This is a genomic window from Micromonospora echinospora, from assembly GCF_014203425.1.
GTDB lineage: Bacteria > Actinomycetota > Actinomycetes > Mycobacteriales > Micromonosporaceae > Micromonospora > Micromonospora echinospora_A.
Genome location: NZ_JACHJC010000001.1, coordinates 6,054,772 through 6,112,154 on the forward strand (window position 1 = coordinate 6,054,772; position 57,383 = coordinate 6,112,154).

General features: G+C 73.0%; 47 protein-coding genes, 2 tRNA genes and 1 pseudogene (1 of these 50 running past the window's edge). 15 read left to right on the top strand and 35 right to left on the bottom strand.

What is annotated here, in order from left to right; translation table 11 throughout:
- The first annotated feature begins 351 nt into the window (after positions 1-351).
- The 3 genes from FHU28_RS27150 to FHU28_RS27160 all read left to right on the top strand — a co-directional run bounded on the left by FHU28_RS27150 (position 352) and on the right by FHU28_RS27160 (position 2,645).
- Complete coding sequence (locus FHU28_RS27150; protein ID WP_184687349.1) at positions 352-630, top strand: hypothetical protein; 279 nt, start codon at positions 352-354, stop codon at positions 628-630.
- A 288-nt stretch (positions 631-918) separates the two neighbouring features.
- A complete protein-coding gene (locus FHU28_RS27155; protein ID WP_184689957.1) occupies positions 919-1,812 on the top strand; it encodes an NAD(P)H-binding protein in 894 nt (297 codons plus the stop codon).
- On the top strand, positions 1,809-2,645 hold the full coding sequence (locus tag FHU28_RS27160) for an NAD(P)H-binding protein (RefSeq protein WP_116507852.1): 837 nt from the start codon (positions 1,809-1,811) through the stop codon (positions 2,643-2,645). Before FHU28_RS27155 ends, FHU28_RS27160 begins: the two co-directional genes overlap by 4 nt.
- Before the next feature lie 49 nt (positions 2,646-2,694).
- Here FHU28_RS27160 and FHU28_RS27165 read toward each other — a convergent pair.
- The 4 genes from FHU28_RS27165 to FHU28_RS27180 all read right to left on the bottom strand — a co-directional run bounded on the left by FHU28_RS27165 (position 2,695) and on the right by FHU28_RS27180 (position 6,506).
- A tRNA-Ile gene (locus FHU28_RS27165) sits at positions 2,695-2,771 on the bottom strand.
- Between the two features lie 124 nt (positions 2,772-2,895).
- Positions 2,896-4,131, bottom strand: coding sequence for an FAD-dependent oxidoreductase (locus tag FHU28_RS27170; RefSeq protein ID WP_184687351.1), 1,236 nt, complete (start codon positions 4,129-4,131; stop codon positions 2,896-2,898).
- On the bottom strand, positions 4,124-6,259 hold the full coding sequence (locus FHU28_RS27175; RefSeq protein WP_184687354.1) for an MMPL family transporter: 2,136 nt from the start codon (positions 6,257-6,259) through the stop codon (positions 4,124-4,126). Before FHU28_RS27175 ends, FHU28_RS27170 begins: the two co-directional genes overlap by 8 nt.
- A gap of 174 nt (positions 6,260-6,433) precedes the next feature.
- A tRNA-Asn gene (locus FHU28_RS27180) sits at positions 6,434-6,506 on the bottom strand.
- A gap of 269 nt (positions 6,507-6,775) precedes the next feature.
- Here FHU28_RS27180 and FHU28_RS27185 point away from each other — a divergent pair.
- Positions 6,776-7,159, top strand: coding sequence for a hypothetical protein (locus FHU28_RS27185; protein WP_184687356.1), 384 nt, complete (start codon positions 6,776-6,778; stop codon positions 7,157-7,159).
- A gap of 96 nt (positions 7,160-7,255) precedes the next feature.
- Positions 7,256-8,440 carry an ROK family transcriptional regulator gene (locus FHU28_RS27190; RefSeq protein WP_184687358.1) on the top strand — a complete coding sequence of 395 codons (1,185 nt, stop codon included), beginning with the start codon at positions 7,256-7,258 and terminating at the stop codon, positions 8,438-8,440.
- Positions 8,441-8,618: 178 nt separating this feature from the next.
- On the opposite strand, the gene FHU28_RS27195 is transcribed toward FHU28_RS27190, so the two are convergent.
- The 17 genes from FHU28_RS27195 to FHU28_RS27275 all read right to left on the bottom strand — a co-directional run bounded on the left by FHU28_RS27195 (position 8,619) and on the right by FHU28_RS27275 (position 30,744).
- Positions 8,619-9,626 (bottom strand): sugar phosphate isomerase/epimerase family protein, encoded by a 1,008-nt coding sequence (locus FHU28_RS27195; RefSeq protein ID WP_184687360.1) that lies wholly within the window; start codon positions 9,624-9,626, stop codon positions 8,619-8,621.
- Positions 9,627-9,800: 174 nt separating this feature from the next.
- Positions 9,801-11,909 carry a ThuA domain-containing protein gene (locus FHU28_RS27200; protein WP_116511603.1) on the bottom strand — a complete coding sequence of 703 codons (2,109 nt, stop codon included), beginning with the start codon at positions 11,907-11,909 and terminating at the stop codon, positions 9,801-9,803.
- Between the two features lie 17 nt (positions 11,910-11,926).
- Positions 11,927-14,761: a PQQ-dependent sugar dehydrogenase gene (locus FHU28_RS27205; RefSeq protein ID WP_184687362.1), complete on the bottom strand. Its 2,835-nt coding sequence runs from the start codon at positions 14,759-14,761 to the stop codon at positions 11,927-11,929.
- A gap of 220 nt (positions 14,762-14,981) precedes the next feature.
- Positions 14,982-16,049 (bottom strand): polyprenyl synthetase family protein, encoded by a 1,068-nt coding sequence (locus tag FHU28_RS27210; RefSeq protein ID WP_184687364.1) that lies wholly within the window; start codon positions 16,047-16,049, stop codon positions 14,982-14,984.
- Positions 16,046-17,440, bottom strand: coding sequence for an alkaline phosphatase family protein (locus FHU28_RS27215; RefSeq protein ID WP_184687366.1), 1,395 nt, complete (start codon positions 17,438-17,440; stop codon positions 16,046-16,048). The genes FHU28_RS27210 and FHU28_RS27215 overlap by 4 nt, the downstream gene beginning before the upstream one ends.
- On the bottom strand, positions 17,437-18,684 hold the full coding sequence (gene eboE / locus FHU28_RS27220) for a metabolite traffic protein EboE (RefSeq protein ID WP_260413131.1): 1,248 nt from the start codon (positions 18,682-18,684) through the stop codon (positions 17,437-17,439). The genes FHU28_RS27215 and eboE overlap by 4 nt, the downstream gene beginning before the upstream one ends.
- Positions 18,684-19,535, bottom strand: coding sequence for a TatD family hydrolase (locus tag FHU28_RS27225; RefSeq protein WP_184687368.1), 852 nt, complete (start codon positions 19,533-19,535; stop codon positions 18,684-18,686). The genes eboE and FHU28_RS27225 overlap by 1 nt, the downstream gene beginning before the upstream one ends.
- A gap of 1 nt (position 19,536) precedes the next feature.
- The gene (locus FHU28_RS27230; protein ID WP_184687370.1) at positions 19,537-20,142 is read right to left on the bottom strand and encodes an EboA domain-containing protein; all 606 of its coding nucleotides are present in this window, start codon (positions 20,140-20,142) and stop codon (positions 19,537-19,539) included.
- Between the two features lie 34 nt (positions 20,143-20,176).
- Entirely contained in the window at positions 20,177-21,055 is an 879-nt protein-coding gene (locus FHU28_RS27235; protein WP_184687372.1) for a sugar phosphate isomerase/epimerase family protein, read from the bottom strand.
- A complete protein-coding gene (locus FHU28_RS27240; protein WP_184687374.1) occupies positions 21,052-21,960 on the bottom strand; it encodes an SCO3242 family prenyltransferase in 909 nt (302 codons plus the stop codon). The genes FHU28_RS27235 and FHU28_RS27240 overlap by 4 nt, the downstream gene beginning before the upstream one ends.
- Positions 21,957-23,105, bottom strand: coding sequence for an inositol-3-phosphate synthase (locus FHU28_RS27245; protein ID WP_184687376.1), 1,149 nt, complete (start codon positions 23,103-23,105; stop codon positions 21,957-21,959). Before FHU28_RS27245 ends, FHU28_RS27240 begins: the two co-directional genes overlap by 4 nt.
- Before the next feature lie 209 nt (positions 23,106-23,314).
- Entirely contained in the window at positions 23,315-24,487 is a 1,173-nt protein-coding gene (locus FHU28_RS27250) for a Gfo/Idh/MocA family protein (protein ID WP_374223521.1), read from the bottom strand.
- 53 nt (positions 24,488-24,540) lie between these two features.
- The gene (locus tag FHU28_RS27255; RefSeq protein WP_184687379.1) at positions 24,541-25,593 is read right to left on the bottom strand and encodes a substrate-binding domain-containing protein; all 1,053 of its coding nucleotides are present in this window, start codon (positions 25,591-25,593) and stop codon (positions 24,541-24,543) included.
- 93 nt (positions 25,594-25,686) lie between these two features.
- Positions 25,687-26,775 carry an ABC transporter permease gene (locus FHU28_RS27260; protein ID WP_184687381.1) on the bottom strand — a complete coding sequence of 363 codons (1,089 nt, stop codon included), beginning with the start codon at positions 26,773-26,775 and terminating at the stop codon, positions 25,687-25,689.
- Positions 26,772-28,340 (bottom strand): sugar ABC transporter ATP-binding protein, encoded by a 1,569-nt coding sequence (locus FHU28_RS27265; RefSeq protein WP_184687384.1) that lies wholly within the window; start codon positions 28,338-28,340, stop codon positions 26,772-26,774. The genes FHU28_RS27260 and FHU28_RS27265 overlap by 4 nt, the downstream gene beginning before the upstream one ends.
- Positions 28,337-29,515 (bottom strand): ROK family protein, encoded by a 1,179-nt coding sequence (locus tag FHU28_RS27270; RefSeq protein ID WP_073831216.1) that lies wholly within the window; start codon positions 29,513-29,515, stop codon positions 28,337-28,339. The genes FHU28_RS27265 and FHU28_RS27270 overlap by 4 nt, the downstream gene beginning before the upstream one ends.
- A gap of 212 nt (positions 29,516-29,727) precedes the next feature.
- Positions 29,728-30,744: a YihY/virulence factor BrkB family protein gene (locus FHU28_RS27275; RefSeq protein ID WP_184687386.1), complete on the bottom strand. Its 1,017-nt coding sequence runs from the start codon at positions 30,742-30,744 to the stop codon at positions 29,728-29,730.
- An 895-nt stretch (positions 30,745-31,639) separates the two neighbouring features.
- On the opposite strand from FHU28_RS27275, the gene FHU28_RS27280 reads away from it, so the two are divergent.
- From FHU28_RS27280 to FHU28_RS27300, 5 genes are all read left to right on the top strand, one after another.
- Complete coding sequence (locus FHU28_RS27280; RefSeq protein WP_184687389.1) at positions 31,640-33,931, top strand: TRAP transporter permease; 2,292 nt, start codon at positions 31,640-31,642, stop codon at positions 33,929-33,931.
- Entirely contained in the window at positions 33,907-34,926 is a 1,020-nt protein-coding gene (locus tag FHU28_RS27285) for a TAXI family TRAP transporter solute-binding subunit (protein ID WP_184687392.1), read from the top strand. The genes FHU28_RS27280 and FHU28_RS27285 overlap by 25 nt, the downstream gene beginning before the upstream one ends.
- Positions 34,927-34,991: 65 nt before the next feature.
- Positions 34,992-37,355, top strand: a complete 2,364-nt coding sequence (locus tag FHU28_RS27290) for a sensor histidine kinase (protein ID WP_184687395.1) — start codon at positions 34,992-34,994, stop codon at positions 37,353-37,355.
- Positions 37,352-37,744, top strand: coding sequence for a roadblock/LC7 domain-containing protein (locus FHU28_RS27295; RefSeq protein WP_073831211.1), 393 nt, complete (start codon positions 37,352-37,354; stop codon positions 37,742-37,744). Before FHU28_RS27290 ends, FHU28_RS27295 begins: the two co-directional genes overlap by 4 nt.
- Positions 37,741-38,712, top strand: coding sequence for a TAXI family TRAP transporter solute-binding subunit (locus tag FHU28_RS27300; protein WP_184687398.1), 972 nt, complete (start codon positions 37,741-37,743; stop codon positions 38,710-38,712). The genes FHU28_RS27295 and FHU28_RS27300 overlap by 4 nt, the downstream gene beginning before the upstream one ends.
- A gap of 15 nt (positions 38,713-38,727) precedes the next feature.
- Here the strand turns inward: FHU28_RS27300 and FHU28_RS27305 are convergent, their stop codons facing one another.
- Complete coding sequence (locus FHU28_RS27305; protein ID WP_184687401.1) at positions 38,728-39,267, bottom strand: GNAT family N-acetyltransferase; 540 nt, start codon at positions 39,265-39,267, stop codon at positions 38,728-38,730.
- A 78-nt stretch (positions 39,268-39,345) separates the two neighbouring features.
- Between FHU28_RS27305 and FHU28_RS32885 the strand changes: the two are divergent.
- The 3 genes and pseudogenes from FHU28_RS32885 to FHU28_RS27320 all read left to right on the top strand — a co-directional run.
- A pseudogene (locus FHU28_RS32885) lies at positions 39,346-39,870 on the top strand (ABC transporter ATP-binding protein); the annotation flags it as partial.
- A gap of 433 nt (positions 39,871-40,303) precedes the next feature.
- Positions 40,304-41,095 carry an ABC transporter permease gene (locus tag FHU28_RS27315; protein ID WP_184687403.1) on the top strand — a complete coding sequence of 264 codons (792 nt, stop codon included), beginning with the start codon at positions 40,304-40,306 and terminating at the stop codon, positions 41,093-41,095.
- Positions 41,092-41,649: a TetR/AcrR family transcriptional regulator gene (locus FHU28_RS27320; protein ID WP_184689959.1), complete on the top strand. Its 558-nt coding sequence runs from the start codon at positions 41,092-41,094 to the stop codon at positions 41,647-41,649. The genes FHU28_RS27315 and FHU28_RS27320 overlap by 4 nt, the downstream gene beginning before the upstream one ends.
- Before the next feature lie 31 nt (positions 41,650-41,680).
- Here FHU28_RS27320 and FHU28_RS27325 read toward each other — a convergent pair whose 3' ends face one another.
- From FHU28_RS27325 to ppdK, 10 genes are all read right to left on the bottom strand, one after another.
- Complete coding sequence (locus FHU28_RS27325) at positions 41,681-42,223, bottom strand: hypothetical protein (RefSeq protein ID WP_184687406.1); 543 nt, start codon at positions 42,221-42,223, stop codon at positions 41,681-41,683.
- Positions 42,223-44,118 (bottom strand): DNA primase, encoded by a 1,896-nt coding sequence (dnaG, locus tag FHU28_RS27330; protein WP_184687409.1) that lies wholly within the window; start codon positions 44,116-44,118, stop codon positions 42,223-42,225. Before dnaG ends, FHU28_RS27325 begins: the two co-directional genes overlap by 1 nt.
- 72 nt (positions 44,119-44,190) lie before the next feature.
- Positions 44,191-44,436, bottom strand: a complete 246-nt coding sequence (locus FHU28_RS27335; RefSeq protein ID WP_013287928.1) for a helix-turn-helix transcriptional regulator — start codon at positions 44,434-44,436, stop codon at positions 44,191-44,193.
- 10 nt (positions 44,437-44,446) lie between these two features.
- Positions 44,447-45,298 (bottom strand): ABC transporter permease, encoded by an 852-nt coding sequence (locus FHU28_RS27340; RefSeq protein WP_073831205.1) that lies wholly within the window; start codon positions 45,296-45,298, stop codon positions 44,447-44,449.
- Positions 45,295-46,269, bottom strand: coding sequence for an ABC transporter ATP-binding protein (locus tag FHU28_RS27345; RefSeq protein ID WP_184687411.1), 975 nt, complete (start codon positions 46,267-46,269; stop codon positions 45,295-45,297). Before FHU28_RS27345 ends, FHU28_RS27340 begins: the two co-directional genes overlap by 4 nt.
- A 44-nt stretch (positions 46,270-46,313) precedes the next feature.
- Entirely contained in the window at positions 46,314-47,948 is a 1,635-nt protein-coding gene (locus FHU28_RS27350; RefSeq protein ID WP_184687414.1) for a BCCT family transporter, read from the bottom strand.
- An 87-nt stretch (positions 47,949-48,035) separates the two neighbouring features.
- Positions 48,036-48,872 (bottom strand): siderophore-interacting protein, encoded by an 837-nt coding sequence (locus FHU28_RS27355; RefSeq protein WP_184687416.1) that lies wholly within the window; start codon positions 48,870-48,872, stop codon positions 48,036-48,038.
- Between the two features lie 49 nt (positions 48,873-48,921).
- Positions 48,922-50,148, bottom strand: a complete 1,227-nt coding sequence (locus FHU28_RS27360) for a deoxyguanosinetriphosphate triphosphohydrolase (protein WP_184687418.1) — start codon at positions 50,146-50,148, stop codon at positions 48,922-48,924.
- Positions 50,145-50,492 (bottom strand): VOC family protein, encoded by a 348-nt coding sequence (locus FHU28_RS27365; protein WP_184687420.1) that lies wholly within the window; start codon positions 50,490-50,492, stop codon positions 50,145-50,147. The genes FHU28_RS27360 and FHU28_RS27365 overlap by 4 nt, the downstream gene beginning before the upstream one ends.
- Positions 50,493-50,609: 117 nt before the next feature.
- A complete protein-coding gene (ppdK, locus tag FHU28_RS27370) occupies positions 50,610-53,318 on the bottom strand; it encodes a pyruvate, phosphate dikinase (RefSeq protein WP_184687422.1) in 2,709 nt (902 codons plus the stop codon).
- Between the two features lie 310 nt (positions 53,319-53,628).
- Between ppdK and FHU28_RS27375 the strand changes: the two genes are divergently transcribed.
- Positions 53,629-55,431, top strand: a complete 1,803-nt coding sequence (locus FHU28_RS27375) for a family 20 glycosylhydrolase (protein ID WP_311773662.1) — start codon at positions 53,629-53,631, stop codon at positions 55,429-55,431.
- Between the two features lie 31 nt (positions 55,432-55,462).
- Here FHU28_RS27375 and FHU28_RS27380 read toward each other — a convergent pair whose 3' ends face one another.
- The 3 genes from FHU28_RS27380 to FHU28_RS27390 are packed head-to-tail and all read right to left on the bottom strand — an operon-like array spanning position 55,463 to position 57,062.
- Entirely contained in the window at positions 55,463-55,861 is a 399-nt protein-coding gene (locus tag FHU28_RS27380) for a hypothetical protein (protein ID WP_184687426.1), read from the bottom strand.
- Between the two features lie 44 nt (positions 55,862-55,905).
- Entirely contained in the window at positions 55,906-56,769 is an 864-nt protein-coding gene (locus tag FHU28_RS27385) for a methyltransferase domain-containing protein (RefSeq protein WP_184687428.1), read from the bottom strand.
- On the bottom strand, positions 56,769-57,062 hold the full coding sequence (locus FHU28_RS27390) for a hypothetical protein (RefSeq protein ID WP_184687430.1): 294 nt from the start codon (positions 57,060-57,062) through the stop codon (positions 56,769-56,771). Before FHU28_RS27390 ends, FHU28_RS27385 begins: the two co-directional genes overlap by 1 nt.
- A gap of 59 nt (positions 57,063-57,121) precedes the next feature.
- On the opposite strand from FHU28_RS27390, the gene FHU28_RS27395 reads away from it, so the two are divergent.
- Positions 57,122-57,383 carry the 5' end (the start) of a TetR family transcriptional regulator gene (locus FHU28_RS27395; RefSeq protein ID WP_311773663.1) on the top strand. The gene runs 374 nt beyond the window's last position, so only the first 262 of its 636 coding nucleotides appear in the window; the start codon lies at positions 57,122-57,124; the stop codon falls past the right edge of the window.

Sequence of the window (57,383 nt, forward strand, 5' to 3'; positions counted from 1 at the left end):
GCACAAGTACGGCTGGGTATCGGTGTCCCTTGCGACGGAACCGACCCGCCGAGTTCCTGGTAAGGCTCGCCAGGAACCTCCGCCGTGAGGCGGATTCTCGACAAGGCCGAGGAAACGACTGGTGTGGCGGGCGAGAGCTAGAACCCGCGAACGACCCGGTCGGGTGCGGTTCTAGCAGCGAAGCGCGCCTCGTCTCCCTCGATGACCAGAATGAACCACGGCACCTCGCGCCCGTCCCATGCCGCACCACCGACCAGCCCGTCCGCAACCTCAAAGCCAGCCGGCCCCGCAAGGTGGACCACGGCATGAGGCGGTCAACGCAGAAGACGACCCCCGTGAGAGCCTGTCGCGATGTCGCGTGCCCGCCTGGCGCTGACCGCCGGGGTTCTCCTGCTCATCACCTCGTGCCTGCTGCCGTGCCTGCCGTTCCTGGATCTGTCCGGGATCTCGATGCCCTACCAGGACCCCACCCCCGAGATGCTGGAGAAGCAAGCCGCCGACATCACCGCAGCCGAACACAGACTCGCCGTCCACACAGCCATCGCCGGTGCACTCGCCGTAATCGGCCTGGCAGCCTTCATCTACGCCTGGAAGCACAGACGGACCCGCAAGGCCGACCACGGAATCTGACCAAACGTCAAGCATGTGCTGGGACGGATTCGTCAAGCATGTGGTGGGACTAGACAGACGCGGTCGAGCCTGTGTCCTCCGCCGGGTTTCGCGGAGCACACCGCGTGGGGCTCGCACCTCCGGAACATCGGCGCGACCGGACTGCGGCAGCCCGGGCTTCGTACAGATGTACGATGTGCGGCTTTCGGAATTTCGACCTAGCCTGCGTGGTGACCGCCGCCGCGCCATTGGCCGTGGAATCGCGGCGGCGGTCTATTGCCCCACTCCAGGTATTCGAGAAGGAGCAACGTGACAATCCTAGTAACCGGAGCGACCGGCAACGTGGGTCGCCAGGTGGTGGCCGGGCTCGTCCGGGCCGGACGAACGGTGCGGGCGATGACCCGCCAGCCGCAAACGCACCGGCTGCCGGACAGGGCTGAGGTGGTCCAGGGAGACTTCGAACGTCCCGGGACCTGGCGAGCGGTGCTGGACGGAGTGCAGTCGGTGTACCTGTTCCCGTTCGCGTACGCCGCGACCGACCATGGGTTCGTTGATGAGGCGTTGAAGGCCGGCGTCACCCGGTTCGTCGTGCACTCCGCGGCGGCGGCCGGGTTCACACCCGGAACCGGTGGCGACGGCGCGCTCGGGCGGCACCTGACCGATGAGTGGGTGGCGCACCGCGGGCTGGAAGTGCTGGTGGAGGCCTCGGGTGCCGAGTGGACCCATGTGCGGCCGGGGTTGTTGGCCGCCAATGCGCTGCGGTGGGCCGACCGGATCCGAACCGAGCGGGTGGTGCGGGAACCGTACGCGTCGGCCGGCTATCCGGTGGTCCATGAGGCCGACGTGGCCGACGTGGCGGTCGCGGCGTTGCTGACCGACGACCATGTCGGTGCCGCGTACACCGTCACCGGCCCGGTGAAGGTCTCGCAGGCGGAGCAGGTCACCGCGATCGGTGCCGCCATCGGCGTGCAGGTGCGGCTCGAGGAGCTCGATCCGGCCGAGGCGCGCACGCAGTGGCTGCGCGACGGCTTCGATGAGGAGACCGCCGACTGGATGATCGCGCTGCTCGCCGACGCGGTTGACGGAACAGGTGCGTTGCCGCCGACGGACACCTATCTGCGGGTGACGGGGCGGCCACCGCGCACGTTCGCCCAGTGGGCCAACGATCACGCCACCGACTTCCGGCCCGAGGCGACGCGATGACGATTCTGGTCACGGGTGCCACCGGCATGGTGGGCCGACACGTCGTCGCCGAACTGGTGAAGACCGGGCATCGGGTCCGCGCACTCACGCGGACGCCGTCGGCGGCGAGCCTTCCGGACGGGGTAGAGGTCGTCGGCGGCGACCTGACGGATCCGCCGTCGCTGGAGCCGTCGCTGAACGGCGTCGAGAAAATGTATCTGTTCCCTGTCGGACGGACAGCGCGTGAGTTAGTTACCGTCGCGAAGCGGGCCGGCGTGCGGCGCATCGTCGTGCTGTCCGGGGCGCTCGCCGACACCGACGACAGCGAGGACGGATACCTGGCGGTCGAACGTGCCGTCGAGGACTCTGGTCTGGAGTGGACGCACGTCCGGCCCGGGGAGTTTGCCGCGAACTGGCTGGACTGGGCCCCGTCCATCAAGGAAGGTCGGGTGGTTCGCCGCCCGTACGGGGCTGCGGTCACCCAACCCACCCACGAGGCGGACGTCGCCGCGGTCGCCGCGACAGTTCTCATCGAGGACGGGCACGCCGGCCGGACCTACACCCTCGCCGGCCCCGAGGCGCTCACCACCGTGGCGCAGGTGCACGCGATCGGCACGGCGATCGGTGCCACGGTGCGGTTCGAGGAGCTCGATCCGGCCGCGGCCCGGGCCGAGTGGATCGGCAACGGCTATCCAGAGAAGTTTGTCGACTGGATCTTCACCATGTGGGCGGAGTCCGCGCGTGACCCTGCCCCGACGAACCAGGAGTGGGCAGGCATCGTCCCGCGCCTGACCGGCCGACCCGCACGGACATTCGCGCAATGGGCCACCGACCACGCGGCCGAATTCCTTTAACCGCGGTTCGCCTGGGTCGCCAGCAGCATGGCTGAGCTGGGAAAACGGCTGGTGGGGCGGGCGGGGTTCGAACCCGCGACCGAGGGATTATGAGTCCCCTGCTCTAACCGGCTGAGCTACCGCCCCGTCACCGCGCCGGATCGTAACCCGCCGATCGTTTCGCGGACCACCACCTGCCGGGCGGAAAGACTACCGCGACAGCACGATGGGCTACGCGAGGATAACAACGCGCAACCCACCGGCCAACGGCTCACGCCCGCCGGAGATCGGCGAGGACGGCGCCGGCTGTACGCCAGCCGCTGGCGAGCGCGCCCTGGATGGACGGGCTGTCCCGGTGGTCCCCGGCCACGTACAGGCCGTCGCCCAGCGCGACCGGCTTGCGCAGGCGGCCCTGCGGTGGCGGGGCGGCGGGCAGCGCGTCCGGCACGGTGACGGTGGTGAGGTGGGTCCAGTCGGCGGTGGAGCGGCCGTAGAGGCGGTCCAGCTCGCGGCGGATCACCGGTTCGGGCGGGGTCTGGGGGCCGACCACCGAGGTGGCGACCAGGTGCTGGCCGTCGGGGGCGTACGTGGGTGCGGCCCGGCTCACCACCACCGTGTTGGCGATCATTTCCCGCCGGTCGCCGTCGAGCAGCAGGATCGGCTCGTCCAGTGGCGCCGTGCCGGTGCGGTGGTAGTAGGTGGTGTAGGCGTGCATGCGTACCCGTGGCAGCCCGGGCAGCAGCGTGGCCGCCGCCGGTGGGTCGGCCGCGACCACGACGGCGCGGCAGGTGATCTCGCCGGACGGGGTGCGGACGCGGCCGGGCGCGACCTCGGTGACCGGGGTGTTCAGGTCGATCAGCTCGGCGGGCAGCGGCGCGGCGAGCGCCCGGGGCAGCGCCGCCATGCCGTCCGCGGGCAGGCCGATCCGGCCCCGGGCGAAGGAGCGCATGATGACCGCGAGGACGTGGCTGGAGGTGGCCAGCTCGCGGTCGAGCAGCACGCCGGACAGGAACGGCCGGAGGAGTTCCTCGATGATCGCGTCGGAGAGCCCGGCGCGGCGCAGCGCCTTCTCGGCTGTGGTCTCGGGTGTGTGGAGCAGCCGCCCGACCGGCAGCGTCGCGTAGCCGGCCGCGAGCGCGCCGAAGCGCAGCCGGTCGGTCAGTGATCCGATGCCGGCGGTGAGCGTGGCGGGCGCGCCGGCGGGTTCGCGCAGCGGGTTGACGAGTCGTTCCAGCCGGTCGCCGCGGCGCACCAGCACGCCGGGCGTGAACCAGCCCATCCCGAGAGCGCCGACGTCGACCAGGCCGGCGAGCCGCGGGTACGCGGTGTTCAGCACCTGGAAGCCGCGGTCCAGCAGGAACCCGTCGACCCGGTCGGTGGCGACCCGCCCGCCGAGCCGGTCGGCGGCCTCCAGCAGCCGCCACGGCACGCCGGCCCGGTGCAGCCGCCGCGCGGCGGCGAGCCCGGCCAGGCCGCCGCCGACGATCACGACGTCCGTGTCAGGCACGGTCCACCCCCGCGCCGGCCCGGTCGCCCTCGCGGTGCGACCGCGACAACCGGCCCGGCCACCAGACCTTCGGGCCGATGTCGTACGCGAGCGCGGGCACCAGCAGCGAGCGGACCACTATGGTGTCGAGCAGGACGCCGACGGCGACGGCCACGCCCAGCTCGACGAGCACCACGAGCGGCAGCACGGCGAGCGCGGAGAACGTGGCGGCGAGCACGATGCCGGCGGAGGTGATCACGCCGCCGGTGACGGCCAGGCCGACGAGCACACCGGCGCGGGTGCCGCGGCGTACCGACTCCTCCCGGACCCGGCTCATCAGGAAGATGTTGTAGTCGATGCCGAGCGCCACCAGGAAGACGAACGCGAACAGCGGGAACGACTGGTCGACGCCGGGGAAGTCGAACACGTACCGGAACAGCAGCGCGCACAGGCCGAGCGTGGCCAGGAACGACAGCACCACTGTGGCGATCAGCAGCACCGGGGCGACCAGGGCGCGCAGCAGCACGGCCAGGATGATCGCGATGACCAGCAGCACCACCGGGATGATCACGTTGCGGTCGCGGACCGAGGCGTCGGCGGTGTCCACGTTGATCGCGGTGAAGCCGCCGACCACGGCGTCCGCGCCGGGCACCCGGTGCACCGCCTCGCGCAGGTCGCGGATGGTGCGCTCGGCGCCGTTGCTGTCCGGCGCGTCGGCGAGCGTGACGTTGAGCTGCACCCGCCCGTCGACCACCTTCGGCGGAGCGGCCGGGTCGGGCGGCGCGTTCTCGCCACGCTGGCCGAGCGGCGCGACAGCGGCCACCCCGGGGACGCCCTGCGCCACCTGGGCGACCTGACGCGCGGTGTCCTGGCTGGTGAAGATGGTGGCGGGGCTGCCGGTGCCGGCCGGGAAGTGCCTGTCGATGACCTCCTGCCCGGCCACCGAGTCGGTGCGCTGGGTGAACAGCTGGGACTGGCCGAGCGTGGTGGCGCCGAGCTGGGTCACCCCGATCGCGAGCACTGCCAGCGCGACGGCGGTGACGATCCAGACGGTACGCGAGCGCCGCGCCACGAAGCCGGCGATCCGCGCCCAGATGCCGTGCTCGGCGCGCGGGTCGGCCTCGTCGTGCCGGGGCCGCCGGGGCCAGAACGCCCATCTGCCGCCGAGGACCAGCAGCGCGGGCAGGAACGTGAGCATCACCAGCAGCGTGGCGGCGATGCCGACGGCGCTCACCGGGCCGAGCGCCCGGTTGGAGTTGAGGCTGGACAGCAGCAGGCAGAGCAGGCTGACGATGACTGTGGCGCCGGAGGCGACGATGGCCGGCGCGGCGCCCTTCCAGGCGGTCCTCATCGCGTCCCAGGGCCGCTCGTGCCGGTGCAGCTCCTCCCGGTAGCGGGCGATGAGCAGCAGCGCGTAGTCGGTGCCGGCGCCGAACACGAGCACTGTGAGGATGCCCTGCGCCTGCCCGTTGAGCTTGACGATGTCGTGGTCGGCGAGCAGGTAGACGAAGACGGCCGCCAGCGAGTACGACATCCCGGCGGCCAGCAGCGGGAAGATCCACAGCACCGGGCTGCGGTAGACGACGAGGAGGATGACCAGGACCACGGTGAGGGTGACGAGCAGCAGCGGCCCGTCGATCGCGCCGAACACCTCGATCAGGTCGCCGAGCAGCCCTGCGGGTCCGGCCACGTCGACGGTGAGCCCGTCGCGGTCCGGGCCGGCGATGTCGCGCAGGCGTTCCACCACCGCGCGGATCTGTTCGCCCTCACCGCTTTCGATCGGGACGATCACCTGGGCGGCCTGCCGGTCCTGGCTGACGATCGGTGGCGGCAGCGGGCCGACCACGCCGGGCACGTCGGCGAAGCGGGCGGCGTCGGCCTGGATCCGTTGCTGGTCGGCCGGGGTGAGGCCGCCGGCGCGTTCGTAGACCACGAGCGCCGGGGTGGTCTCCCGGTCGACGAATCCGGCGGCCAGGTCCTGTGCGCGGGTGGCCTCGGCGTCGGTCGGCAGGAAGGAGGCGTTGTCGTTGGTGGAGACCTCGCCGAGCTTGCCCGAGTACGGCCCGGCGACGCCGCCGATGATCAGCCAGCCGAGCACCACCGCCACCGCGACGAGCGTCGCGGTCCAGCGGCTGCGTCCTGCGGCCATCTCCACCGTCCTCGAATCGACGCATCAATCGACGCAGCGGGAGTCTAGGTCGACGCCGACCATCCTGCCGGGCGAACGGTGACTCGGGGGCGGAAACCGGGCAGCCGGGACACGCGAGGGGTGGGAACGACGAACGCCCGCCGGCGGGGCCGACGGGCGTGACATGGAGCGAAGCTCCCCCGATTGGACTCGAACCAATAACCTGCCGGTTAACAGCCGGCTGCTCTGCCAATTGAGCTACAGGGGACCGTGCACCGCTCGGATCGGATCTTTCCGCTCCGTGCGACGGGGACAAGAGTACAGGACATCCGGGGGTGGTGCGCCAGGGGGTTACCGGACCGGACCCGACCGGCGGACGCGCCAGAATTACGGACAAATCGTCATCTCGGCACAGGGAGGCATGAGCGGAGAGCAGGATGGGTAGTTAGCCGTCGACAGAGAACGCAGGCGCCACGATGGTCGTTCCGCCGAGCCGGCGGAAATCGGCAGAGAGCGTCAGGTACGGAAGGAGCCGCCATGCGCGGAAAGATCATGTTTCTTGGCGGGCTGGCTGCGGGATTCGTCCTGGGCGCCCGTGCCGGCCGGGAGAAGTACGAAGAGCTGGTGGTCCGCGGGCGCAAGGTCCTCGACCACCCGACCGTCCAGGAGGCGGCCGGGGTCGCGCAGGCGCAGGCGACCCGGCTCTACTCCGAGAGCAAGGACAAGCTGGGGCAGACCAAGCTGGGTGAGAAGCTTGCCACCGGCAACGGCGGCAAGCCGGGCATGACCGAGGCCGACAAGCCGTTCGCGGGCACGCCGGCAGCCGTCGGCAGCCGCGCCAACGGCACGGGCTCGACCAGCGCGTCCGGCTCGACCACGACCGGCACGAGCACCAAGCCGTCCACCGGCAACACGCTCTGACGCAAGCGGACAGCGGGCCGGTCACCTTCGGGTGACCGGCCCGCTCCCGTGTGCCCGGGCGCCGATGTGGCACATTCTCGGTGGGGAGGTGACCACATGCCGATGGTCGGACCGGAGACGGCGGATCAGGCGCGGCTGCTGCGCCTGCTGCGCGACGACGGCCCACGGTCCCGGGTCGAGCTGACCGACCTCCTCGGCCTGCCCCGGGCCCGGTTCGCCGCCGAGGTGGACCGGTTGACCGCGCTGGGCCTGGTGGAGAGCGCCGGCCCGGCCGCGTCACGGGGCGGGCGACGGTCGTCGCTGCTGCGCATCGGCGCGCAGGTCCGGTTCGGCGCGGTGCTCGTCGGCGGCGGCACGCTGCGGGTCGCGCTCACCGACGGCGAGCTGAACCCGCTGGCCCGGCACGACGAGCCGGTGGACGTCCGGCTCGGCCCGGACGTGGTGGTCGCCCGCATGGTCGAGCTGCTCAGCAAGCTGCGGGCCGAGGCGGGACTGACGTCGCTGACCGGCGTCGGTGTCGCGCTGCCCGCGCCGGTCGAGGTCCGCGACGGCACGCCGGTGTCCCCGCCGGCCCTGCCCGGCTGGCACCGCTTCCCGGTACGCGACACGCTCGCCGCCGAGCTGGGCTGCCCGGTGCAGGTCGACAACGACGCCAACGCGATGGCCCTCGGCGAACGGCACGCCGGCACCGGCCGCCCGTTCGACGACTTCCTCGCCGTCAAGCTGGGCGACGCGGTCGGCTCCGGGCTGGTGCTCGCCGGTTCGCTCTACCGGGGCGCGGCCAGTGGGGCCGGCGACATCGGTCACCTCCAGCTCAGCGAGGACGGGCCGCTCTGCGGCTGCGGCCACAACGGGTGCGTCGAGGCGTACTGCGGGGATGCCGCGCTGGTGCGGGAGGCGGTGACGGCCGCGCGGGCCGGGCGCTCGACGGTGCTCGCGGACCGGCTGGCCGAGGCCGGGACGCTGTCGGTGGCCGACGTGGCGGCGGCGGCCACCGAGGGTGACCCGGCGGCGCAGATCATCGTCCGCGACGCCGCCCGCCGCCTCGGGCAGGTGCTGGTCGGGCTGGTCAGCTTCGTCAACCCGGCCATCGTCATCATCGGGGGCGCGCCGGCCGGGATCGGGCCGGTCCTGCTCGCGGAGATCCGGGGCGTGGTCTACCGGCGCTCCACGCCGTTGGCCACCGGCAGCCTGCCGATCGTCCTGTCCGACCTCGGCGACACCGCCGCCCTGATCGGCGCAGCCCACCTGGTAAGCGACCAGGCCTACGCCGCCCGCTGACCCCCACCCTCACCCTCACCCTCACCCTCACCCTCACCCTCACCCTCACCCTCACCCTCACCCCGTCGATCTTGCACTTGCGGCCCACATGATGCCGCTTATGCCGTTTCGGGAGGGCCGCAACTGCAAGATCACGGGCGCCGAGGAGGGGGTGGGGGCGAGGGTGGGGGTTAGGGGGTCAGCCGCGGCTGGTGAATGCGGCGTCGAAGGCCGCCGACGGGGCGTCGAACGCCAGGCGGCGGACGAACTGAAGTGCCTCCGGCGCGCCGACCAGGCGGTCCATGCCGGCGTCCTCCCACTCGATCGAGATCGGGCCGTCGTAGCCGATCGCGTTCAGCGCCCGGAAGCAGTCCTCCCACGGCACATCGCCGTGCCCGGTGGAGACGAAGTCCCAGCCGCGTCGCAGGTCGGCCCAGGGCAGGTGGGAGGAGAGCCGGCCACGGCGGCCGTCCCCGGTACGGACCTTCGCGTCCTTGCAGTCGACGTGATAGATCCGGTCGGCGAAGTCGAAGATGAAGTTCACCGGGTCCAGCTCCTGCCAGACGAAGTGCGACGGGTCCCAGTTGAGCCCGAACGCGGGCCGGTGCCCGATCGCCTCCAGCGTCCGCTTCGTGGTCCAGTAGTCGTACGCGATCTCGCTGGGGTGCACCTCGTGCGCGAACCGCACGCCCACCTCGTCGAACACGTCCAGGATCGGGTTCCACCTGTCGGCGAAGTCCTGGTAGCCGCGCTCGATCATGGCCGGCGGCACCGGCGGGAACATGGCCAGTGTGTGCCAGATGGACGAGCCGGTGAAGCCGACGACAGTGCGTACACCGAGCTTCGCCGCCGCCCGCGCGGTGTCCTTGATCTCCTCGGAAGCCCGGCGGCGCACGCCCTCCGGCTCGCCGTCGCCCCAGATCCGGGCCGGGAGGATGTCCTGGTGCCGCTCGTCGATCGGGTGGTCGCAGACGGCCTGCCCGACCAGGTGGTTGGAGATGGCGAACACCTGGAGGTTGTGCTTGGCCAGGGTGGCCCGCTTGCGCTCGACGTACGAGTCGTCGGCGAGCGCCTTGTCCACCTCGAAGTGGTCGCCCCAGCAGGCGATCTCCAGTCCGTCGTAGCCCCACTCGGCGGCGAGCCGGCAGACCTCGTCGAACGGAAGGTCGGCCCACTGGCCGGTGAAGAGCGTGATGGGTCGCGCCATTGTCCTTCTCCCCTGTGGTGATGGGGGATTCCGTCGCGGACCGGGGCGAGGACGACCGGAGGCGGCGGCCTGAGGGCACCGGTGGACGCCGGAGCGTCTGCCTCCCGGGCGGGTTGCGCCTCCCGCCGGGTCACCGGCCACCTCGCGGTCGCCGCCTCCACTCTATGGCCTTCCTCAGGGCAGGGTCCAGCGCTGGTTCGCCGCGCCCGTGCACGTCCACAGGTGCACCGCCGTGCCGTCGGCCGAGTTGTTGCCCGACACGTCCAGGCACTTGCCCGACGACGGATTACGCAGCGTCCCGTCCGCCTGCGCCGACCAGTTCTGCGCACCCGTGCCGTTGCACGACCACAACTGGATCTTCGTGCCGTTCGCGTTGCCGCCGCCGGAGACGTCCAGGCACTTGCCCAGCGCCTTCACCGGCCCGTTCGACGTCACCGTCCACGTCTGCGCCGACGAGCCGTTGCAGGTGTAGAGCTGGATCTGGGTGCCGTCCGCCGACGAGGCGTTCCGCACGTCCAGGCACTTGCCGGCCAGCCCCTTGATCGGGCCGGTGCCGCCGCTGCCGGTCGAGCGGACCAGCGTGAAGTCGTCCACGTCGAACAGCCCGGAGCCGCTGCCGGTGAACGTCAGGTGCACGGTCTGCGTACCGGACGGCACGCCTGTGAGCGCGGTCGACACGTCGGCGAACGTGGTCCAGCTACCGGTGTTCGGCACCGCCACCTGGCCGAGCACCGGCCCGGTCGGCGAGCCGGTACGCACCTGGAGCGTGCCGCCCGGGCCGCCGGAGACCACCCGGGCGCGCAGCGACGTCACACCGGTGAGGTCGAGCCCCGGGTACGCGGCCCAGTCGCCTGGGTCCACGTACCCCAGGGTCTGGCCGCCGTTGGCGCCCGCCTTGGGGTACGCGCTGACGCCGCTGGCCGAACCGAACGACTCGGCCTGGACCGTGGTGTTGCCGGTCGGCGGCGGCGTCCCGCCCAGCTCCTTGATCCGGATGTTGCGGAACGACACGTCGTCGCCGGTGCCGTGGTTCTGGATGCCGACGTGCCCGGCGAGCGACCGCACCGGGTCGGTGTTGGTGAAGTCGTTTATGCGTACGCCGTTGAGGAAGACCTGCAGCCGCTCGGACTCGACCAGGATCTCGTAGGTGTTCCACTCCCCCGCCGGGTTCAGCGCCGCGTCCCGGGCCGCCAGGTCCGCCGACTTGAAGCCGTAGATCGCGCCGGTGGTCCGGTCGGCCGCGTCGGTGGGGTCGATCTGCACCTCGTAGCCGTTGTCCACAGCCGAGTTCGGGTCGCTCGACGGCGGGAAGCCGACGAACACGCCCGAGTTGTCGTCGCCGGCCAGCCGCCAGTCCAGCTTCAGCGAGTAGTTGGTGAACTGCTTCGCGCTGTACCAGTACAGGCCCATGCCGCCCACCGAGGTGAGCGTGGCGTCGGCGTTGGTGAAGCTGCCTGGCCCGGCCTGGGACCAGCCGGTGGTGCCGCCGTTGTAGAGCGCGGTGTAGCCGGTCTCCGGCCGGCAGTCGGCCTTCGTGCGCCCGGCCGCGTAGCGGATGCCGCCGAGCAGGTGGTTGCGGAACGCCGCGTCGGCGTAGGACGCCTGGGTGTGGCCGCCGCCGGTGTAGAAGGACCGGCCACCGCTGTACGTCTTGCACCAGGCGTGCGGGTGGTCGCCGCCCATCGAGCCTCCGGAGTACGAGGACTCGTCGAGGCTGGCCAGCACGTGCGCGGTGGAGCGGGCGTTGGAGCGGTAGTCGTACCACTCGTCGGTGCGGTTCCACTGCTGCGGCAGGTGCGCGGTGGCCGCGTGTGCCCGGTCCTCCACCTTGACGGTGGCCGGCTGGATGGCCGGGTGGGAGGCGAACCAGGCGCCGACGAGGTTGCCGTAGAACGGCCAGTCGTACTCGGTGTCGGCGGCGGAGTGCACGCCGACGTACCCGCCGCCGGCGCCGATGTACGCCTCGAACGCCGACTGCTGGGTGGCGTTGAGGACGTCCCCGGTGGTGTTGAGGAAGATCACCGCCTCGAAGCGGGCCAGGTTGGCGGTGGTGAACTGGGCGGCGTCCTCGGTCGCGGTGACCGTGAAGTTGTTCGCCGTGCCCAGCTCGCGCACGGCCTGCGTGCCCGCCGCGATGGAGTCGTGGCGGAATCCGGCGGTCTTGGAGAAGACGAGTACGTCGTAGGGGGCGTCGGCGGCGGCGGCCGGGCCCGCGGGGACGGTGCAGGCGATGGCGGTGAGGACGGCGGTCACCGCCCCCAGTGCGGTACGCAGGAGTTTCATCTGGTTCTCCTTCATCCTCAGGGCAGGGTCCAGCGCTGGTTCGCCGCGCCGGTGCACGTCCACAGGTGCACCGCCGTGCCGTCGGCCGAGTTGTTGCCGGACACGTCCAGGCACTTGGCCGACGACGGGTTGCGCAGCGTTCCGTCCGCCTGCGCCGACCAGTTCTGGGCGCCGGTGCCGTTGCACGTGTACAGCTGGATCTTGGTGCCGTCCGCGCTGGCGCCACCGGAGACGTCCAGGCACTTGCCGAGCGCCTTCACCGTGGCGTTCGGCGTCACCGTCCACGACTGCGCCGTCGTGCCGTTGCAGGTGTAGAGCTGGATCTGCGTGCCGTCGGCGGTGGCGGCGTTGCGCACGTCCAGGCACTTGCCGGCCAGGCCCTTCACCGGGCCGGTGCGCACGGCCGGCGTGGTGAGCGTGAACGCGTCCAGGTCGTAGAGCGCCCCGCTGCCCCCGGCGAACGTGAGGTAGAGCGTGGTGGTGCCGGCCGGCGGGCTGGTGATCGTGCCGGTCACTGTGGTGAACGTGTCCCAGGCGCCGGTGACCGGGACGGTGGCGGAGCCGAGGACGGCGCCGGTGGCCGAGCCGGCCCGCACCTGGAGCGTGCCGCCGGCTCCGGCGGACGAGACCCGGGCGGTGAATCCGGTGGCGTCGGCGAGCAGGTACGGCCGGAACGCGATCCAGTCCCCGTTGTGGATGTCGCCGACGGTCCTGCCGCCCTCGGCGGTGCCCTTGTCGAACGTGTTGACCCCGGCGGAGGTGGCGAAGTGCTCGGCCTGCCGGTGCCGGGGCTGGAGCGTGTGCTGGGTGTGCGTGGTGAGGCCGCCGGAGTCGGTGTACTCGGCGTCGAAGACCGCGAAGATGTTCGCCGCGTCGTCGTGCTCACCGTCGACCGGCACGGCGATCGAGCCGGTGCAGCCGGTCGCCGAGGTGATCTGGTGGCCGTGCTGGTCGTGGCCGAGCACGTAGGTCATCTTGACCTTCGTGCAGTCGATGGTGGCGTCCTCCGGGTCGGTGACGGTGATCCGGAACGGCACCGTGTCGCCGAAGGAGAACAGCTTGCCGTTGCCGGGCGTCTCGATGACCACAGTCGGGGCGGTGTTGCCGACTGTGACTGTCACGCTCGCGGTGCCGGTGGCGCCCTGCGGGTCGCGCACGGTGAGCGTGGCGGTGTACCTGCCGTTCGCGGTGTAGGTGTGCGAGGGGTTCGCCGCGGTGGAGGTGCCGCCGTCGCCGAACGTCCAGGCGTACGTGAGCGCGCCGCCCTCCGGGTCGGACGAGCCGGTTGAGGAGAACGCGACTGCGAGCGGCGCGGCGCCGGATGTCCGGTCGGCGGCGGCACGGGCCACCGGGGCACGGTTGGCGCCGCCCAGGTAGTCGAAGCGGTACAGCGCCGAGTTGGCGTCGCCGTTGAAGTAGCCGGTGCCGTAGTCGAGCACGTAGTACGCGCCGTCCGGGCCGAACGCGGAGTCCATCACCTGTTTGCCGGCCCACGGGAACGTGTCGATGGTGCCGGGTGAGCCGTCGGCGTTGACGTGGATCGGCTTGATCCAGCCCCGGCCGAACTCGGTGGCGAAGAACTGCCCGTCGAAGGACTGCGGGAACTTCGTGGTGGACGGGTTCGCCGCGTCGTACCGGTAGACCGGGCCGCCCATCGGCGACTCGGAGCCGCCGCCGAACTCGGGCGGGCTGCCCGCGTCACCGGCGTAGCGGATCCAGGACGGCTTCGCCGCCGGCAACGTGGCCAGGCCGGTGTTGCGGAACGAGTTGTTCGTCGGGCCGCCGGTGCAGTTGTACTTCGGCCCGGCGGTGCCGGTGGCGAAGTCCCATTCGGCGTACGTCTCGGCGGCCGTGTTGGTGCCGGTGCAGTACGGCCAGCCGTAGTTGCCGGGCCCGGTGACCCGGTTGAACTCGACCTGCCCGGACGGGCCGCGGGCCGTGGTGGTGCCGGCGTCCGGCCCGTAGTCGCCCACGTAGACGACGCCGGTGGCCTTGTCGACGCTGATCCGGAACGGGTTGCGGAAGCCCATCGCGTAGATCTCCGGGCGGGTCCGCGCGGTGCCGGGCGCGAAGAGGTTGCCGGCCGGGATCGAGTACGTGCCGTTGGCGTTCACCTTGATCCGCAGGATCTTGCCGCGTAGGTCGTTGGTGTTGCCGGCGCTGCGCTGCGCGTCGTAGCCGGGGTTGCGGTTGGTGCGCTCGTCGATCGGCGCGTAGCCGGCCGAGTCGAACGGGTTGGTGTCGTCGCCGGTGGACAGGTAGAGGTTGCCGGCGGCGTCGAAGTCGATGTCGCCGCCGACGTGGCAGCACAGCCCCCGGTCGGCCGGTACGTCGAGCACGTCGACCTTGCTGGCCTGGTTGAGCGTGAAGTCGGCGTTGAGCGTGAACCGGGAGAGCCGGTTGACGCCCTGCCAGGCGGAGAAGTCGGTGCCGGTGGCGGGCGCGTCCCCGGCCGGGGTGGACAGCGGCGGCGCGTAGTAGAGGTAGATGTGCCGGTTGGAGGCGAAGCCGGGGTCGACGCCGACGCCCTGCAGCCCTTCCTCGTCGTGGGTGTAGACCGACAGCGTGCCGATGACTGTGGTGGCGCCGGCCGCGTCGGTGCGGCGCAGCGTGCCGTTGCGGGCGGTGTGCAGGACCGACCGGTCGGGCAGCACCGCCAGGGACATCGGTTCGCCGGTCTCGGCGACGCCGCGGGCGAGTTCGACCTGCTGGAAGTCGCTCGCCGTGATGGGGTGGGCGGACGCCGGGACGGGCGCCGCGGCCGCTGTGACGGTGCCGGCGGTGGCCGCGAGCAGCAGCGCTGCTGCGGCGGCGAACGGTCGTCGGGCACGGGGGTGGTGGTGGCTGGACATGCTGTGCTGTCCCTTCCTGACGCGCGCAGCCAGGACCGGGCGCGCGTCGCGCCGGATGCCGAGCGGGGGATGCTGCGCCTCGACGAGGCGGCGGTGCGGGGCGGATCGCCTCGACGAGACAGCTAGGTGCTGTGCACGACATTAAAACCTTTCGATCAGTCTGTCCATAGCTTCTGATCGATCGGCTTACACTTTCGGCGCTACGCAACAAAAGTAGGTGTCACTCGCGGCGGTCGACAGCCCGTTCCACAAGCGCGGCGAGCACCCGCCGGGCCGGCTCCGCGAGCCCCGCCGCGTCCAGCGCGACCACTGCCGCGTCGGCCCGGGTACGGATCATCCGCTCCACCGCCTCCCGGGCGCCGGACTCCTCGACGATGCCCCGCACCTCGGCGGCGCCCGCGTGGTCCAGTCCCGGATCGCCGACCAGCTCCCGCAGCCGGGCCACGCCGGCCGGGGAGGCGGACGCCCGGGCCAGCGCCAGCAGCACCGTCGGCTTGCCCTCGCGCAGGTCGTCCAGGTTGGACTTGCCGGTCACCGCCGGATCCCCGAAGACGCCGAGGACGTCGTCCCGGAGCTGGAACGCGTCCCCGAGCGGGTCGCCGAACCCGGCGAGCGCCGCCACCTCCTCCGGCGTCGCACCGGCCAGCGCGGCGCCGATCTGCACCGGACGGGTCACCGTGTAACGGGCCGTCTTCAGCCGCACCACGGCGAGCGCGCTCGCCACCGTGCCGTCCCCGGCCGCGGCGACCACGTCCAGGTACTCCCCCGCGATCACCTCGGAGCGCATCCGGGCCAGCAGGACGTGCCCCCGGCGCAGCCGCTCCGGCGGCAACCCGCAGCCGTGGAACATCTGGGCCGACCAGGTGGCGCAGAGGTCCCCGCAGAGCACCGCCGCCTGCCGGCCGTACGCCGCCGGATCACCGCGCCAGCCGGACCGCTCGTGCAGGTCGGCGAAGAAGCGGTGCAGCGTCGGCGCGCCCCGGCGGCGGTCACTGCGGTCCACGATGTCGTCGTGGATCAGCGCGAACGCGTGGAACAACTCCAGCGACGCCGCGGCCACCAGAATCGGCCGCTCGTCCGGGCCGCCGAAACCCCGCCAGCCCCAGTAGCAGAACAGCGGTCGCAGCCGCTTGCCACCGGCCAGCACGAACCGGCGCAGAGCGGTGTGGACGGCCCCCGTACCGTCGTCCGGCCGACCCGGCCGTCTCGCGTCCAGGAACGCGGCGAGCTCGGCGTCGAAGCGGCCCCGAAGCAGGGCCGGGTCGGTCGGTGCGACGGTTACGGTCATGGCGCCTCCCAGGCCAGTCCGGCGAGTTCGAGCAACAACGCCTTCACATCGGTCGCCTCCACCCGGGGCCGGATCGCGGCCCGGTCGGAGCAGAGCAGCACCGGGCCGTCTGCCGGATCGGCCGGCAGGCGCCCGTGCGAACCACGCACCGCCCGCGCCCCGGCGTCCAGCCCGACCACGTTCATCAGATAGCGCAGGCCGAGCTTCTTGCGGGCCAGCGCCACCGCCGCGCGGCGTTTCGCCGCGCCCGGAGCGGCCGGGTCGAAGAACAGCTCGGCCGGGTCGTAACCCGGCTTGCGATGGATCTCCACCAGCCGGGCGAAGTCGGGCGCCCGCGCGTCGTCGAGCCAGTAGTAGTAGGTGAACCAGGCGTCCGGCTCGGCCACCAGGATCAGCTCGCCCGAGCGGGGATGGTCGAGGCCGTACCCGGCCTGCCCGGCGGCATCAAGCACCTCGGCCACGCCGGGCAGCGCCGCGCAGAGCTTCGCCACCGCCGGCACGTCCGCCGGATCCCGGACGTAGACGTGCGCCACCTGGTGGTCGGCCACCGCGAACGCCCGTGACGTCCACGGGTCGAGGTACTCCATCCCGGCCTGGGTGTAGACCCGCAGGAACCCTTCGGCGCGCAGCAACCGGTTCACGTCCACCGGGCGGGACACGTCGGTGATGCCGTACTCGGACAACGCCACAACAGTAGCGTCCCGATCACGGGCGGCATCCAGCAGCGGGCCGAGCACGGTGTCCAACTCCGCCGCCGCGGCGGCGGCCTCCGGCCCGGACGGACCGAAGCGTTGCAGGTCGTAGTCCAGATGCGGCAGGTACACCAGCGTCAGGTCGGGGGCGTGGTCGGCGAGGATGCGCTGCGCCGCCCGGCTGATCCACGCCGAGGACGGCAGCCCGGCGCCCGGCCCCCAGTAGCTGAACAGCGGGAACGTGCCGAGCGCCTCGGTCAGCGTGTCCCGCAGCTGCGGCGGGTCGGTCCAGCAGTCCGGCTCCTTGCGCCCGTCGGCGTGGTAGACCGGGCGCGGCGTGACGGTCCAGTCCACGTCCGCGCCCATCGCGTACCACCAGCAGACGTTGGCGACCCGGTAGCCCGGCTCGGCCCGGCGGGCCGCCTGCCACACCTTCTCGCCGCCGACCAGCGCGTTGTGCTGCCGCCAGAGCAGCACCTCGCCCAGGTCGCGGAAGTACCAGCCGTTGCCCACCACGCCGTGCCCGGCGGGCAGCTCGCCGGTGAGGAACGTGGACTGCGCCGAGCAGGTCACCGCCGGCAGCACCGTGCCCAGCTCGGCGGCGAACCCGGCCTCGGCCACCGCGCGCAGCCGGGGCATGTGCGCCAGCAACCGCGGGGTCAGCCCGACCACGTCGAGCACCACCAGCCGCCGGCTCATGCGGTGCCGGCCTTCGTTCGCGACTGCGGGGCTCGCAGGACCGGCTCACTCCTCGCGCTCACGGCGACCCCCGCCGTCGGGGCCAGCCCGAGCGCGGTCAGCTCGTCGCGGGCGAAGGCCACCTCGGCGGCGATGCCGGCGGCCAGCTCCGCGTCGCCGCGCGGCCGCCGCGCCTCCGGCAGCACCCCCCAGGTGTACGTCTCGACGTCGAGGTGGTCGCAGCCGGCGGCCGGACCGGCGAACAACGCGGCCAGCGCCTCCCGCAGGACCGGCACCGTGGAGCGCAGCGGCGGCTCGGGCGGGGCGTGCAGCGGCACGTGGTAGTGCACCCGCCACGCCCCGGGCAGCCGGGCGTCGAGCGCGGCGTCGAGGTCGTCGGCCGCGTACGCCGGATCGGCCGGGTCGGCGGCGCCCGCGCAACCGGCCGCGCGGGTCTGGTGCAGGAACCTCGGCTCGACGAAGCGGCGCAGCGCCGCGCCCGCCGTCACCGGATCGGGCGCCTCGACCGCGGCGGACACCTGGACCTTCACCACCGGCAGCCCGGCGGCACGCAGCCCGGCCAGGGCATCCGCCGGCTGCTCCCAGGCGCACGCCAGGTGTGCGAGGTCCAGGCAGATCCCGAGCCGGTCGGTATCCATGGCTGAGAATACCTCGCGTGCTTGTCCCGTCGACTCCACCAGGCAGCCGGGTTCCGGCTCGAAGCCGACCCGGATCACCCGGCCGGTCTCCCGCTGCACCGCGGCCAGCCCGTCGGCCAGCGCGTCGAGCCGCCGCCGGGCGGTCGCGGTCCGCGCGGCGTCCCACGGCGTACGCCAGGCCAGCGGCAGCGTCGAGACCGACCCGTGGACGGCGTCGTCGGGCAGCAGGTCGGCCAGCACCCGGGCCAGGTCGAGCGTGTACGCCGATCGCTGCGGCGTGGTCCAGTCCGGGTGGTACACCGCGCCCTTGACCACCGGGGCCTGGAACGCGGCGTACGGGAAACCGTTGAGCGTGACCACCTCCAGCCCGCGCACCGTCAGCTCGTGGCGCAGCCGGCGGCGGGCCGCCGGGTCGGCGGCGAGCGCGGCGGCCACCGGCGCGGCCAGCCAGAGCCCGAGCCCGAGCAGGTCGGCGTCGAGCGCCCGGCGCACCGCGACCGCGTACGTGTCGAGCTGGGCGACGATGCCGGGCAGGTCCTCGGCCGGGTGGACGTTCGTGCAGTAGCCGAGATGGACAGTGGTGCCGTCGGCGTGACGCAGCCGCATCATTCGCCTCCGCGCACTATCGAGTTGCCGGCGAAGGTGGGCGCCGCGGCCTCCAGGGCGGTCAGGTCGAGCCGGCCGGACTGGCCGTAGAACTCGACCGGGTTGCGCCACAGCACTCGGTCCACGTCGTCGGCGCTGAACCCGGCCAGCTGCATCGCCTCCCCGGTGGCCCGGGTCAGCAGCGGGTCCGACCGCCCCCAGTCGGCGGCCGAGTTGACGAGCATCCGCTCGGTCCCGTACCGCTTCAGCAGCTCGACCATGCGCGGCGGCGACATCTTCGTCTCCGGGTAGATGGAGAAGCCCAGCCAGCAGCCGGTGTCCCGGACCAGCTCCACTGTCACCTCGTTGAGGTGGTCGACGAGCACCCGTTCCGGCGCGATGTCCGACTCGGCGACCACGTCGAGCGTGCGCCGTACGCCGCGTGCCTTGTCCCGGTGCGGCGTGTGCACCAGGGCGGGCAGGTCGTACGCGACGGCCAGCGCGAGCTGCCCGGCCAGCGCGGCGTCCTCGGCCGGCGTCATCGCGTCGTAGCCGATCTCGCCGACCGCCACCACGCCGTCCTTGTCCAGGTAGCGGGGCAGCAGGTCGAGCACCGGGCGGCAGCGCGGGTCGTTCGCCTCCTTCGGGTTCAGCGCCACTGTGGCGTGGTGCCGGACGCCGAACTGCCCGGCCCGGAACGGCTCCCAGCCGATCAGCGAGTCGAAGTAGTCCACGAAGCTGTCCACGCTCGTACGCGGCTGGCCCAGCCAGAACGCCGGCTCGACCACCGCGCGGACCCCGGCGGCGGCCATCCGCTCGTAGTCGTCCGTGGTACGGGACGTCATGTGGATGTGCGGGTCGAAGATGCGCATGTCACGCCTCCGTGGTGGGGATGGTCAGCCGGCGCAGCAGGTCGGCTGCGTCGTCGGGCATGGTCCGGCCGGCGGCGTGCCGCTCGGCGGCGAATGCGGCGAGCATCCGCGCCAGCTCGCCGTCGGCGCGGTCGGCCAGGCCGTCGACCACCGCCAGTGGCACGCCGGTGAACACGCACTTGAGCACCGCCTGCCGCCAGGCCGGCTGCTCCAGGTGCCGGGCGTACGGGCCGAGCGCGGCGGCGACCAGCCGGGTGTCGTTGGTACGGATCGCGTCGTGCAGCAGCGGCACGCACTCCGCCCCGATGGGCAGCAGCGGCAGCGCGCGCAGCACGGCGCGTTTCTCGGCGGCGTCGCCCTGCCGGTAGAGCGTCTCAGCGGCGGAGGCGTGACCGCCGGGCAGCGCGGTCAGCAGCAGCGCCCGCGCCGCCTCGTCGGCCGTCCAGCCGGGCGGGTCGGGCAGCGGCCCGCGACCGCACCGCCGGGCGGTCGCGGCGAAGAACCGTTCGATCGCCGCGGGTTCGGTCGCGACGCGGCGCAACGCCGCATCCAGCCACTGCGGATCGGGTACGCCCCGAAGCGCGGCGCGCAGTCGGTCGGGTGTCATGCCGTCTCCCCTCTGCCGGGTGGAAGGTGGTGGATCACCGCCCCTCGCCGCGCGAGGCGGCGGCGCGCAGGAAGTCCAGTGAGCGGGCGGCGACGGCCGGAGCCGCGTGCGAGTGCCGGGGCAGCTCCACCGCCACCAGCCCGCGGTAGCCGGCGTCGGCCAGGGCGCGCAGCACCGGCGGGAAGTCGATCTCACCGGCGCCGAACTCCAGGTGCTCGTGCACACCCCGGCGCATGTCGTCGATCTGCACGTTGACCAGATGCGCGGCGACCGCGGCCACGCACCGCGGCACCGCCAGCGGCTCCAGGCAGCGGCAGTGTCCGATGTCGAGCGTGATGCCGAAGCCGGGCGGCGCGCCGAGCGCCTCGCGCAGCCGCCACCACCCGGCGATGTCCTCGACGAACATGCCCGGCTCCGGCTCGAAGCCCAGCGCCACGCCCTCGTCGGCGGCCTCGGCGCAGACGGTCGCGCAGCCGGCCACCAGGCGGTCGGCCGCGACGTCGGGCGGTACGCCGGGCGGGCGTACGCCGGCCCAGAAGGAGACCGCCTCCGCGCCCAGCTCGGCGCCGATCCGCACGGCCCGGCGCAGGAACTCCACCCGCCGGGCCGGGTCGTCGTGCAGCAGCGTCGGCGCGTGCTTGTGCCAGGGGTCGAGCAGGTAGCGGGCGCCGGTCTCGACCACCACCGCCAGCCCGAGCGCGTCCAGCCGGCGGCGTACGGCGGCCACCCGGCGGATCAGCCCGGGGGCGAACGGGTCCAGGTGGTCGTGGTCGAGGGTGAGCGCGACGCCCGCGTACCCGAGGTCGGCGAGGACCGCCAGCGCGTCGCCGAGGCGGTGGTTGGCGAAGCCGTTGGTGCCGTACCCGAAACGCAGCGCGCCCGGGCCGGGCAGCGGGTCGGGGACAGCGGTCATGTCGGCGAGATCAGCCGGGCCAGGCGGCGGCCGAGCGGGGCGGCCCCGGCCACGGCGAGGCCGAGCAGCCGGGCCCCGGCGCGGGCGGTGAGCGCGCCCTGCAAGGCGGGCAGCCCGGTGATCCCGGCCCCGACGGCGGCGCGCACCCGGGCCGGTGACGGGTCGGCGAGCACCCGGACCTGCGCCCGGCCGTACCGGGCGGCGTACCCGGCCGCGAGCACCGCCGGCACGAGGTGACCGAGCCCGGCGGTGCGGCCGGAGCCGCTGCGGGCCGGGGAGCCGGGGCGCGCGGCGGGTGGCGTGGGCCGGGCCGGGGTGGCGAGCGCGACGAGCGCGGTGCCGGCCAGCGTGAGGCCGGGTAGCCGCCGGTCCGCGCCGGTCACCTCGCGCCGGGACAGCGCGGTCACGGTCCAGGTGTGCGCGGCCACAGTCAGCGCGGCCGGCAGCGCCCGGACCACCCGGCCGCCGGACGCGCCGAGCAGCACGTCCAGCCCTCGGCAGGCGGCCATCACCGCCGGGCCGGCGGCGGTGTTCTTGGCGCGCAGGTCGTACCCCCAGATCGTGGCGGCGAGCGGGAGCGCGACCGCTGCCGCCCGGCGGCCCCCGGCGGCGGTGGCGACCGCGAGCCCGGCGGCGGTCAGGCCGGACGCGACGCCGAGCGCCACCGACGGGCGCACCCGGCCGGACGGGATCGGCCGCTCCGGCCGTTCGACAGCGTCCAGCCGCCGGTCCGCCCAGTCGTTGGCGGCCATCCCGGCCCAGTAGAGCAGCACCGACGCGCCGGCCAGCGCGGGCGTCCGGCGGCCCAGCGCACCGGCCGCGGCGGCGCCGGAGAGCACGTCCCCGGGCACCGAGAGCGCGGCCGGCGCCCGGACCAGCTCGGCCAGGTCGGCCAGGCGGGTCACGGCGACATCCGGGCGTGCAGGCCGGCGGTGAAGTCCCGCAGCACCGCCCACTGCCCGCCGAGCGCGTGGCCGGTCGCGCCGAGCGGGTCCTTGAAGAAGAACGCCAGCTCGGTCAGCGGGCCGTGGCGGCCGGCGGCGTGCGCGGCGGCGGTGAGCCGGGACAGGTCCAGCACGAGCGGCGCGGCGAGCGCCGAGTCGCAGCCGTGCCAGGTGAACTCCATCCGCATGCCGGTGCCCAGGAAACCGGCGAACGTGACCAGGTCCCAGGCGGTCTTGAAGTCGCCCAGTTCCTCGACGTACTCGATCCGGGTACCACCCTGCGGCAGGTAGCCGAGCGTCTCGGCGAGCACCCGCTGCTTGCTGCCCACCTTCGCGGCGTTGGCGGCCGGGTCGGCGAGCGTGGCGCCGTCGCCGCCGCCGAGCAGGTTCGTGCCGGACCAGGAGCGCACGGCGAGGTGCCGCATCGCGAACATCGGCGCGAGCACCGACTTGAGCAGCGTCTCGCCGGTCTTGCCGTCGTGCCCGGCGTACGGCAGTCCGCGTTCGGCGGCCAGCGCGGCCAGGGCCGGCAGCCGGGCACCTGTGGACGGGGTGAAGTCCACGTACGGGCAGCCGGCGGTGAACGCCGCGTACGCGTACGCGGAGCTGGGCGGCAGCACGTCGGGCGCACTGGTCAGCGCCTCGCGCAGCGTGGCCAGGTCGTGGTGGGCCGGGTGCGGGGCGGGCGCCGGTTCGGTGGCGGCGACGTTGACCACCACCACCCGGTCCAGCCCGTGCCGGGACCGGAAGTCGGTCAGGTCGCGGACCACAGTGGCGATCCGCTCGCCCTGGTCGCCCTCGACCGGCGCGGGCCGTAGCGCCGCCTCGACGGCGGCCAGGTCGGGTGCCACGGCGTCGGCCAGCCGGCCGGGCAGCACCCCGGCGTCGGCGAGCGCCTCGGCGCGTTTGGTGAGCGGGGTGGCGACCACGTCGTGGCCGCCGAAGACGAGATCGGCGAAGCCCGGCAGGGCGGGCCCGCGCAGGGCGGGCAGCTCGGTCACGCATCCGGTCGGCGCGGTGAGCCCGGCCCGCAGGGCCAGCCCGCCGACCACGGCGGTGGTGGCGACCGAGCCGCGCGCACCCACCAGCCACACACCCGTACGCATCGCGCTACCTCCCCAGGTAAGGCCGGTCCGCCGGTGCGGCCGGGGAATCCCGGTCCGGCCGCACCGGAGGGCCGTGCTGGTCGTGCCGGCGGACACCGGCGGCACGCTCCCCGGAGCCGGCCTCGTCCCCGTCGCGGGGCGCAACCGCGGCGGGCCCTCGCCGGCCGGCGCCGGTGAGTGTCGGCGGACCCCGTGGGGCCCGCCTCAGGTCAGGCGGAAGCTTCGGCCAGAGCGGGTTCCACCTCCGTCCAGGCGGCCCGCTCGGCCGAGCGGGTCACCGCGTCGAGCACGAGCTGGACCTGAAGCGCGTCGGCGAACGACGGGGCCGGGTCGGCGCCGGTGGCGACCGCCTCGACGAAGTCACGCGCCTGGTGGGTGAAGGAGTGCTCGTAGCCGATGATGTGGCCGGGCGGCCACCACGCGCCCAGGTACGGGTGCTCCGGCTCGGTCACCAGGATCCGGCTGAAGCCCTGCTCGGCGGCGGGCCGGGTGGCGTCCAGGAACTCCAGCTCGTTGAGGCGTTCCAGGTCGAACACGACGCTGCCGCGCGAACCGTTGATCTCGACCCGAAGCGCGTTCTTACGGCCGGTGGCGAACCGGGTCGCCTCGTACGTGGCCAGCGCTCCCCCGTCGAGCCGGGCCACGAACACCGCCGCGTCGTCCACTGTCACCTGGCCCGTCGCGCTGCCGTTGCCGTCGGCCTGCGCGGCCAGGCCGCTCGACCCGGCGACGAGTGGCCGCTGGCGGACGAACGTCTCGGTCAGCGCGCTGACCCCGGTGATGAGCTGACCGGTGACGTACTGGGTCAGGTCGATGATGTGCGCGCCGATGTCGCCGAGCGCGCCGGAGCCCGCCCTGTCCTTCTGCAACCGCCACACCAGCGGGAACTGCGGGTCGACGATCCAGTCCTGGAGGTAGACCGCCCGGACGTGCCGGATCTCGCCGATCCGCCCGTCCGCCACCAGCTGCCGCATCAGGGCGACCGCCGGCACCCGCCGGTAGTTGAAGCCGCACATCGCGCGTACCCCGGACGCCTGGGCACGGGCCGCGGCCTCGGTCATCTCCCGGGCCTCGGCGACGCTGTTCGCCAGCGGCTTCTCGCACAGCACGTGCTTGCCCGCGGCGAGCGCGGCGAGCGCTATCTCGCGGTGGCTGTCCCCCGGCGTGCAGATGTCGACCACGTCGATCTCGTCGGACTCGACGAGCCGCCGCCAGTCGGTGGTGTAGCCGTCCCAGCCGAGCCGGTCGGCGGCCTCGGCCACCTTCGGTTCGTCCCGGCCGCAGACGAGCGCCATCCGCACCCGGGCCGGCAGGTCGAACACCCGGTTCACGGTGCGCCACGCCTGGGAGTGCGCGGCGCCCATGAACGCGTAGCCGACCATGCCGACCCGCAGGATGCTGTCGTGACTGGACAAGGTGGGTCTCCCCCCGTGAGTCAGAACCCGAGCTTCAGGTAGTCGCTCGCGTTCTCCTTGGTGATCGTCTCGGAGGCGAGGACGATCTCCTTCGGTACCTGGAGTTCGACCAGGTCGGACATGCCCTTGCCCTGGCCGATCAGGCGGGCCAGGGAGATGGCCGAGGAGGCCATCGACGGGCTGTAGGTGACTGTGGCCTTGAGGACCGTGTTGTCGGCGGCGATGTCCTCCATGGCCTTCTTGGAGCCGGCGCCGCCGACCATGATGAATTCCTTGCGGTTGGCCTGGTTGACCGCCGCGAGCACGCCGATGCCCTGGTCGTCGTCGTGGTTCCAGACCGCGTCGATCTTCGGCAGCGCCTGGAACAGGCCGGTGGCGGCCTGCTGGCCGGAGTCCACGGTGAACTCCGCCGGACGCCGGTTGGCGACCTTGAACCCGTACGAGGCGAGCGTGTCGGCGAACCCCTTCGACCGTTCCTGGGTCAGCTCCAGCGACTCGATGCCGGGGATCTCGCCGATCACCGGGTTGCTCACGCCTTTGGCCTTGAGCTGCTCGGCGATGTAGGTGGCGGCGGCCACCCCCATGCCGTAGTTGTCGCCCTTGATCTGGCACCGGTAGGCGCGCGCGTCCGGGAAGGCCCGGTCCAGGTTCACCACGGGTATGCCGGCCTTCATCGCCTCCAGGCCGAACGCGTTGAGCTCCTTGCCGTCGTGCGGCAGCAGCACGATCACGTCGGGCTTCTGCGAGATCAGCGTGGACAGCGCCGCCCGCTGGGCCGCCGCGTCCGCGCCGGCCTCGACCGACTTCAGCTCCACGTCCTGGTACGCCCCGGCCTGCGCCTTGGCGTTGTTGGTGATGGCGGCGATCCAGCCGTGGTCGGCGGCCGGGGCGGAGAATCCGATGCTCACCTTCTTGCCCGGCTCGGTGTTGGCGCCGGAACCGGCCGCCTTGGTCTGTGCCTCGGTCGGGTTCTGCTCGTTGCTTGTGCAGCCGGCGAGCAGCACCCCGGCGGAGACGGCGGCCCCGCCGAAGAGCAGCCGGCGGCGGGACAGGTCATGGCGCGGTGTTCTCATGACGCCTCCTGGGATGAGGTGGTGGGGTGGTTTCGGGTGTGGCGGGCCGGACCACAGTCGGTACGACGGCAGCCGGGGTGTGCGCGGGTGGGGTCAGGTGGTGGTGGCCCGGTTGCGGGCGAGGAACTGGGTGAGACTGCCGAACTGCACCTGCTGGACCAGGACGGCGGCGACGATGATGCCGCCCTTGACCATGTTCTGGGCCTCGGCGGAGAGGTTGTTGATGGCGAACAGGTTGGTGATCGTAGAGAAGATGATCACCCCGAGCAGGGAGCCGATGATCGTGCCCCGCCCGCCGCTGAGCAGCGTGCCGCCGATGATCGCGGCGGCGATCGCGTCCAGCTCGTAGAGGTTGGCCATCGCCGCCTGCGCGGAGGTGGCCTGCGCGGTCAGCATGACCGCGGCGATGCCGCAGCACAGGCCGGAGAGCGCGTAGAGGAGCACTGTGTGCCGGCGGACGTTGATGCCGGCCAGCCGGGCCGCCTCCGGGTTACCGCCGACCGCCACCGTACGGCGGCCGAACGTGGTCCGGTTCAACAGCACCCAGCCGGCCGCCACCACCGCGACCAGGATGTAGACCAGCAGCGGGATGCCGAGCACGTTCGTGCTGGCGATGCCGTTGATGAACGTGTTGCCCGACACCTGGGTCTGCTTGTCGGAGATCTCCGCCGCCAGCCCTCGGGCGGCGACGAGCATGGCCAGCGTGGCGATGAACGGCACCAGCCGCCCGTACGAGACGAGCAGCCCGTTGACCACGCCGACGGCGAGCCCGACGGTCAGCGCGGTGAAGATCATGCCGCCCGCGCCGTAGCTCTGCGTGGCCACTGTGGTGCACCAGACCCCGGCCAGCGCGACGATCGCGCCCACCGACAGGTCGATGCCGCCGCCGATGATCACGAAGGTCATGCCGACGGTGACCACGCCGACCACCGAGGCGAGTTTGAGGATGGTGAGCGTGTTGCCCCACACCCAGTTCGGGTCACCGTAGAGGTCGGGGCGGGTCAGGATGCCGATGACCACGAGCACCACCAGCACGGCGAGCAGGCCCAGGTTGCGCTTCGCGCCCTCCCCGCCGTCGCCGCGCCACCAGGAGAGCTTCGCCGGCGCGTCGACCTTGGCGGTCTCCGCTCGCTCCACCGGCGGCGACTGCGCGGGCAGCGAGGTGTCAGTGGCTTCGCTCATGCCGGTGCGCCTTCCATGAGGGACCCCGCCATGACGAGGTCGAGCACGGTGTTCTCGTCCAGTTCGCCGGCCGGCGCCTCGCGGACCACCCGGCCCTCCCGCATCACCAGCGCCCGGTCGGCCAGGCCCAGCACCTCGGGCACCTCGCTGGAGACCAGCAGCACCCCGACGCCACGGGCGGCCAGATCGCGGATCACCTGGTACAGCTCGGCGCGGGCGCCCACGTCCACGCCCCGGGTCGGCTCGTCGAGCAGCAGCAGCCGGGTGCCCCCGAGCAGCCACCGCCCGACCACCACCTTCTGCTGGTTGCCGCCCGACAGCGTGCGCACCGGCCGCCGTACGTCCCGGGGCCGCAGCTCCAGCGACGCGGCGATCCGGTCGGCCTCGACGCGTTCCCGCCCGGCGTCGGTGAAGCCGAGGCGCGCGTATCTGCTGAACGTGGCGAGCGTGACGTTGCGGTAGATCGGTTCGCCGAGCAGCAGCGCCTGGCTCTTGCGCTCCTCCGGCGCCATGCCCATCCCGGCGCGCACCGCCGCGCCCACACTGCCGGGACGCAGCGTGCTGCCGTCCACCCGGACCGTCCCGGCGTGCGCCCGGCGCGCGCCGAAGATGGTCTCCAGCAGCTCCGACCGGCCCGAGCCGACCAGCCCGGCGATGCCGACGATTTCTCCCGCCCGGACCCTGAGCGAGACGTCGGCGAACTCGCCGGGCCGGGTCAGCCCGTCCACCCGCAACAGCTCCGTGCCGCCCCCGTGGTCGGCCGGGCGCTGCGGGAAGACGTACTCGATGGTCCGGCCGGTCATCCGGGCCACCAGGTCACGGGTCGGCGTCTCGCGGGCCGGCAGGCTCGCCGCCGTGGTCCGGCCGTCCTTGAGTACGGTGACCCGGTCGCCGATCTCGCGGATCTCCTCCAGCCGGTGCGAGATGTAGATGACCGCGATGCCCTGCGCGGTGAGTTCCCGGATGATCCGGAACAGGTTCGCCACCTCGTCGTGGGCCAGCACCGCGCTCGGCTCGTCCATGATGATCAGCCGGGCCTCGTGGGACAGCGCCCGGGCCATGCTGACGATCTGCTTGCCGGCGGCGGGCAGGTGCCGCACCAGCCGTCCCGGCGGGATCTCCGGGTGGCCGAGCCGGGCCAGGATCTGCCGGGTACGCCGGGCCATCTGCCCCCGCCTGACGAAGCCGACCCGGCGCGGCTCGTGGCCGAGGAACGCGTTCTCCGCCACCGACAGGTCGTCGACCAGGTCGAGTTCCTGGTAGATCGTCGCGATGCCGGCGCGCATGGCGGCCTGCGGGTTGGCGAACGCCGCCGGTTCGCCCCGCCACACGACCTCGCCGGAGTCCGGCCGGTGCACCCCGGCCAGCACCTTGATCAGGGTGGACTTGCCGGCGCCGTTCTGCCCCAGCAGGCAGTGCACCTCGCCGGCCCGCACCTCCAGTTGCACACCGTCGAGCGCGCGTACCCCCGGGAACGTCTTGACCACGTCGGCGAGGCGCAGTACGACCTCGCCCGCGACGGCGTCCGCGGGCGCCTCGACCAGCGGTTCGCCGGTGTCGCTCATGCTGCTTCTCCGAACGCGAGGTCACTGGCCAGCACGGCAGCGCCGGCGACGCCGGCGCGCGGGCCCAGCTCGGACAGGACGACCGGCAGGTTGCCGGTGGCCAGCGGCAGCGAGCGGCGGTAGACGACGCTGCGGATCTCGGCGAGCAGGATGTGGCCGAGCTGGGCCAGTCCGCCGCCGATCACGATCATCGACGGGTTGGTGAAGCTGACCAGCCCGGCCAGTACGCTGCCGACCCGCCGGCCGCCGTCGCGGATGAGCTGGATGCAGGAGACGTCCCCCTCGATCGCCCCCTGCGCCACGTCGAGCGCCGTGACCACGCCCCGGGCGGCGAACCGCTCGGCCAGCGCCGGGGAGACCTCGGTGCGGGCCGCGACAGTCGCCTCCCGGGCCAGCGCGGCGCCGCTGAACACCGCCTCCAGGCAGCCGACGTTGCCGCAGGAGCACATCGGACCGTTCGGGTCGACCTGGATGTGGCCGATGTCCCCGGCGCAGCCGTCGGTGCCCCGGTAGACCTCGCCGTGCAGGTAGATGCCGCAGCCGATCCCGGTACCGATCTTGATGAACAGGAAGTCGTCGACCGAGTGGGCCACGCCGCCGTGCCGCTCCCCGATCGCCATGATGTTGACGTCGTTGTCCACCACCGCCGGGCAGCCGTGCTCCCGGGTCAGCAGCTCGCGGACCGGGAACCGGTCCCACCCCGGCATGATCGGCGGAGAGACCGGCACGCCGTCGCGGAAGCTCACCGGCCCCGGCACGCCGATGCCGACCGCGTCGAGCCGCTCGTACGCGCCGTCCACCTTGGCCTTGTGCAGCAGCTCGTTGACGCGCTGGAGCGTCACCTTGGGGCCGGAGCGGATGTCGGCGGACTCGGTGTAGGCGGCCACCGGCTCCAACCGGCCGTTGACCACCTCCACGTCGATCGAGCTGGCGCCCAGGTCGACAGCGGCGAACCGTAGGTGCGGGCTCAGTTCGACAAGGGTGGAGCGCCGCCCGCCCCGGGAGGCGGCCAGCCCGGCCTCGGCCACGTACCCGAGGGAGACGAGCCGCTCCAGCTCGGCGAGCAGGCGCGGGCGGGGCATCTGGAGGCGGTCGCCGAGTTCGGCGCGGGACACCGCGCCCTCGTCCCGGAGCAGCCGCAGGAGCCGTACGTGCAGGGGGTCGACCGTCCGCACCGGCAGTCACCTCCGCATCGGAAGTCCGTCACATCGACAGCAGCGATGTGTGTTGTGTCCGACACAGTAGGAGCCTTCCGGGCCGCATGTCCATAGCTTCGGCACGCCTGATGCAAACTTTTGTCCATACCAACAAAAGAAGCTCCGGATCATGAAAACGCGCCGCCCCGCCCGAGTACGTCCGGGCGGGGCGGCGCAGTGTGGGTCAGCGGTCAGTGGTGGGAGGACGTGTTGCCCTTCTTGCGCAGCTTGCGGTCGTCGCGCAGCTCGACGTAGGGCTCCTCGTCGGCCGGGTGCCCGGCCGCGATGGCGCGGCTGCGCTCCAGCTCGGCGTCGAACTCCGCGCCGAGCAGGATCGCCACGTTGCTCAGCCAGAGCCAGACCAGGAAGATGATCACGCCGGCAACCGCGCCGTACGTCTTGTTGTACGAGCCGAAGTTGCTGACGTAGAGCGCGAAGAGGCCGGACACCACGAGCCAGAGCACCACCGCGAGCACGCCGCCGGGACTGACCCAGCGGAAGCCGCCGTGCCGGGCGTTCGGCGAGGCCCAGTAGAGGATCGCGAACATCAGGCTCACCAGCACCAGCAGGACCGGCCACTTGGCGATGTTCCACACGGTGACGGCTGTCGAGCCGAGCCCGATCGCGTTTCCGGCCTGCTCGGCCAGGCCACCGGTGAACACCACGATCACGGCGCTGATCAGCAGCATCACGCCGATCACCGCGGTCACGCCGAGGCGTACCGGCAGCGTCTTCCAGATCGGCCGGCCCTCCGGCACGTCGTAGATGCTGTTCGAGGCGCGCATGAAGGCGGCGATGTAGCCGGAGGCGGACCAGAAGGCCGCGATCAGACCGATGACAGCCGCGACGCTGGCCAGCCCGCCGGCCTGACCGGCCTGGTCGATCGCGCTCTCGATGATCTTGCGGGTGTTCTCCTCCGGCACGGCCTGCCCGACGGTGTCCCGGACCCCCTCCGTGGCCCGGTCACCGAGCAGGCCGAGCAGCGAGATCAGCACCAGGACGCCCGGGAAGATGGAGAGCACACCGTAGTAGGTGAGCGCGGCGGCCCAGTCGGTCAGGCTGTCGTCCTGGAACTCCCGGACGGTCCGCTTGAGCGTCGCCATCCAGCCCGTCGCCGTCAGATCGGTCGGGCTGTCCGGACCGTCGTCCGGGCCCACCGGCCCCGTGTGGTCGCGCCCGTCACGGGCGGGAGCCTCGTCGGCGGCCATGGCACCTCCTCGTCGCTCGTCGTCAGGCACGACATGCCCTGACCGGTGCGGCGATAACCCCCGTCGGCAAAACCGGCCCGTCCGCCGCCGCCCCGCTCCCGCTCCCCCGCCCCCGCTCTGCATCCATCGGCGCACATGGTCACGCAGCGTGTCCGTCGCTCCGGTGGCTGCAGAGCAAGACCGGCGGGCACCGCACCCCGCGCTCGCCCGGACGGCACGCACGGCCGAAGATCACGGTGAGTCGTCCTTCCCCCTGGGCCACCACTCGCCACGCTCTCCACGACGGTCACGAGGAGTGGAACCGCATGGGTGTCAAAAGGCGGTGGAGGCACCCCATGGCGTTCCACTCCGCCGTGCCCGCCGGCCACCGGCGCGCAGCGGGTCCGGCTCGCGGGCGGTGCCTGCGCCATTTCGGCGAAGCGGCGGTGTCGGCGCACGACCGATGCCGCCACCTCGGCGAAGTGGTGCCGGTCGCGCGATTCCGGCCCACGAATCGCGTCCCCGGAGCGCTCCGAGGACGCGCGGCGGCATCCGGAACCCGCCCGCCCGGGGGAGCAGCCGCCCGGGACCGGCAGCGGCGAGAGGCAATACACCCTGAGTGACGACGGCCGATCCGCGGACCAGTTCTTCATCGTTGGAATATCGCCTGGAAGTTCGCTGGGAAGAGATTGTGGAAGCGCCCTTCACCCGTCGGCGAAGCGGTCGCGAAACAGATTCAGAAATCTGTTTGACGGGTGAAACATTCCCCAACCCGTCACTCATTGCAATCACGTTAAGCAATGTTCCCAACGCCCGCGCAATTCGCGTATCGTGCCCCCTCGTGCCGCCCGTTCGCCCCTCCGACGCCACTCCCCCGAAACCCCGGCCGCCGTCCGGCGGACGACCGGGGTCCGACGTGGACGCCGAGGTGGTGTCGCTCCCGCCGGACGAGGGCAGCGTCGCCGGTCCGGAGTGGTCCGACGACGGGCCGGGCGAGACGCACCACCACAGCCGCGCCCTGCCGCACCACCCCCCGGCGGAGACGCGGGACCACACTCCGGCCGGGACGCACGACGCCCCGGACGAGGCGCACGACACCCCGGATCAGGCCCACCAGGACGCTCGCGAACTGGCCGCCCGGTTCGAGGAGGAGAAGCCGGGCCGGGTGCTCGCCGGAGGAGTCGGCTTCCTCTTCACCGGCGTCACCGTCGCGGTCGGGCTGCTGACGCTCTGGCAGGTGTTCTTCCCGCTGGCCCAGGGCAGCAAGTACTACCTCATCTTCTTCCTCGCCGGCATCCTGCCAATGGTGTTCCTCGCGTACCCCTCGGGGGTGCGGCTGCGGCGCACCAAGGCCGACACGGACGACGCGGACGACGCGGACGACGCGGACGACCGGCGCGGGCCCACGCCCGTGGACTGGCTGCTGGCCCTCGCCGCGCTCGTGGTCTGCCTCTACCCGGTGCTGCCGGTCGCCATCGGCGCGGGCGGCGGCGGATACGACGCCTTCCTGGACCGGCAGGGCCTGCTGGATCCGCTGGACATGGCGTTCGGCACCGGCCTGCTGCTCCTGCTGCTGGAGGCGTGCCGGCGCACCACGGGATGGATCCTGCCGGCGGTCTGCGTGCTGTTCCTCGGATACGGCTACTACGGCGGGCTGCTGCCGCAGGCCTGGCCGGTGGCGCACGCGGGGCTCGACTTCGGGCAGCTCGTCGACGCGTTCTACAACTCCGACAGCGGCTTCTACGGCACGCCGCTCGACGTGGCCGCCTCGTACATCGTGCTGTTCACCATCTACGGCGCGGTGCTCGACCTGTCCGGCGCGGGCCGGTTCTTCGTGGAGCTGTCCGCCGCCGCGTTCCGCCGCTCCCGTACGGCCGCCGGGCGCACCGCCGTCGCGTCGGGCTTCCTGCTCGGCACGGTCTCCGGCTCCGGCGCCGCCACCACAGTCAGCATCGGCGCGGTGACCTGGCCCATCCTGCGCCGCGCCGGCTACCCGGCCGAGCGCGCGGGCGGCATGCTCGCCGCCGCCGGTGTCGGTGCGATCCTGTCCCCGCCCACGCTCGGCGCCGCCGCGTTCATCATCGCCGAGTACCTGGGCGTGTCCTATCTCCAGGTGCTCGGCTGGGCCACGGTGCCGACGATCCTCTACTACCTGGGCATCCTGCTCTCCGTCGAGATCGACGCCCGGCGCTCCGGGGTCCGCCCGGTGGTCATCGACACCGGCTCGGCCTGGCGGCTGCTGGCCCGCTTCGGCTACCACTTCCTCTCGCTCCTCGTGATCATCGTGGTGCTGGCGCTCGGCGCGTCGGCGATGCGCGCGGTGGTCATCGCCACCGCCATCGCCGCCGTGCTGTCCTTCCTGGACCGGCGGCACCGCCTCACGCCGGCCCGGCTGGTGGCGGCGCTGCGCGACGGCGTACGCGGGGTGCTCGCGGTGAGCGCTGTGTGCGCCGCGGCCGGCATCATCACCGCCACCACCACGAAGACCGGGCTCGGGCCGCAGGCCGCCGCGCTGCTGATCGACGGCGCGCAGGCGGTCAGCTCGGAGCCGGCAGTGGTGCTGGCGCTGACCGCGGTGCTCGCCGCTGTCGCGCTCAGCCTGCTGGGGCTCGCGGTGCCGGTCACCGCGTCGTTCGTCATCGGCTGGGTGATCATCGGCCCGGCGCTGCTGAACCTGGGCGTCGCGGCGCCCGCCGCAGCCATGTTCGTCTTCTACTTCGCGGTGTTGTCCGAGGTCTCGCCGCCGACCGCGCTCGCAGCGGTCGCCGCCGCCGCCGTCACCGGCGGCCGCCTGGTGCCGACCATGTGGCAGACCCTGCGGTACGCGCTGCCGGCGTACCTGATCCCGCTGGCCTTCGTGATCACGCCGACCGGCCTCGGGCTGCTCGGCATCGGCGGGGTTGGGCGGATCGCGACAGCCGGTCTGGTCTCCGCGCTCGGCGTGGCGGTGCTGGCGGTCGCGGCCGGCGGCTGGCTGCCCGGCGTGGGCCCGGCCGGCGTGCCGGAGCGGATCGTCGGCGCGGTCGCCGGGCTGGTGCTGCTCTGGCTGGAACCACTGCCCATGGCGATCGGCGCGGCGCTCGCCGCGCTCGCGGTCGCGGGCGTGTACGTCCGACGTGGCGCCGCCGGGCACGCCGGCCGCCCGGCGGTCGAAAAATCCGTGGACCTTGGGGAGGAGAAAGAGTGGGACGTATCGACGCGAGGATAGTGGCGGGCGTCGGGGCACTTGTCCTGGTCGCCGCCGGTGCCGCCGGCTGCGGGGGCCGTCAGGACAGCGCGACGAAGGACGACGCCGCCCGCGAGGTCAGCTGCAAGGTCACCAAGGACACCCGGGTCGGCATCGCCACCGGCAACGCCACCGGCGTCTACTACGTGGTCGGCAACGCGCTCGCCGGTGAGCTGAGCAAGACCACCGACGGCAAGCTCACCGGTACGGCGGCGGAGACCGGCGCCTCGGTGCAGAACGTCGAACAGCTCGTCGCCGGCCAGTACGACGTGGCGTTCTCGCTGTTCGACACCGCTGTCAACGCGGTGCAGGGCAAGGGGAGCTTCACCGCGCCGCAGCCGGTCAAGGCGCTGGCCCGGATCTACGACAACTACACCCAGGTGGTCGTACGGGCCGACGCGGGCATCACGTCGGTGGCCGACATGAAGGGCAAGAAGATCTCCACCGGCTCGCCGAAGTCCGGTACCGAGGTCATCGCCAACCGGCTGCTCACCGCCGCCGGGCTGGACCCGGCAAAGGACGTCCAGGCGCAGCGGCTGGACCTCACCAAGACGGTCGACGGTATGAAGGACGGCAGCATCGACGGCTTCTTCTGGTCCGGCGGCGTGCCGACCGGCGGGGTCACCGACCTGTTCACCACGTCCGGCGACAAGGTGAAGTTCGTCGACATCAGCCCGCTGCTGCCGAAGATGGCCGAGCTGAACCCGGCGTACCAGGCGGGCACCATCGGCAAGGACATCTACCGGACCCCGGCCGACGTGCCCACCATCGTGGTGCCGAACGTGCTGCTGGTGCGGGACAACCTCGACGCCGACGTGGCCTGCGCGATCACCCGGACGGTCTTCGACTCCAAGGACGCGCTGGCCCAGGCGAACCCGGCGGCGAAGGGCATCGAGCTGGGCAACGCCCGCAAGACCGACCCGGTGCCGCTGCACCGCGGCGCGGAGCGGGCACTGAGCGACCTCGGCGCGAGCTGACCTGAACGGGCCGGGTCCGGACGCGCGTCCGGGCCCGGCCCGCCCGACCCGACCCGGAGACCCCCGTGCCGCTGCCCCATCCGGCTCGCGTACGCCGGCACCACCGCTCCGCGGACCGAACCGGACGCCTGCGCTCGGTCCGCGTCCAACTGCTGGCCCCGATCCTGGTCGCCACGGCCGGGCTGGTCGTGCTCGGCGCGGCGCAGACCGACGCCGCGCTGGACGCGTCCACCGACGCCGACCGGGCTCGCGTGCTCGCCGGCACCGCCACCGCGACCGTACGCCTGGTGCACGAGCTGGAACGCGAGCTCGGCGAGACGGCCGCGCTGCGCCAGCGTGGCGGCACGTCCGGCCGCCCGCTCGTGGACGCGCAGCGGCGCCGGGTGGACACCGCTGTCGAGCGCTACCGCGCGGCGCAGGGTGACGCCCGCCGGGCCGCCCCCAACCTGACAGCCGTGCTCAACGACGCCAGCCGGCGCCTGGACAAGCTCGCGCCCACCCGGGAGCAGGCGGTGGCCGGCGCGGACGCCGATCCGGCATACGTGTCCCTCGTGGAGTCCTTGCTCGCGGTCGCGGACGCGCTGCCGAGCCAGCTGCGCGACGCCGACCTGGCCAACCAGGCCCGTGAGGTGGCTTCGGTGGCCGCCCAGGAACACCTCTCCGCGCTGGAACGCGACCTGCTGCGGGCGGTGTTCGTCAGGGGCGGACTGGAACGCGGCGAGCTGGCCCGGCTGGGCCGGCTGCGGGGTGCGCGGGAGCAGCGGCAGGCCGAGTTCCTGCGGATCGCCGCCGGACCGGCGAAGACCGCCTGGTACCGCGTGGTCGACGGCGCGGACGTGACAGCGGCCCGGCGGATGCGCGACACGGTGCTCGACACCGACGGCACGCCGGAGGCGCTGAAGACCGACGGTGACGCCTGGTACGTGGCGCAGAGCGGCACGATCCGCCGGTACAACCTGCTCGGCCGGGACCTGTCCGACGGGCTGGACCGGGACGCGGCCGACCTGGCCGCCGCGGCCCGGCTGCGCGCGGTGCTGACCGCCGGGGCGACGAGCACCGTCGCGCTCGGCTCGCTCGTCACCGCCGTGCTGCTGGCGGTACGCACGAGCCGCCGGTTGCGCCGGCTGCGGGTGGCCGCGCTGACCATGGCGAACCGGGAACTGCCGGAGCGGATCACCGCGATCGCCGCTGGCGAGCGGGCGCCGGCCGATGGTCCGGCGACCCGGATGACCGACGGGATCCGGCGGGGTCAGGACGAGGTGGCGCAGGTCGCCGAGGCGTTCGACACGGTGAACCGGGCCGCGCTGCGGCTCGCCGGGCAGCAGGCCGAGTTGCGGCTGGACGTGACCCGGATGGCGGAGGCGCTGGCGCGGCGCATCCGTACGCTCATCACCCGGCAGTTGCGGCTGCTCGACGACTTCGAACGCGAGGAGACCGACCCGGACGCGCTGGCCCGGCTCTTCGCGCTGGACCACCTCGCCGCCCGGCTTCGGCGCAACGGGGAGAACCTGCTGGTCCTCGCCGGTGGCGAGCCGGGCCGGGGGCACGAGGGCGCGTTGCTGCTGGACGACGTGGCACGGGCGGCTGCCTCCGAGATCGAGGACTACCCGCGGGTGGAGATCGACGTGCCGACCGCGGCGGTGCACGGCGCGGCGGCCGGCAACCTGGTGCACCTGCTGGCCGAGTTGCTGGAGAACGCCACCGTCTACTCGCCGCCGGAGGCCCGGGTGCTGGTGGACGGCCGGCGCACCGTCGACGGGCTGGTGCTGCGCGTGCACGACCAGGGCATCGGCATCAGCGAGAGCCGGCTGGCCGAGATCAACGACCGGCTCGCCGCGCCGGCGATGCTCTCCAGCGCCGCCGCCGGCAGCATGGGCCTGCACGTGGTGGCCCACCTGGCGGCCCGGCACGGGATCCGGGTGCAGTTGCACAACCCCGGCGCCGGCACGGTGGCGCAGGTGGACGTACCGGAGTCGGTGCTGACCCGGGTCGAGTCGGTGGCGTCCCGGCCGCCGGCCGAGCAGCGCCCGCACCGGCGCGGCGCGCCGTGGTTCAAGAACGCGCCTGTCCTGCGGCCGCAGGTCGGCTCCCGCGACCTGGTCACCAGCGCCCCGGCGGCCGGAGGGCCGGTGCGCGGCGTCGCCACGGTACGTGCGCCGGGTGGCGCGCTGCTGGCGCCGAGCACGGCGCGGATCAGGCCGGTGAGTGTGCCCCCGGCGCCGGTGTCGACCACCGCCGCCGGGCTGCCGCGGCGGCCGCTGGGCGGGCATCTGCCGGGGTCGATGCCGCCCGCCGCCGCGCCGCCGCCCGCGACCGACCTGCTCGACCCCGAAGTGGTACGCGCCCGGCTGTCCGCCCTCGCCGAGGGGGTGGCCAGCGCGACGCGCCGTGCCCCGAACGTCACACCACCCAACGGGAGAAGACCATGAACCCACCCGCTTCCACCGGGCTCGACTGGCTGCTGGCGAACTTCGCCGAGCAGGTGCCGGACGTCTCGCACGCGCTCGCGGTCTCCGAGGACGGGCTGCGGTTGGCGTCGTCGCCGGATCTCTCCACGGACCAGGTCGACCAACTCTCGGCGGTGATCAGCGGCCTGGCGAGCCTGACGGTGGGCGCGGCGCGGCTGATGTCCGCCGGCCGAGTGCGCCAGCAGATCGTCGACATGGACGGCGGTGTGATGCTGGTGATGGCGGTCGGCGAACGGGCGCTGCTCGGCGTGCTGGCCGCGCCCGGCTGCGACCTGGGCCAGATCGGTTACGAGACGGCGACGCTGGTGCAGCGGGTGGCGGAGGCGCTGGAGCCGGCGGTCCGCCGGTGAGCCGCCGCCCGGTGCGGCTGGTGGCGGCGCTGCTGGCGACGGTGCTGGTGGCCGGCTGCGGCGCCGAGGACACCACTCCACAGGCGTGGCACGGGGGGCGGATCTTCCTGGCCACCGGCAACACCACGGGGGTCTACTACCAGCTCGGCGGCGGGTACGCCGACCTGATCACCCGGCACGTGCCCGGGTACGAGGCGCGCGCGGAGCCGACAGGCGCGTCGGTGGAGAACATCACCCGGGTGGCCAGCGGTGACATGGAGATCGCGTTCAGCCTGGCCGACACGGCGGCGGACGCGGTCGACGGCCGCGGGGCGTTCGACAAGCAGCCGCAGCCGGTACGTGCGCTGGCCCGGGTCTACAGCAACTACACGCACGTGATCGTCCGTACCGACGGCAAGATCGAGAGCTTCACCGACCTGCGCGGCAAGCGCGTCTCGACCGGTTCGCCGAAGTCCGGGACCGACATCATCGCCGGGCGTCTGCTCACCGCCGGCGGCATCGACCCGAACACCGGCATCCAGCGGCTCAACCTGTCGTTACCGGAGACGGTCAAGCGGATGCGGGCGAACACCCTGGACGCCATGTTCTTCTCCGGCGGTCTGCCCACGCCCGGCGTGAAGGACCTGCTCTCCTCCGCGCCCGGGAAGTTCCGGCTGCTGCCGCTGAACGAGCTGATCGAGCCGTTGAGCGCCCGGTTCGGCGGCGTCTACACCACCGCCACGCTGCCGAAGGAGGTCTACGGCACGGCGGCGCCGACGCCCACCATCACGGTGGCGAACGTGATCCTGGTGGCGGCGGACATGCCGGAGCAGCTCGCGTACGACCTGACGCGGGTGCTCTTCACCTGGCAGGGCGACCTGATCCAGGTGCACCCGGAGGCGGCGAACTTCAACCGGGCCAGCGCGGCCGCGACCGGCCCGATCCCGCTGCACCCGGGCGCGGCCCGGTTCTACCGCGACGGCGGCTGAGCGCGGGGCGGTCCCCTACGGCGTCCAGTCGCGCCGCAGCAGGCCGTAGAGCGCCATGTCGACGAAGCCGTCGCCGTCGTACCCGCGTTCCCGCAGGGTGCCCTCGTGGACGAAGCCGCACCGCTCGGCGGTACGCCGCATCGCCGTGTTGCCGGCCAGCGTCTCGATCTCCAGGCGCCGCAGGTTGCGGTTGCGGAAGCCGTACCGGCAGAGCAGCCGGATCACCTCGGTGCCGTGACCCTGGCCGCGCGCCTCGGGCAGCAGCGTGATGCCGAGGTGGGCGAGCCCGTCGAACGTGTTGATCCCCCACAGCACGCCGGTGCCGAGGAACGTGCCGTCGGCGACGGTCTCGGCCAGCAGTGACACCGGAGCGCCGGCTTCCGGCTGCTCGGCGGCGCGCTTCTCCAGCCGGGCCCGGACCTGCCCGACGTGGTGCGGCAGGAACGGCTCGTCGTCGGTGATCAGGTGCAGCTCCGGGTCGCTGTGCAGGCGGAACAGGTCCGGCGCGTCGTCGGGGGTGGGCGGGCGCAGACGGACGCGCTCGGTGGCGAACATCCCGCGACGCTAACCGCGGAAGGCCGGGTCGACAACCGGATTTGGCCACCCTACCGACCGGTCGGTAGGGTGGTGGGCATGACGCCGCTCGTGCTCGCCACCGCCCTGACCAAGACCTACGGGACACGTGACGCCCTGCGCGCGCTCGACCTCGCCGTCGCGCCGGGCAGCCGGTTCGTCGTGCTCGGCCACAACGGCGCCGGCAAGTCGACACTGCTGGAGATCATCGCCACCCTGCGCACCCCGACGTCGGGCTCGGTCAGCGTCGGCGGCTTCGAAACCGTGACGCAGGCACGGGACGCGCGGCGCCTGATCGGCCTGGCGCCGCAGTCGAACGCGCTGGACCCCCTCGCCACCCCGGCGGAGGTGCTCGACTTCCACGGCGTGGCGCTCGGGCTCGGACGCCGGCAGCGAGCACACCGGACCCGGGAGCTCGTCGACCTGTTCGGGCTGGGCGAGCACCGGTCGTCCCGGGTGGCAAAGCTCTCCGGCGGCACCCGCCGCAAGCTGGACCTGGCGGTGGCGCTCGTCGCCGAGCCGGCAGTGGTGATCCTGGACGAGCCGACCACCGGCCTGGACCCGCTCGCGCGCATCGACTTCTGGACCGAACTGACCCGCCTCAACCAGGGCGGCACCTCCCTGCTCATCTCGACCCAGGATCTGCACGAGGCGGACGTGCTGGCCACGGAGATCGCGGTGCTCCGGGAGGGCCGGGTGGTCGCCCAGGGCTCACCGGCATCGCTCAAGGGACGCGTGGGCGTCCGTACGCTGACGCTCGACCTGTCCGACGCCGCCGCCGCGACCGCACTCGCCGCCGCGTCCGAAGCCGGCTTCCGCGCCGACCCCGACCATCCGGAACGGGTACGCCTCAGCGTCCCGGACGACCCGCGCGCACTGACCGCTGCCCTGCACGAAGCCGGCGCGATCGCCGCCGACATCACCCGGCTCCACCTCGCCGAGCCCTCCCTCGACGACGTCTTCGTCGCCCTCGCCGCCCGCTTAGGCGTGACCCACCGCACCCGAAAGGCCCGACACCGTGCTCCCGCTCGCGCTCACCCCGCCCCGCCGCTCCCCGGCCCCGGTCGTCCTCGCGGCGATCAGACGCTCGACCCGGGCCGTGCTCCGCACCCCGGCGCTGCTCGTGGCCCCGGTCGCCCAGTCCCTGTTCTTCCTGCTCGTCTACGCCGGACAGCTCGACGCCGTGGGCAGCACCTACCTGGGTGGGACGAGCTTCATCGCGTTCCTGCTGCCGCTGATCCTGCTCACCGGCGTCGCCACCGGCGCGGGCGCGGCCGGCACGCTCGTGCTGGGCGACATCACCAGCGGATACCTGGACCGCCTCCGGCTCGCCCACGGGACCACGACGCCGTTCCTCGTCGGCCCGGTCGTCGCCGCGCTGATCGCGGTCGTGCTCCAGATGGCGGTGACAGTGGCCGGGGCCACCGCGATCGGCTACCGGCCGGCGAGCTGGTCGGGCGTCGCCGGGATGCTGCTGCTGATGCTCGCGCTGGGCCTCGGCGTCGCGCTGCTGAGCACGGCGCTCGCCATCCGGTCGGGCTCGGCGTCCACCACCAACCTGGTCACGCTCGTCGTGTTCGGCCTGTCGTTCTTCACCGGCGTGTTCGCGCCGGTCGACGAACTCGCCGGCTGGATGCGGGTGATCGCCACGGTCAACCCGCTCACCTATATCGTCGACACCGCCCGGCAGCTCGGCGGCGGCACGCCGCTCACCGCGGCCCCGATCGGCGTCGCGGCGCTCGCCGCCCTCGCCGTCGCCGGAACCGCCGCCTGCGCCCTCGCCCTTCACCACGCCAGGAAGAACCGATGAGCCCCACCGACACCCGCACCCAGATCATGGACGCCTTCGCCGAACAGCTCGCCGCGACCGGCTACCAGGGCATCTCCCTGGTCGCCGTGGGCCGCAGCGTCGGCATCCAGAAGCCGTCCATCTACCACCACTTCCCGGGCGGCAAGGAGGATCTCTACATTGCGGTGGCGGAGCGGTACATCCGCGACGTCGGCGCGCAGATCTCCGCGGCGCTGGCCGGCCCCGGCGACGTGCCGCACCGGCTGCACGCGCTCGCCACCGTCGCCGCCGGGCAGCACGGCGACGCGATCACCTTCGAGCAGCGCATCTACGACACGCTGCCGCTCGTCTCCGCCGAGACCAGCGAGCACGTCTCGGGCCTCTACGTCGCCCTGATGCTGACGCCGGTGACCCGGTTCTTCGCCGACGCCCGCGCCGAGGGCGCCGTCACCGGCGAACCGGAGTTCCTGATGAACGCGTTCCTGCACCTGGCCCGCGCGGCCGACCTCACCGACGAGACCGGACCCGCCCGGGTCGTCGCGCTGTTCCTCGACGGCGCCCGCCCACGTGCCTGAACCAGAGGTCGACGTCCTGAAGGTGTAGACCTCAGACGTCGGTGGGGGTGGTGGCGGCCCGCGCCGCCGCTACCAGCCGTGCGGTCTCGGCGGCCACGTCCTCGTCGTCCGCGGGCGTCCCCGGGTCGTAGCGGACCGTCCAGGTCAGGCCGTCGACCCCGGGCACCCGCCGGGCCGCGATCCGGCCGGAGCCGCCGGGCATCTCGTGGTGCGAGGTGTACGCCACCGAGCCGGTGACCCGGTCCCGGACCTGGTGCGGCAGGTCACCCGGGTCGACGAGCAGGTACGTCTCGGGGTTGCTGTCCGCCACCACCAGGTATCCGTCGCGCTCGGCGACCGGCTCGGCCGGGGTGACTGTCAGTTCCCGGCCGGACCAGACCGCCTTGAGGATGTCGTGCCAGCCGAGGCGGTCCACCCGGCCCGGCAGCCAGAGCCCGCGGTTGCTGGCGACCAGCACGCCGTCGTTGCCGCCCTCGCCGGTGCCGGCGGCGGCCCACGCGAGCACCCGCTCGTCGGCGGCCAGCGGCGGCCGGTCGGCCGACGGGAGTTTCGGCCGGCGGTTGAACAGTCCCATCACAATCCTCCGGCGGCCTGCTCGCGCAGTGCCCGTGCGTGCTGTTCCAGCGAGAGCAGTTCCCCGAACAGGGCGAAGTACTCGTCCTTGTTGCTCACCGGGTTGATCCGCTGGATCTTCGACTTGAGGTCACGGATGCGGCCGGTGACCGAACTCCACTGGAGCCGCGCCATGGTGATCGAGACGTACCTCGGGTCCGGCTCGCCGTCGATGCGCAGCGGATCCACCGCCAGCTCACCGATGAGCGCCTGCCCGGCCAGGTCGTCGCAGGCGTCGCGGACCCGCTCGATCCAGACCGCGCCGCCGGTGGCGGCGGACGCGCCGCCCGCCGCGGCCACCGCGGCGCGTACCGAGACGTGCACCGGGTGCTGGTAGTCGGTCACCTCGACCGCGTCGAACATCGGACCGGCCAGCACCGGCTCCTGCAACGCCAGCTTCAACGCCTCCCGCTCCACCATGGAGCGCGGGCTGTCCACAGCGGGCGCAGTCCGGCCGGGGCGCGCGGACGCGCCAGGCGTCCCGGGCGCCGGTTGCCCGTGCGCCGCGCCGAGCACCGCGCGCTGCACGGGCTCGATCTCCATGCCGAGGTCACCGGCGAGCTTGCGCACGTACTCCGGGCGCTTCTCCCGGTCCTTGATCTTCGCCACGAGAGGCGCGGCGCGGCGCATGGCCTCGACCCGGCCGTCGACGGTGTCCAGGTCGAACCGGCTGATCACGTGCCGGAGCGCGAAGTCGACGAGCGGTTCACGGCGGGCCACCAGGTCGCGCACGGCCAGGTCGCCCTTGGCCAGGCGCAGATCACACGGGTCCATGTTGTCAGGGCTGACCGCGATGAACGTACGCCCGACGAAGCGCTGGTCGTCCTCGAACGCACGCAGCGCGGCCTTCTGACCGGCGGCGTCACCGTCGAAGGTAAAGATGATCTCGCCGGCCCGCTCGTCGCTGTCGAACAGCACCCGGCGCAGCACCGAGATGTGGTCGCCGCCGAACGCCGTGCCGCAGGTCGCCACCGCTGTCGGCACGTCGGCGAGGTGACAGGCCATCACGTCGGTGTAGCCCTCGACCACCACCACCTTGCCCTGCTTGGCGATCTCCCGCTTGGCCTGGTCGATGCCGTAGAGGACGTGCGACTTCTTGTAGATCGGCGTCTCGGGGGTGTTCAGGTATTTCGGGCCGTCGTCGTCGTCGAAGAGCTTGCGGGCGCCGAAGCCGATCACGTCGCCGGTGATGTCCCGGATCGGCCACATCAGGCGGCGGCGGAACCGGTCGATCAGCGAACCGGAGCGGGCCGGCCGGGACAGGCCGCCGGTGACCAGCTCGTCGTGGGTGAAGCCCTGCTGACGCAGGTGCTTGGTGAGCAGGTCCCACCCGTCGGGGGCGAACCCGCAGCCGTACCGCTCGGCGGCGGCCCGGTCGAAGCCGCGCCCGGCGAGGAACTCGCGGGCCGGACGGGCGCCGGCGGTGGTGAGCTGGGCCCGGTAGAAGTCGACGGCGGCGGCGTGCGCGGCCACCAGGCGCTGCCGCTGCCCCTGCTGCGGGCGGGCACGCGGCGTGGACCGGTCTTCCTCGACGTAGCGCAACTGGATGCCGGCGCGGTCGGCCAGCCGCTCCACCGACTCGACGAAGCTGAGGTGCTCGGCGTCCATCAGGAACTTGATCGCGTCGCCGCCGACCCCGCAGCCGAAGCAGTAGAACACGTTGCGGGCGGGCGAGACGTTGAACGACGGGCTCTTCTCGTCGTGGAACGGGCAGAGCCCCTTGAGGTTGCCGCCGCCGGCCGACTTGAGCGTCACCACGTCGGAGATGACATCCGCGATGGCGGTGCGCTCACGGACCAGCGCGATGTCCTCGTCCCGGATCCGCCCCGCCATGACCGCCACCCCCTCGGCGTACATCCTGCCCTGCCGGACCGACGATCCGGCGGCCGGGGGGACGGGCGTGTGGCCGACCTCGCCCGCCCCGCCGGTTCAGGCAGAGCGGGCGGCGGCGGGGTCGCCGATGCGCGGGAACGGCTCGATGGAGAAGACCACCTCGACCGGCACCTCGAAGTACGCGGCGATGCGCAGCGCCAGGTGCAGGCTGGGCCGGAACTCGCCGCGCTCCAGGTAACCGACGGTCTGGTAGTGCACACCGAGCGCGTCGGCGAGCTGCCGCCGGGAGATGCCCCGTTCGGCGCGCAGCACCGCGATCCGGTTGTGCACGGTCTCGCTCATCGACGCCCTCTCATCCGACCCGCTGCATGGCCCGCTCCCGCCGGGCCGCGACCCGCGAGCCGGACTCCCGGCGGGCCATCCGGCGCAGCACCACCGGGGCAAGCACGAGCCCGAGCACCGCCCAGGCGCCGAGCACGCCGACCGTCTCCAGGTGCCGCCAGGAGCCGCCGAGTTCGACAGCCGCCAGGTCGCCCGGGAGCAGCGCCGAGCGCATGCCCAAGCCTAGCCAGTAGAGCGGGAACACCTGGGCGACGCCCTGGAGCCAGCCGGGCAGGCCGTTGATCGGATAGAAGATGCCGGACAGGGCGATGAGACCGAAAATCGGCATCACCACCAGGCCCATGTTGCGCGGGTTCTCGATCAGTGAACCGATCACCGCGCCCAGCGGCAGCGTCGCCACCAGTCCGAGTGGCACCACCCAGGCGAGCGTGAGCCAGGCGCCGGGGTCGCCGAGCCGCAGCCCGTCGAGGAAGAACAGGCCGGGGGTGAGCTGGATGACCACGCCGATCAGCGCGACCGCCGAGACCAGCACGATCTTGCCGACCAGGTAGCCGAGCATGCCGTCCGGGATGGCCTTGGCGCGCAGCAGCGTGCCGTCCTCCCGGTCGATGACGAGCTGGTTGGCCAGCCCGAGCAGGCCGCCGAAGAGCAGGCCCATGCCGAGCGCGCTGGGCAGCGTACGGGCGCCGAGGGAGAAGTCCGTGCCGGGCACCGTCGAGCCGCGCATCCAGAACACGGCGACCAGCAGCACCACTGTGGGGAAGAAGTAGGTCCAGAGATCCTGGCCGTTGGTGAACGTGGCACGCAGCTCGATCACGCCGCGCCGCAGCCCGGCCCGCAGCGCGTTGGTGGTCGGGTTCATCGGTTCGCCTCCTGCTGCCACACCCGTTCGGCCCGGCCGGTACGGATGCCGGTCTCCTCCTCGTGCACGAGCGTCAGGTACGCGTCCTCCAGGCTGGCCCGGCGCACCTCCAGCTCGCGTATCCGGTCGCCGTGCTCACGGAACAGGTCGCGCAGGAAGGCGGTGGCGTCGGCGGTGGCGTGCACGTACCGCTCGCCGTCGCGGGTCCAGCGGACCTCGGCGTCCCCGGCGACGCGCCGGGCGAGCTGGTCCGGTGAGCCCTCGGCGATGATCCGGCCGCCGGCCAGGATGAGGATGCGGTCGGCCAGCTTCTCCGCCTCGGCCAGGTCGTGCGTGGTCAGCATGATCGTGGTTTCGTCCAGGTCGGCCAGGCGGTGCACCAGCTCGTGGAACTCGCGCCGCGCGGCCGGGTCGAAGCCGACAGTCGGCTCGTCCAGGAAGAGCAGTTCCGGCCGGCCGACGATGCCGACCGCCACGTCGAGGCGGCGGCGCTGGCCACCGGAGAGCCGGGCCACCCGGCTGCCGGCGTGCGCGCTCAGCCCGACGGTGTCCAGCAGGTCGTCCACGGGCCACGGGCGCGGGATCCGGTCGGTGGCGTACGGCGCGTAGAAGTCGCCGAGGTGGGCGAGCAGGTCCCGCACCCGCCACTTGCCGTGGTCGCGCCAGGACTGGAGCACCACGCCCAGCCGCGCGCGCCACCGCTCGTCACCGCGGGCCGGGTCGGCGCCGAGCACCCGCACCGCGCCGGCCGAGGGCAGCCGGAAGCCTTCGAGGATCTCGATGGTGGTGGTCTTGCCCGCGCCGTTGGGCCCGAGCAGCGCCAGCACCTCGCCCCGCCGGGCGGTGAGGTCGACGCCGTGCAGCACGTCGACGGCGCCGTAGCGCATGCGCAGATCCCGCACGTCGAGGACGAGATCCTCGTCGGGAGGTCGGGGGGACGCGACGGCCCCCGGGAGTTCGACCGCAGTCATGCCTCGGAATGTAGCATCCCTACTACAAGTCGAGGTACCCCCACTCAACGGCGACGGCTGTGGAACCAGCGCGTGACGGGGGCCGGATTCTCCTCCTCGTACGACCGGGCGGCGTTGACCGCGGCGGCCAGGCCGGAGCGGCGCGGTCGGGGCCCGGCGCGCAGCATCGGATCGGCCGCCATCTCCCGGAGCACCGCGACGGCCAGACCGAGCATCACCACGACGAACGGCAACGCGACCAGGATGGTCGCCTGCTGCAACGCGGCCAGGCCCCCGGCCAGCAGCAACGCCGCCGCCACCGCACCGATCAGCACGCCCCACAGCACCACCACCGCGCGGTGCGGCCGCAACGCGCCGCGCGAGCTGAGCGAGCCGAGCACCAGCGACGCCGAGTCGGCGCTGGTGACGAAGTAGAGACCGATCAGCACCATGGCGAGCACGCTCGTCAGCGTGGCCAGCGGCAGCGCCTCCAGCAGCCCGAACAGCGCCTGCTCGGAACCGGCTTCCACGTCGGCCACCAGGTCCCGGGTGCCGGTGGTCTGGGTACGCAGGGCGGTCCCGCCCATCACCGCGAACCAGACGGTGCTCGCGCCGCTGGGCACCAGCAGCACCCCGACGAGGAACTGGCGGACCGTACGACCGCGCGAGATGCGGGCGATGAACGTGCCCACGAACGGCGCCCAGGAGATCCACCACGCCCAGTAGAAGATGGTCCACGAGCCCAGCCAGGCCGGGTCGGAGAACGCCCCGGTACGCGTCGACATGCGCACCAGGCCGCTCAGGTAGTCACCGACCGAGGCCGGCAGCACCTCCAGCGTGTAGACGGTCGGGCCGGCCACGAACACGAACAGCATCAGCACGACGGCGATCAGCACGTTGGTGGTGGACAGCCACTTGACGCCCCGGTGCAGGCCGGAGAAGGCGGAGGCGACGAAGGCGAGCGTGAGGGCGCCGATGATCGTCAGCTCGACGGCCCGGCTGTCCGGCACGCCGGCCACCAGGTCCAGGCCGGCCGCCACCTGGAGCGCGCCCAGCCCGAGGCTGGTCGCGGAGCCGAACACGGTGGCGAAGACGGCGAGCAGGTCGATCGCCCGACCGAGCGGGCCGTCGGTCCGCGCGCCGAGCAGCGGCGCGAACGCGGACGAGATCCGGTTACCGCGCCCCTTGCGGAACGTCGAGTACGCCAGGGCCAGCGCCGCGATCGCGTAGATGCCCCACGGGTGCAGCGTCCAGTGGAAGAGCGTGTACTGCATGGCGGTCGCGGCGGCGGCGCCGGTCTGCGGCGCGACCCCGGAGGCCGGCGGCGGCGTGGCGTAGTGCTGGATCGGTTCGGCGACGGCGAAGAACACCAGGCCGATGCCCATGCCGGCGCTGAACATCATGGCGATCCAGGCCAGCGTGTCGAACTCCGGCTCGTCGTCGTCGGCGCCCAGCCGGATCCGGCCGAACCGGGAGGCCGCCACGACGACCGCGAGCACCAGGAACGCGTCGGCCGCGACCACGAAGAACCAGCCGAACGTGCTGATCGTCCAACTCAGCCCGGCCGCGCCGAACGACGCCAGGGAACCACGCGCGAACACGCCCCAGGCCACCACGGCCAGCACGCCGGCCACGCCGAGCCCGAGCACCACCCGGTCGGCCGGCTGCGTCCCGGCCCGCTCCCCCGCATCTTCCCCCATGCCCCATCCTGGGCAGAGCGGGCACCCGGGAGGGACGAAACGCCCGACCCCGTACCGGGGAGCGGGACAGGGCGCGGGCGGGGCGGGTCAGGCCGGGACGGCGGCGGCCTCCTCGGCCTCGACGGCCGCGTTCCAGGCCGGCTTGGTGGAGCGCCAGCCCTCGTCGTCCATGCCCTGCCGCCAGTAACCGGAGATGGACAGGTCGCCCCGGGGCACGCCCCGCTCGACCCGCAGCAGCCGCCGCAGTTCCTTGACCGCGCCGGCCTCGCCGTGCACGAACGCGTGCACCCGGCCGGGCGGGAACTCCAGCGCCCGGACCGCCTCGACCAGCGGCTCGCCGTAGCGGCGGCCGTCGCGGTGCAGCCAGCGCACCTCGACCTCGCCGGCACTGGTCAGCGGCAGCTCGTCGGCCGGGCCGCTCACCTCGACGTACACCTTCGCGGGCGCGCCCGCCGGCAGCCGCTCCAGGGCGGCGGCGATGGCCGGCAACGCGCTCTCGTCGCCGGCCAGCAGGTGCCAGTCGGCCGCCGGGTCCGGCGCGTACGCGCCGCCCGGCCCGGTGAACAACACCCGGTCGCCGGGGCGCAGCGCCGCCGCCCACGGCCCGGCCAGCCCCTCGTCGCCGTGGTGCACCACGTCCACGGTCATCTCACCGGCCGCGGCGTCCCAGGCCCGCACCGTGTACGCGCGCAGCCGCGGCCACTGCTCCGCCGGGAACTCCCGCTTGATCGTGGCCAGGTCGACCGGGTACGGGTAGGTCACCCCGGCCGGCGGGAAGACGAACTTCACGTAGTGATCGGTGTACGCGCCGACCGGCAGTCCGGCCAGCTCCGGACCGCCAAGCACGAGCCGGATCAGGTGCGGGGTGGGCCGCGTGGTCCGGACGAAAGTGGCGGCGGTGAGCATCTTCGGGCGGTCCGTCATGCTGCTTAAGCTAGCCTAAGTTCACGGGTCCGGTCCCGGAGCGGTGCGGTCAGCCCGGCGACACCAGGCGGGCGTGCCAGGCCAGCGCGGCCGGATCGGTGAGCGAGGCGACCTGGTCGATCACCACGCGCAGCCGGGCGGCGTCGTCTGCCGCGTCCCGCCACAGCGGCGCGAACACCGGGTCGAGCACGTCGGGCGCCCGGTCCAGCAGCGCCGTCACCAGCCCGGCGAGGACGTCGCGCTGCCGCGCGTACCGGCCCTCGGCACCGGGGCGGCGCATCACGTACCGCAGGGCGATGCCCTTGAGCAGCGCGCACTGCGCCCGGATCCGGCGCGGCACCACCAGGTCGGCGGCGTAGCGACGGTGCGGGCCGGGACCGTGGCGCTGCTGCGTGGCGGCCACCACGCTGGAGACGAACCGGCCGGTGAGCACGCTCGTGGTGGCCTTCAGCGCGGCGAGGGCCCGGTGGCTGCCGTCGTACGCGGCCAGCGGCGCGAGCACCGGATCGGCGAGCAGCTCGCCCAGCACCTCGCCCAGGTCCTCCGGCGCCTCGCCGGAGTAGGTGGCGGCCACATCGGCGCAGAGCGCCCGCCGCTCGTCCGGGTCGGCCAGCAGCGGGCGCAGGTCCACGTACCCGCCGTGGATGCCGTCCTCGACGTCGTGCACCGAGTACGCCACGTCGTCGGCCCAGTCCATCACCTGGGCCTCCAGGCAGCGCCGCGTGCCGGGCGGGGCGCCTTCGCGCAGCCAGTCGAAGACCGGGCGGTCGTCGGCGTACACGCCGAACTTGCGCTCGCCGGGGCGGCGTGGCCACGGGTACTTGCTCACCGCGTCCAGCGCGGCCCGGGTCAGGTTCAGCCCCACCGAACGCCCGTCCGGGGTGAGCACCTTGGCCTCCAGCCGGGTGAGCACCCGCAGCGTCTGCGCGTTGCCCTCGAACCCGCCGCAGGCGGCGGCCAGCTCGTCCAGCGCGTACTCGCCGTTGTGCCCGAACGGCGGGTGACCCAGGTCGTGGGCCAGCCCGGCGGTGTCCACCACGTCGGGGTCGCAGCCGAGCCGGGCGCCCATCTCGCGGGCGATCTGCGCGACCTCCAGCGAGTGGGTCAGCCGGGTACGCAGGAAGTCGTTCGTGCCGGCGGTGTGCACCTGCGTCTTCGCGGCGAGCCGCCGGAACGCCGCCGAGTGCAGCACCCGGGCGCGGTCCCGCTCGAACGGCGACCGGCCGTACCCGGTGTCCTTCGGCGCCTCGTCGACCAGCCGCGCCGCGTCGCTCACCTCTGCCGGAGAACGCAGAACTCGTTGCCCTCCGGGTCGGCGAGCACCGTCCACTCCACGTCTCCCTGGCCGATGTCGACGTGCCGCGCGCCCATGTCGACGAGGCGCTCTACCTCGGCCTCCATGTCGGCCGGGCGCAGGTCGATGTGCAGCCGGTTCTTCCCCTCCTTCGGCCCGGCGACCGGGACGAAGACGAGGCCGGGCATCGTGTCGGGGGTCCGGCGGATCTCCACCTCGTCCGGCTTGTCGGTGATCACCTGATAACCGAGCGCCTCCGCCCACCAGCTGGCGAGCCGGGACGGGTCCCGGGCGTCGATGGTCAGGTTCTCCCAGACGGCGGTCATGCGGCCACCCCTCCTGATCGACACGTGGCGGAAGCTCAGGTTACGCCGAGGAGGCCGGAAAGGCGCGCCGGGCGGTACGCGGGGCCGTCGATGGACACCGGCGGCCCCGCGTCCTCGTCAGCGGGAGTCGGAGCCGGTGGTGGTGATCGCCGCCCGTCCGGCCTCCAGGCGCGCCACCGGCACCCGGAACGGCGAGCAGGAGACGTAGTCCAGCCCGACGGAGTGGAAGAAGTGCACCGAGTCCGGGTCGCCGCCGTGCTCGCCGCAGACGCCGAGCTTCAGGCCGGGGCGGGCCGCCCGGCCCTCCTCGGCGGCGATGCGGATCAGCCGGCCGACGCCGTCGGTGTCGATCGACTCGAACGGCGAGATGCCGAAGATGCCCAGCTCCAGGTAGCGCCAGAAGAACGCGCCCTCCACGTCGTCGCGGGAGAAGCCCCAGCCCATCTGGGTCAGGTCGTTGGTGCCGAAGGAGAAGAACTCCGCCGCCTCGGCGATCTGGCCGGCGGTCAGCGCCGCCCGGGGCACCTCGATCATCGTGCCGATCAGCACCTCGACGCCGCTGTCCCCGACCACCTCGGCGATGATCCGCTCGGCCTCGGCGCGTACCGTCTCCAACTCCTGCACCGCGCCGACCAGCGGCACCATGATCTCCGGGCAGGCCGTGCCGCCGTCGCGGACGACGGCCACGGCGGCCTCGGTGATCGCGCGGACCTGCATGGCGAACAGGCCCGGGATGACCAGGCCGAGCCGGACGCCGCGCAGACCCAGCATCGGGTTCTCCTCGTGCATCCGCCGCACGGCGGCGAGCAGCGCCTCCTCCTTGGCCACGTCCTCGCCGCGCTCCTGCGCCACCGCGACGTTCACCGCGAGCTGCTCCAGCGGGGGCAGGAACTCGTGCAGCGGCGGGTCGATCAGCCGCACGGTGACCGGCAGGCCGTCCATCTCCCGGAAGATCTCGATGAAGTCGGCCCGCTGCAGCGGCAGCAGCGCGGCGAGCGCGTCCTCCCGCTCCCGCTCGCCGGAGGCCAGGATGAGCCGCTCGACCAGCTCGCGGCGGTCGCCGAGGAACATGTGCTCGGTGCGGCACAGGCCGATGCCCTCGGCGCCGAAGCGCCGGGCCCGGGCGGCGTCCGCGCCGGTGTCGGCGTTCGTGCGCACCCGCAGCCGCCGCGCCGCGTCGGCGTGCGTCATGATCCGGTGTACGGCGCGGACCAGCGCGTCGTCGATGGTCTCCGGGTCGAGTTCGCCCTCGAAGTACTGCACCACCTCCGACGGCATGACCGGCACCTCGCCGAGGTACACCTTGCCGGTGGTGCCGTCGATCGAGACGACGTCGCCCTCGTTCACCACGTGCCCGCCCACTGTGAACTTCTTCGCCGGTACGTTGACCTCCAGCTCGTCGGCGCCGGAGACGCAGGTCTTGCCCATGCCGCGGGCCACCACCGCGGCATGGCTGGTCTTACCGCCCCGGGAGGTGAGGATGCCCTGGGCGGCGATCATGCCGTTGAGGTCGTCCGGGTTGGTCTCCCGGCGGACCAGGATCACCGCCTCGCCCTCGGCGGCCAGCTCGACCGCGCGGGCCGAGGTGAAGACGACCTTGCCGGACGCCGCGCCCGGGGAGGCGCCGATGCCCTTGGCGACCGCCTCGAACTCGTGGTCGAGCTGGAAGCGCGGGAACATCAGCTGCGCGAGCTGCGCGCCGTTGACCCGGTGCAGCGCCTCGTCCAGGTCGATCAGGCCCTCGTCGACGAGCTGCCCGGCGATGACGAACGCGGCCGCGGCGGTGCGCTTGCCGACCCGGGTCTGCAGCATCCAGAGCTTGCCGCGCTCGATGGTGAACTCGATGTCGCAGAGGTCCTTGTAGTGCTCCTCCAGCCGGGCCATGATGCCGAGCAACTGGTCGTAGGAGGCCTTGTCGAGCTGCTCCAGCTCCTGCAACGGCACTGTGTTGCGGATGCCGGCCACCACGTCCTCGCCCTGGGCGTTGGCCAGGTAGTCGCCGTAGATGCCCTGCGCGCCGCTGCCCGGGTCGCGGGTGAACGCGACGCCGGTACCCGAGTCGGGCCCGAGGTTGCCGAACACCATCGTCACCACGTTCACAGCGGTGCCCAGGTCGGCCGGGATGCGCTCCTGCCGGCGGTAGAGCACCGCCCGCTCCGCGTTCCACGACTCGAAGACCGCCCGGATGGCCAGGTCGAGCTGTTCGCGCGGCTCCTGCGGGAACTCGCGGCCGGTGTGCTTGGCGAAGATCTTCTTGTACGCGTCGACCAGCCCGCGCAGGTCGTCGGCGTCCAGGTCGAGGTCGTTGCTCGTGCCCTTGGCGTGCTTCGCCTCGTCCAGCGCGTGCTCGAACTCCTCGCCCGGCACCTCGCAGACGGTCTTGCCGAACATCTGGATCAGCCGGCGGTAGGAGTCCCAGGCGAACCTGTCGTTCCCCCCGGCCTGGGCGCTCAGGCCGATGACGCTGCGGTCGTTGAGGCCCACGTTGAGGACGGTCTCCATCATGCCGGGCATGGAGAACTTGGCGCCGGAGCGTACCGAGACCAGCAGCGGGTCGTCCGGGTCGCCGAGGCGGCGGCCCATCTCGCGCTCCAGCGACTCCAGGTGCGCCTCGATCTGCGCGGCCAGGCCCTCGGGCTCGCGCCCGGTCGTCAGGTACGCCTTGCACGCCTCGGTGGTGATCGTGAAGCCGGGCGGAACCGGTAGGCCGAGGTTGGTCATCTCGGCCAGGTTGGCCCCCTTGCCGCCGAGCAGATCCTTGAGACCCTTGTTGCCCTCGGCGAAGTCGTACACGTACTTGTGCTCGCCCGATTCCTGCGCTTCCACCAGAGCCTCCAACGCGCGCCATTGACACTTAACGAAGGTTTAGTTCGGACATACCCCGGGAGTGACCACCGGTAATCCCGGCTCGTCAGCGTCGGTGGGCCGAAGGCTAGGCCAGTTTCGCGAAACCTGGGAGCGTTCGGTGACTTTCGGCACAACGGTCGCCACTATGCGCGTTCGTACGGGTTGTTGGGAACGCTTCCACGAGCACGATCACGCAATTACCGTTCCTCTCGTACTCTTGACTCACTGCGTCTCGCGGATCCTCACCTTTGCCATACCCCGCGCGAATACACCCCTCGGAGCCGTCGCCGTGCCGACCACACCCACCGCCCCGGAGACCGGGCCGGAGCCGACCGATACCCGCCCCACCAGCACGTCCACCCGCGACCAGGTCCCGCCGTCCGCCGGCGCGGCGGCGGGCGAGGGACTGCCCGGCGTGCCGACGCCTGCCGCCGAGCTGGCGCGTGTCGCCGCGGGCCGGGCCGCCGAGGCGCTGGCCGGGCCGGCGCCGGTCCGGCTGGACGACGTGGTGCCCGCGCCCGAGCAGGTGTTCCCGGACCCCGCGGGCGACTTCACCCTGGGCGCGGACGCGGCACTGCGGGTCAGCCCTGCCGGGCGGGACGTGGCCGAGCAGCTCGCCACCTGGCTGCGCCCGGCCACCGGCTTCCCGCTGCCGGTCGCCGACGCCCCCGTCGGCGAGGACGGCCCGCTGACGCTCACGCTGTCGCCGTCCGCTCCGGGCGGTGCCGCTGCTCCCGGGGCCCGGGCGACCGACGACGGCTCCGGCGGGTCGGTCGGCGACGGGCTCGGGGACGAGGGCTACCGCCTCGACGTGGCCGCCACCGGCGTCCGGATCACCGCCGCAACCTCGGCCGGGTTGTTCCACGGCGCGCAGACTCTGCGGCAGCTCCTGCCGGCGGCGATCGAGAGCCGTACGCCGGTCGCCGCGCGCTGGGCCGTGTCCGGCGGCACGATCGTCGACCGTCCGCGCTTCCCCTACCGGGGCGCCATGCTCGACGTGGCGCGGCACTTCTTCGCCGTCGAGGACGTGCTGCGGATGGTCGACCACCTGGCCCGCTACAAGCTCAACCACCTGCACCTGCACCTCACCGACGACCAGGGCTGGCGCATCGCCGTCGACTCCTGGCCCCGGCTCACCGAGGTCGGCGGCGCGACGGCTGTCGGCGGCGGCCCCGGCGGCTGGTACTCCGGGGACGACTACCGGCGCATCGTCGCGTACGCCGCCCGCCGCCACGTCACGGTGGTGCCCGAGATCGACCTGCCCGGCCACACCAACGCGGCGCTCGTCGCGTACCCCGAACTGGCGCCCGGCAAGGTCGCTCCCCCGCCGTACACCGGCACCGAGGTCGGGTTCAGCTACGTCGACCCCGACGACGAACGGACGTACGCCTTCGTCGCCGACGTGGTCGGCGAGGTGGCCGCGCTGACGCCGGGGCCGTGGCTGCACCTCGGCGGCGACGAGGCGTTCAAGGTGCCGGCCGGGAGCTACCGCGCCTTCGTGGAGCGGGCGCAGCGGCTGGTGGAGGCCACCGGCAAGACGGTGGTCGGCTGGCACCAGCTCGCCCCGGCCGGGCACGTCGACGGGCGCGTCCTGCAGTGGTGGGGCACGAACGGCGACGACCCGGAGACGGCCGAAGCGGTACGCCGGGGCGCCCGGCTGATCGTCTCCCCCGCCAACCATGCGTACCTGGACATGAAGTACGCGCCGGACACTCCGATCGGGCACGACTGGGCGGGCCTCATCGACGTGCGCCGGGCGTACGAGTGGGATCCGGGCACCCACGTGCGGGGCGTACCGGCCGAGGCCGTGCTGGGCGTGGAGGCGCCGCTGTGGACCGAGTCGGTGAGTACGCGGGCCGAGGTCGAGTACATGCTCTTCCCCCGCCTGCCCGCCGTCGCGGAGCTGGGCTGGTCACCGCGCGCCACGCACGACTGGTCCCGGTTCCGCACCCGGCTCGCCGGCCACGGCCCGCGCTGGACAACCGCCGGCATCACCTTCCACAACTCCCCCGAGATCCCCTGGCCGGTGACGGTGCCACCGCAGCACCGCCCGACCGACCGGCCCGGTCACGACCGCACGCCGCTGGGGTGAGGCCGGTGGCGTCGTCCGGCCAGCCTCACAGTCAGGTCAGACATCTCATCCCGGTGATCCCGTTGGCGAGCTCGCTGCCGGACCCACTCAGCACCCGGACCGAGTTGACGTCGCCGGAGTAGGCCACCTCGCCCGCCCGGTCGCACAACTGCCGGCCCGGACCGGCGTCACCGTCGCCCAGCGTGGTGGCGACCACGACCGTGGTGCACTGCCCCTCCACTGTCACCGCGCGGACCTGGTCCGACCGGAGGTGCCGACTGACCGTGTCGGCGACCGCCCCGCACGGGACCTCGGTGGCGGTCGGACTCGGCGCCGCGGCGCCCGGCGAGGGCGGGCTGGACGGGCCGTCGGCCTCGGAACAGCCGGCCAACGACGCGATGCCGAGCGTGATCACCGAGGTGACGAGCGTGACGTGCCTGACCGGGCTCATGTGCTGACCGTCCTTACCTGTCGGATTTGGTCTCGAAGCGGGCGTCATGCCGGTGCCCGTCCAGTGAGCAGCAGGAGACCGGCGGGCAGCCGGTAGCCGGCCCCGGGCTCGCGGAACCGGGCGAGCAGTGCGGCCACCCCGGCCCGCGCCGCGGCCTGCCGCGACGGGCCGGCGGCCCGGTACACGGCCCCGGCCGGGCCGACCTCGATCAGCCAGTCGGCGACGGTGTCCGGGTCGTCGGGTGCGGTCAGGGTGACGTCGTGGAAGTCGACCGCGATGTCGTCGAATCCGGCCTCGGCCAGGACGCGACGGGCCCGCGCCGGGTCGGCGAGGGCGAACGGCCCCGGCTCGTCGCCGACCGGCAGTGGCGGCAGCGCCCCGAGGTGCGGGGCGGCGCCGAGCACCGCCGCGATCAGCCACGGGGTCGTGCTCCCGTCCCGGAAGACGGTCGCCGCCAGTCGTCCCCCGGGGCGCAGCGCCCGCCGTAGGGTGCGGCACCCGGTGACCGGGTCGGCGAGCAGCATCAGGGCCATCCGGGAGTGGACCGCGTCGAACGGCGCGCCCGGGACGACGTCCAGGGTGTCCAGGTCGGCCACCACGAACCGCAGCCGAGGATGACGGCCGTTCGGGAAGCGCGCGACGGCGGCGGCCAGCATCTCGGCGGACAGGTCGAGGCCGACGGCCTCCCCGGTCGGCCCGACCGCCGCCGCCAACTCGGCCGTGGTGCCGCCGCAGCCGCAGCCGACGTCGAGGATCCGCTCGCCCGGCCGCGGGCGCAGCCACTCCAGGGCGACCGCGCCGAGTGGTCGCCCCCAGTGGTCCTGGCGGTCGGCGTGGCGCACCCAGCCCGGTGCCGCCCCCGACCAGAAGGTGGCGTTGCGGTCCCGCAGGTCGGCCAGGTCCGCCATCAGAACGGCATCTCGGCGCCGTCGACCGTCACGGACCGGAAGCCGGCGGCCTTGCTCGCGTCGAATCCGTCGGTCTGGGCCGCCAGGCCCGCCGCCCGGACGAGTCGCTCGGACTGGAAGCGCCGGAACGCGGCCTCGTCCTGCCAGATGTTGATGATGCGCCAACCGCCCTCGACCGGCCCGGCGACGTGGGCGAGCAGGCCCGGCGGCCGGTCGGGACCGAGGTGTCGCTCGACCAGCCGGTATTCGTCCTCGCTGACGCCGGGCATCTCCTGAACCACACCGAACGGCATGATGATCAACTCTTTTCGGTAGAGTGTTGCTCTATCTAATAGATGACTACACTCGCGCCGTGGGTGTCAAGAGGAGGTACGAGTCGGCAAGACGTCAGGAGCAGGCCCGCCAGACCCGGCGGGCGATCCTCGACGCGGCCGGCAAGCTGTTCGTCGACCCGGGCTACGCCGCCACCCCGCTGACCGCCGTCGCTGCCGAGGCCGGCGTGGCCGTACAGACCGTGTACGCGATCTTCGGCAACAAACGCCACCTGCTCTCCGCGCTCGTCGACGTGACCATCGCCGGCGACGACGAACCGACCGCGCTGCCCGACCGGCCGT

Bases quoted from the DNA above. Each gene is read 5' to 3' on its own strand.
- FHU28_RS27390 (WP_184687430.1), bottom strand. From the start codon at position 57,062: ATGCCGTTCGGTGTGGTTCAGGAGATGCCCGGCGTCAGCGAGGACGAA.
- FHU28_RS27160 (WP_116507852.1), top strand. From the start codon at position 1,809: ATGACGATTCTGGTCACGGGTGCCACCGGCATGGTGGGCCGACACGTC.
- FHU28_RS27215 (WP_184687366.1), bottom strand. From the start codon at position 17,440: ATGAGCCGGCGGCTGGTGGTGCTCGACGTGGTCGGGCTGACCCCGCGG.
- FHU28_RS27325 (WP_184687406.1), bottom strand. From the start codon at position 42,223: ATGGGACTGTTCAACCGCCGGCCGAAACTCCCGTCGGCCGACCGGCCG.
- FHU28_RS27205 (WP_184687362.1), bottom strand. From the start codon at position 14,761: ATGTCCAGCCACCACCACCCCCGTGCCCGACGACCGTTCGCCGCCGCA.
- FHU28_RS27320 (WP_184689959.1), top strand. From the start codon at position 41,092: ATGAGCCCCACCGACACCCGCACCCAGATCATGGACGCCTTCGCCGAA.
- FHU28_RS27175 (WP_184687354.1), bottom strand. From the start codon at position 6,259: ATGGCCGCAGGACGCAGCCGCTGGACCGCGACGCTCGTCGCGGTGGCG.
- FHU28_RS27295 (WP_073831211.1), top strand. From the start codon at position 37,352: ATGAACCCACCCGCTTCCACCGGGCTCGACTGGCTGCTGGCGAACTTC.
- dnaG (WP_184687409.1), bottom strand. From the start codon at position 44,118: ATGTACGCCGAGGGGGTGGCGGTCATGGCGGGGCGGATCCGGGACGAG.
- FHU28_RS27275 (WP_184687386.1), bottom strand. From the start codon at position 30,744: ATGGCCGCCGACGAGGCTCCCGCCCGTGACGGGCGCGACCACACGGGG.
- FHU28_RS27235 (WP_184687372.1), bottom strand. From the start codon at position 21,055: ATGACCGCTGTCCCCGACCCGCTGCCCGGCCCGGGCGCGCTGCGTTTC.
- FHU28_RS27195 (WP_184687360.1), bottom strand. From the start codon at position 9,626: ATGGCGCGACCCATCACGCTCTTCACCGGCCAGTGGGCCGACCTTCCG.
- FHU28_RS27255 (WP_184687379.1), bottom strand. From the start codon at position 25,593: ATGAGAACACCGCGCCATGACCTGTCCCGCCGCCGGCTGCTCTTCGGC.
- FHU28_RS27385 (WP_184687428.1), bottom strand. From the start codon at position 56,769: ATGGCGGACCTGGCCGACCTGCGGGACCGCAACGCCACCTTCTGGTCG.
- eboE (WP_260413131.1), bottom strand. From the start codon at position 18,684: ATGCGGCTGCGTCACGCCGACGGCACCACTGTCCATCTCGGCTACTGC.
- FHU28_RS27340 (WP_073831205.1), bottom strand. From the start codon at position 45,298: ATGAACCCGACCACCAACGCGCTGCGGGCCGGGCTGCGGCGCGGCGTG.
- FHU28_RS27150 (WP_184687349.1), top strand. From the start codon at position 352: ATGTCGCGTGCCCGCCTGGCGCTGACCGCCGGGGTTCTCCTGCTCATC.
- FHU28_RS27230 (WP_184687370.1), bottom strand. From the start codon at position 20,142: ATGACACCCGACCGACTGCGCGCCGCGCTTCGGGGCGTACCCGATCCG.
- FHU28_RS27185 (WP_184687356.1), top strand. From the start codon at position 6,776: ATGCGCGGAAAGATCATGTTTCTTGGCGGGCTGGCTGCGGGATTCGTC.
- FHU28_RS27305 (WP_184687401.1), bottom strand. From the start codon at position 39,267: ATGTTCGCCACCGAGCGCGTCCGTCTGCGCCCGCCCACCCCCGACGAC.
- FHU28_RS27225 (WP_184687368.1), bottom strand. From the start codon at position 19,535: ATGCGCATCTTCGACCCGCACATCCACATGACGTCCCGTACCACGGAC.
- FHU28_RS27260 (WP_184687381.1), bottom strand. From the start codon at position 26,775: ATGAGCGAAGCCACTGACACCTCGCTGCCCGCGCAGTCGCCGCCGGTG.
- FHU28_RS27350 (WP_184687414.1), bottom strand. From the start codon at position 47,948: ATGGGGGAAGATGCGGGGGAGCGGGCCGGGACGCAGCCGGCCGACCGG.
- FHU28_RS27265 (WP_184687384.1), bottom strand. From the start codon at position 28,340: ATGAGCGACACCGGCGAACCGCTGGTCGAGGCGCCCGCGGACGCCGTC.
- FHU28_RS27335 (WP_013287928.1), bottom strand. From the start codon at position 44,436: ATGAGCGAGACCGTGCACAACCGGATCGCGGTGCTGCGCGCCGAACGG.
- FHU28_RS27355 (WP_184687416.1), bottom strand. From the start codon at position 48,872: ATGACGGACCGCCCGAAGATGCTCACCGCCGCCACTTTCGTCCGGACC.
- FHU28_RS27380 (WP_184687426.1), bottom strand. From the start codon at position 55,861: ATGAGCCCGGTCAGGCACGTCACGCTCGTCACCTCGGTGATCACGCTC.
- FHU28_RS27210 (WP_184687364.1), bottom strand. From the start codon at position 16,049: ATGACCGTAACCGTCGCACCGACCGACCCGGCCCTGCTTCGGGGCCGC.
- FHU28_RS27365 (WP_184687420.1), bottom strand. From the start codon at position 50,492: ATGACCGCCGTCTGGGAGAACCTGACCATCGACGCCCGGGACCCGTCC.
- FHU28_RS27245 (WP_184687376.1), bottom strand. From the start codon at position 23,105: ATGCGTACGGGTGTGTGGCTGGTGGGTGCGCGCGGCTCGGTCGCCACC.
- FHU28_RS27190 (WP_184687358.1), top strand. From the start codon at position 7,256: ATGCCGATGGTCGGACCGGAGACGGCGGATCAGGCGCGGCTGCTGCGC.
- FHU28_RS27250 (WP_374223521.1), bottom strand. From the start codon at position 24,487: ATGGTCGGCTACGCGTTCATGGGCGCCGCGCACTCCCAGGCGTGGCGC.
- FHU28_RS27200 (WP_116511603.1), bottom strand. From the start codon at position 11,909: ATGAAACTCCTGCGTACCGCACTGGGGGCGGTGACCGCCGTCCTCACC.
- FHU28_RS27345 (WP_184687411.1), bottom strand. From the start codon at position 46,269: ATGACTGCGGTCGAACTCCCGGGGGCCGTCGCGTCCCCCCGACCTCCC.